This window comes from Brevibacterium sp. CSND-B09 (assembly GCF_052906525.1).
Genome location: NZ_JBREGI010000001.1, coordinates 1 through 51,640 on the forward strand (window position 1 = coordinate 1; position 51,640 = coordinate 51,640).

The 51,640-nt window shown below is 61.4% G+C and carries 77 protein-coding genes, 4 tRNA genes and 1 pseudogene (1 of these 82 cut by a window edge); 54 read left to right on the forward strand and 28 right to left on the reverse strand.

Annotation, left to right across the window (positions count from 1 at the left end; genetic code table 11):
- The 14 genes and pseudogenes from ACU4IU_RS00005 to ACU4IU_RS00070 form a co-directional block, all read left to right on the forward strand.
- On the forward strand, positions 1–440 hold a 440-nt coding region (locus ACU4IU_RS00005), incomplete at its 5' end, for an endonuclease VII domain-containing protein (RefSeq protein ID WP_446655565.1).
- Positions 437–808, forward strand: coding sequence for an SLOG family protein (locus ACU4IU_RS00010; RefSeq protein ID WP_446655566.1), 372 nt, complete (start codon positions 437–439; stop codon positions 806–808). The genes ACU4IU_RS00005 and ACU4IU_RS00010, both read left to right, overlap by 4 nt.
- Complete coding sequence (locus ACU4IU_RS00015; RefSeq protein ID WP_446655567.1) at positions 805–1,125, forward strand: hypothetical protein; 321 nt, start codon at positions 805–807, stop codon at positions 1,123–1,125. The genes ACU4IU_RS00010 and ACU4IU_RS00015 overlap by 4 nt, the downstream gene beginning before the upstream one ends.
- Complete coding sequence (locus ACU4IU_RS00020) at positions 1,122–1,589, forward strand: hypothetical protein (RefSeq protein WP_446655568.1); 468 nt, start codon at positions 1,122–1,124, stop codon at positions 1,587–1,589. Before ACU4IU_RS00015 ends, ACU4IU_RS00020 begins: the two co-directional genes overlap by 4 nt.
- Complete coding sequence (locus tag ACU4IU_RS00025; RefSeq protein WP_446655569.1) at positions 1,582–2,019, forward strand: DUF3310 domain-containing protein; 438 nt, start codon at positions 1,582–1,584, stop codon at positions 2,017–2,019. The genes ACU4IU_RS00020 and ACU4IU_RS00025 overlap by 8 nt, the downstream gene beginning before the upstream one ends.
- Before the next feature lie 83 nt (positions 2,020–2,102).
- Positions 2,103–2,204 (forward strand): annotated as a pseudogene (locus tag ACU4IU_RS00030) (CHC2 zinc finger domain-containing protein); the annotation flags it as partial.
- 37 nt (positions 2,205–2,241) lie between these two features.
- Positions 2,242–2,925 carry a toprim domain-containing protein gene (locus tag ACU4IU_RS00035; RefSeq protein WP_446655570.1) on the forward strand — a complete coding sequence of 228 codons (684 nt, stop codon included), beginning with the start codon at positions 2,242–2,244 and terminating at the stop codon, positions 2,923–2,925.
- A complete protein-coding gene (locus ACU4IU_RS00040; RefSeq protein ID WP_446655571.1) occupies positions 2,926–3,135 on the forward strand; it encodes a hypothetical protein in 210 nt (69 codons plus the stop codon). It abuts the gene before it with no gap.
- Positions 3,136–3,179: 44 nt separating this feature from the next.
- Entirely contained in the window at positions 3,180–3,371 is a 192-nt protein-coding gene (locus ACU4IU_RS00045; RefSeq protein ID WP_446655572.1) for a hypothetical protein, read from the forward strand.
- The gene (locus ACU4IU_RS00050; protein ID WP_446655573.1) at positions 3,368–4,519 is read left to right on the forward strand and encodes a metallophosphoesterase; all 1,152 of its coding nucleotides are present in this window, start codon (positions 3,368–3,370) and stop codon (positions 4,517–4,519) included. Before ACU4IU_RS00045 ends, ACU4IU_RS00050 begins: the two co-directional genes overlap by 4 nt.
- Before the next feature lie 8 nt (positions 4,520–4,527).
- Entirely contained in the window at positions 4,528–5,091 is a 564-nt protein-coding gene (locus tag ACU4IU_RS00055; RefSeq protein WP_446655574.1) for a hypothetical protein, read from the forward strand.
- Between the two features lie 11 nt (positions 5,092–5,102).
- Positions 5,103–5,357, forward strand: coding sequence for a glutaredoxin domain-containing protein (locus ACU4IU_RS00060; RefSeq protein ID WP_446655575.1), 255 nt, complete (start codon positions 5,103–5,105; stop codon positions 5,355–5,357).
- Positions 5,354–5,536: a hypothetical protein gene (locus ACU4IU_RS00065; RefSeq protein ID WP_446655576.1), complete on the forward strand. Its 183-nt coding sequence runs from the start codon at positions 5,354–5,356 to the stop codon at positions 5,534–5,536. The genes ACU4IU_RS00060 and ACU4IU_RS00065 overlap by 4 nt, the downstream gene beginning before the upstream one ends.
- Before the next feature lie 87 nt (positions 5,537–5,623).
- Entirely contained in the window at positions 5,624–6,070 is a 447-nt protein-coding gene (locus ACU4IU_RS00070; RefSeq protein ID WP_446655577.1) for a hypothetical protein, read from the forward strand.
- Between the two features lie 104 nt (positions 6,071–6,174).
- Here ACU4IU_RS00070 and ACU4IU_RS00075 read toward each other — a convergent pair whose 3' ends face one another.
- The 28 genes from ACU4IU_RS00075 to ACU4IU_RS00210 all read right to left on the reverse strand — a co-directional run bounded on the left by ACU4IU_RS00075 (position 6,175) and on the right by ACU4IU_RS00210 (position 32,468).
- Positions 6,175–6,444: a hypothetical protein gene (locus tag ACU4IU_RS00075; protein ID WP_446655578.1), complete on the reverse strand. Its 270-nt coding sequence runs from the start codon at positions 6,442–6,444 to the stop codon at positions 6,175–6,177.
- A gap of 32 nt (positions 6,445–6,476) precedes the next feature.
- Complete coding sequence (locus ACU4IU_RS00080) at positions 6,477–7,493, reverse strand: peptidoglycan-binding protein (RefSeq protein ID WP_446655579.1); 1,017 nt, start codon at positions 7,491–7,493, stop codon at positions 6,477–6,479.
- Between the two features lie 2 nt (positions 7,494–7,495).
- Positions 7,496–7,819, reverse strand: a complete 324-nt coding sequence (locus ACU4IU_RS00085; RefSeq protein WP_446655580.1) for a hypothetical protein — start codon at positions 7,817–7,819, stop codon at positions 7,496–7,498.
- 66 nt (positions 7,820–7,885) lie between these two features.
- Positions 7,886–8,317 (reverse strand): hypothetical protein, encoded by a 432-nt coding sequence (locus tag ACU4IU_RS00090; protein WP_446655581.1) that lies wholly within the window; start codon positions 8,315–8,317, stop codon positions 7,886–7,888.
- Positions 8,317–8,754 carry a hypothetical protein gene (locus ACU4IU_RS00095; protein ID WP_446655582.1) on the reverse strand — a complete coding sequence of 146 codons (438 nt, stop codon included), beginning with the start codon at positions 8,752–8,754 and terminating at the stop codon, positions 8,317–8,319. The genes ACU4IU_RS00090 and ACU4IU_RS00095 overlap by 1 nt, the downstream gene beginning before the upstream one ends.
- Positions 8,751–8,954 carry a hypothetical protein gene (locus tag ACU4IU_RS00100; RefSeq protein ID WP_446655583.1) on the reverse strand — a complete coding sequence of 68 codons (204 nt, stop codon included), beginning with the start codon at positions 8,952–8,954 and terminating at the stop codon, positions 8,751–8,753. The genes ACU4IU_RS00095 and ACU4IU_RS00100 overlap by 4 nt, the downstream gene beginning before the upstream one ends.
- A 72-nt stretch (positions 8,955–9,026) precedes the next feature.
- Entirely contained in the window at positions 9,027–13,424 is a 4,398-nt protein-coding gene (locus tag ACU4IU_RS00105) for a hypothetical protein (protein ID WP_446655584.1), read from the reverse strand.
- Between the two features lie 11 nt (positions 13,425–13,435).
- Positions 13,436–14,827, reverse strand: coding sequence for a hypothetical protein (locus ACU4IU_RS00110; protein ID WP_446655585.1), 1,392 nt, complete (start codon positions 14,825–14,827; stop codon positions 13,436–13,438).
- The gene (locus tag ACU4IU_RS00115) at positions 14,824–15,726 is read right to left on the reverse strand and encodes a hypothetical protein (RefSeq protein ID WP_446655586.1); all 903 of its coding nucleotides are present in this window, start codon (positions 15,724–15,726) and stop codon (positions 14,824–14,826) included. The genes ACU4IU_RS00110 and ACU4IU_RS00115 overlap by 4 nt, the downstream gene beginning before the upstream one ends.
- Positions 15,727–15,926: 200 nt before the next feature.
- A complete protein-coding gene (locus ACU4IU_RS00120) occupies positions 15,927–16,790 on the reverse strand; it encodes a hypothetical protein (RefSeq protein ID WP_446655587.1) in 864 nt (287 codons plus the stop codon).
- Entirely contained in the window at positions 16,777–21,627 is a 4,851-nt protein-coding gene (locus tag ACU4IU_RS00125) for a hypothetical protein (protein WP_446655588.1), read from the reverse strand. Before ACU4IU_RS00125 ends, ACU4IU_RS00120 begins: the two co-directional genes overlap by 14 nt.
- A 10-nt stretch (positions 21,628–21,637) precedes the next feature.
- Positions 21,638–22,012 carry a hypothetical protein gene (locus ACU4IU_RS00130; protein WP_446655589.1) on the reverse strand — a complete coding sequence of 125 codons (375 nt, stop codon included), beginning with the start codon at positions 22,010–22,012 and terminating at the stop codon, positions 21,638–21,640.
- Positions 22,013–22,062: 50 nt separating this feature from the next.
- Positions 22,063–22,386: a phage tail assembly protein gene (locus ACU4IU_RS00135; RefSeq protein ID WP_446655590.1), complete on the reverse strand. Its 324-nt coding sequence runs from the start codon at positions 22,384–22,386 to the stop codon at positions 22,063–22,065.
- Positions 22,387–22,496: 110 nt separating this feature from the next.
- On the reverse strand, positions 22,497–23,054 hold the full coding sequence (locus ACU4IU_RS00140; protein WP_446655591.1) for a phage tail tube protein: 558 nt from the start codon (positions 23,052–23,054) through the stop codon (positions 22,497–22,499).
- A 1-nt stretch (position 23,055) separates the two neighbouring features.
- The gene (locus ACU4IU_RS00145; RefSeq protein ID WP_446655592.1) at positions 23,056–23,598 is read right to left on the reverse strand and encodes a hypothetical protein; all 543 of its coding nucleotides are present in this window, start codon (positions 23,596–23,598) and stop codon (positions 23,056–23,058) included.
- Positions 23,595–23,885: a hypothetical protein gene (locus ACU4IU_RS00150; protein ID WP_446655593.1), complete on the reverse strand. Its 291-nt coding sequence runs from the start codon at positions 23,883–23,885 to the stop codon at positions 23,595–23,597. Before ACU4IU_RS00150 ends, ACU4IU_RS00145 begins: the two co-directional genes overlap by 4 nt.
- Positions 23,878–24,246 carry a hypothetical protein gene (locus ACU4IU_RS00155; protein WP_446655594.1) on the reverse strand — a complete coding sequence of 123 codons (369 nt, stop codon included), beginning with the start codon at positions 24,244–24,246 and terminating at the stop codon, positions 23,878–23,880. The genes ACU4IU_RS00150 and ACU4IU_RS00155 overlap by 8 nt, the downstream gene beginning before the upstream one ends.
- Entirely contained in the window at positions 24,246–24,782 is a 537-nt protein-coding gene (locus ACU4IU_RS00160; protein ID WP_446655595.1) for a hypothetical protein, read from the reverse strand. The genes ACU4IU_RS00155 and ACU4IU_RS00160 overlap by 1 nt, the downstream gene beginning before the upstream one ends.
- Before the next feature lie 26 nt (positions 24,783–24,808).
- On the reverse strand, positions 24,809–25,981 hold the full coding sequence (locus ACU4IU_RS00165) for a hypothetical protein (RefSeq protein ID WP_446655596.1): 1,173 nt from the start codon (positions 25,979–25,981) through the stop codon (positions 24,809–24,811).
- Between the two features lie 28 nt (positions 25,982–26,009).
- Complete coding sequence (locus ACU4IU_RS00170) at positions 26,010–26,582, reverse strand: hypothetical protein (protein ID WP_446655597.1); 573 nt, start codon at positions 26,580–26,582, stop codon at positions 26,010–26,012.
- A 24-nt stretch (positions 26,583–26,606) separates the two neighbouring features.
- Positions 26,607–27,641, reverse strand: a complete 1,035-nt coding sequence (locus ACU4IU_RS00175) for a VG15 protein (protein ID WP_446655598.1) — start codon at positions 27,639–27,641, stop codon at positions 26,607–26,609.
- A complete protein-coding gene (locus ACU4IU_RS00180) occupies positions 27,631–29,085 on the reverse strand; it encodes a phage portal protein (protein WP_446655599.1) in 1,455 nt (484 codons plus the stop codon). Before ACU4IU_RS00180 ends, ACU4IU_RS00175 begins: the two co-directional genes overlap by 11 nt.
- 14 nt (positions 29,086–29,099) lie before the next feature.
- A complete protein-coding gene (locus tag ACU4IU_RS00185) occupies positions 29,100–30,764 on the reverse strand; it encodes a terminase (RefSeq protein ID WP_446655600.1) in 1,665 nt (554 codons plus the stop codon).
- A 2-nt stretch (positions 30,765–30,766) separates the two neighbouring features.
- Entirely contained in the window at positions 30,767–31,435 is a 669-nt protein-coding gene (locus ACU4IU_RS00190; RefSeq protein WP_446657566.1) for a phage terminase small subunit, read from the reverse strand.
- A gap of 182 nt (positions 31,436–31,617) precedes the next feature.
- Positions 31,618–31,692, reverse strand: a tRNA-Asn gene (locus tag ACU4IU_RS00195).
- Positions 31,693–31,902: 210 nt separating this feature from the next.
- Positions 31,903–31,974: transfer RNA gene (locus ACU4IU_RS00200), tRNA-Trp, on the reverse strand.
- A gap of 78 nt (positions 31,975–32,052) precedes the next feature.
- Positions 32,053–32,126, reverse strand: a tRNA-Lys gene (locus ACU4IU_RS00205).
- Positions 32,127–32,395: 269 nt separating this feature from the next.
- A tRNA-Gln gene (locus ACU4IU_RS00210) sits at positions 32,396–32,468 on the reverse strand.
- A 1,593-nt stretch (positions 32,469–34,061) separates the two neighbouring features.
- On the opposite strand from ACU4IU_RS00210, the gene ACU4IU_RS00215 reads away from it, so the two are divergent.
- From ACU4IU_RS00215 to ACU4IU_RS00410, 40 genes are all read left to right on the forward strand, one after another.
- Entirely contained in the window at positions 34,062–34,280 is a 219-nt protein-coding gene (locus ACU4IU_RS00215; RefSeq protein WP_446655601.1) for a hypothetical protein, read from the forward strand.
- Positions 34,281–35,029: 749 nt separating this feature from the next.
- Positions 35,030–35,254: a hypothetical protein gene (locus tag ACU4IU_RS00220; protein WP_446655602.1), complete on the forward strand. Its 225-nt coding sequence runs from the start codon at positions 35,030–35,032 to the stop codon at positions 35,252–35,254.
- A gap of 288 nt (positions 35,255–35,542) precedes the next feature.
- A complete protein-coding gene (locus tag ACU4IU_RS00225) occupies positions 35,543–35,992 on the forward strand; it encodes a hypothetical protein (RefSeq protein ID WP_446655603.1) in 450 nt (149 codons plus the stop codon).
- A gap of 166 nt (positions 35,993–36,158) precedes the next feature.
- A complete protein-coding gene (locus ACU4IU_RS00230; protein WP_446655604.1) occupies positions 36,159–36,587 on the forward strand; it encodes a hypothetical protein in 429 nt (142 codons plus the stop codon).
- Positions 36,584–36,904, forward strand: a complete 321-nt coding sequence (locus ACU4IU_RS00235) for a hypothetical protein (protein ID WP_446655605.1) — start codon at positions 36,584–36,586, stop codon at positions 36,902–36,904. Before ACU4IU_RS00230 ends, ACU4IU_RS00235 begins: the two co-directional genes overlap by 4 nt.
- Entirely contained in the window at positions 36,888–37,070 is a 183-nt protein-coding gene (locus tag ACU4IU_RS00240; protein WP_446655606.1) for a hypothetical protein, read from the forward strand. The genes ACU4IU_RS00235 and ACU4IU_RS00240 overlap by 17 nt, the downstream gene beginning before the upstream one ends.
- A 261-nt stretch (positions 37,071–37,331) precedes the next feature.
- Positions 37,332–37,568: a hypothetical protein gene (locus ACU4IU_RS00245; protein WP_446655607.1), complete on the forward strand. Its 237-nt coding sequence runs from the start codon at positions 37,332–37,334 to the stop codon at positions 37,566–37,568.
- A gap of 73 nt (positions 37,569–37,641) precedes the next feature.
- Positions 37,642–37,896 (forward strand): hypothetical protein, encoded by a 255-nt coding sequence (locus ACU4IU_RS00250; protein ID WP_446655608.1) that lies wholly within the window; start codon positions 37,642–37,644, stop codon positions 37,894–37,896.
- A gap of 1 nt (position 37,897) precedes the next feature.
- Complete coding sequence (locus ACU4IU_RS00255; protein WP_446655609.1) at positions 37,898–38,359, forward strand: hypothetical protein; 462 nt, start codon at positions 37,898–37,900, stop codon at positions 38,357–38,359.
- A 241-nt stretch (positions 38,360–38,600) separates the two neighbouring features.
- A complete protein-coding gene (locus tag ACU4IU_RS00260) occupies positions 38,601–38,903 on the forward strand; it encodes a hypothetical protein (RefSeq protein WP_446655610.1) in 303 nt (100 codons plus the stop codon).
- A gap of 3 nt (positions 38,904–38,906) precedes the next feature.
- Complete coding sequence (locus tag ACU4IU_RS00265) at positions 38,907–39,230, forward strand: DUF7572 family protein (RefSeq protein WP_446655611.1); 324 nt, start codon at positions 38,907–38,909, stop codon at positions 39,228–39,230.
- 3 nt (positions 39,231–39,233) lie between these two features.
- Positions 39,234–39,434 carry a hypothetical protein gene (locus ACU4IU_RS00270; protein ID WP_446655612.1) on the forward strand — a complete coding sequence of 67 codons (201 nt, stop codon included), beginning with the start codon at positions 39,234–39,236 and terminating at the stop codon, positions 39,432–39,434.
- A 1-nt stretch (position 39,435) separates the two neighbouring features.
- Positions 39,436–39,612 carry a hypothetical protein gene (locus tag ACU4IU_RS00275; protein WP_446655613.1) on the forward strand — a complete coding sequence of 59 codons (177 nt, stop codon included), beginning with the start codon at positions 39,436–39,438 and terminating at the stop codon, positions 39,610–39,612.
- Positions 39,597–39,731 (forward strand): hypothetical protein, encoded by a 135-nt coding sequence (locus tag ACU4IU_RS00280; RefSeq protein ID WP_446655614.1) that lies wholly within the window; start codon positions 39,597–39,599, stop codon positions 39,729–39,731. The genes ACU4IU_RS00275 and ACU4IU_RS00280 overlap by 16 nt, the downstream gene beginning before the upstream one ends.
- A 20-nt stretch (positions 39,732–39,751) precedes the next feature.
- Positions 39,752–40,006 (forward strand): hypothetical protein, encoded by a 255-nt coding sequence (locus ACU4IU_RS00285; RefSeq protein WP_446655615.1) that lies wholly within the window; start codon positions 39,752–39,754, stop codon positions 40,004–40,006.
- 1 nt (position 40,007) lies between these two features.
- Positions 40,008–40,220 carry a hypothetical protein gene (locus ACU4IU_RS00290; protein ID WP_446655616.1) on the forward strand — a complete coding sequence of 71 codons (213 nt, stop codon included), beginning with the start codon at positions 40,008–40,010 and terminating at the stop codon, positions 40,218–40,220.
- 5 nt (positions 40,221–40,225) lie between these two features.
- Positions 40,226–40,423: a hypothetical protein gene (locus ACU4IU_RS00295; RefSeq protein WP_446655617.1), complete on the forward strand. Its 198-nt coding sequence runs from the start codon at positions 40,226–40,228 to the stop codon at positions 40,421–40,423.
- Between the two features lie 14 nt (positions 40,424–40,437).
- A complete protein-coding gene (locus ACU4IU_RS00300; RefSeq protein WP_446655618.1) occupies positions 40,438–40,710 on the forward strand; it encodes a hypothetical protein in 273 nt (90 codons plus the stop codon).
- 5 nt (positions 40,711–40,715) lie between these two features.
- Positions 40,716–40,946, forward strand: coding sequence for a hypothetical protein (locus ACU4IU_RS00305; RefSeq protein WP_446655619.1), 231 nt, complete (start codon positions 40,716–40,718; stop codon positions 40,944–40,946).
- Positions 40,946–41,161, forward strand: coding sequence for a hypothetical protein (locus ACU4IU_RS00310; protein WP_446655620.1), 216 nt, complete (start codon positions 40,946–40,948; stop codon positions 41,159–41,161). Before ACU4IU_RS00305 ends, ACU4IU_RS00310 begins: the two co-directional genes overlap by 1 nt.
- Before the next feature lie 82 nt (positions 41,162–41,243).
- The gene (locus tag ACU4IU_RS00315) at positions 41,244–41,546 is read left to right on the forward strand and encodes a hypothetical protein (RefSeq protein ID WP_446655621.1); all 303 of its coding nucleotides are present in this window, start codon (positions 41,244–41,246) and stop codon (positions 41,544–41,546) included.
- 1,020 nt (positions 41,547–42,566) lie between these two features.
- Complete coding sequence (locus tag ACU4IU_RS00320) at positions 42,567–43,139, forward strand: metallophosphoesterase (RefSeq protein WP_446655622.1); 573 nt, start codon at positions 42,567–42,569, stop codon at positions 43,137–43,139.
- 17 nt (positions 43,140–43,156) lie between these two features.
- A complete protein-coding gene (locus ACU4IU_RS00325; protein WP_446655623.1) occupies positions 43,157–44,242 on the forward strand; it encodes an AAA family ATPase in 1,086 nt (361 codons plus the stop codon).
- A 19-nt stretch (positions 44,243–44,261) separates the two neighbouring features.
- Positions 44,262–45,059, forward strand: a complete 798-nt coding sequence (locus ACU4IU_RS00330) for a DUF7275 domain-containing protein (protein ID WP_446655624.1) — start codon at positions 44,262–44,264, stop codon at positions 45,057–45,059.
- The gene (locus tag ACU4IU_RS00335; RefSeq protein WP_446655625.1) at positions 45,056–45,460 is read left to right on the forward strand and encodes a hypothetical protein; all 405 of its coding nucleotides are present in this window, start codon (positions 45,056–45,058) and stop codon (positions 45,458–45,460) included. The genes ACU4IU_RS00330 and ACU4IU_RS00335 overlap by 4 nt, the downstream gene beginning before the upstream one ends.
- 14 nt (positions 45,461–45,474) lie before the next feature.
- Positions 45,475–46,182 carry an FAD-dependent thymidylate synthase gene (thyX, locus tag ACU4IU_RS00340; RefSeq protein ID WP_446655626.1) on the forward strand — a complete coding sequence of 236 codons (708 nt, stop codon included), beginning with the start codon at positions 45,475–45,477 and terminating at the stop codon, positions 46,180–46,182.
- Positions 46,179–46,496: a hypothetical protein gene (locus ACU4IU_RS00345; protein WP_446655627.1), complete on the forward strand. Its 318-nt coding sequence runs from the start codon at positions 46,179–46,181 to the stop codon at positions 46,494–46,496. The genes thyX and ACU4IU_RS00345 overlap by 4 nt, the downstream gene beginning before the upstream one ends.
- Positions 46,497–46,507: 11 nt before the next feature.
- Complete coding sequence (locus ACU4IU_RS00350; protein WP_446655628.1) at positions 46,508–46,801, forward strand: hypothetical protein; 294 nt, start codon at positions 46,508–46,510, stop codon at positions 46,799–46,801.
- Positions 46,802–46,813: 12 nt separating this feature from the next.
- Positions 46,814–47,683 (forward strand): SPFH domain-containing protein, encoded by an 870-nt coding sequence (locus tag ACU4IU_RS00355; protein ID WP_446655629.1) that lies wholly within the window; start codon positions 46,814–46,816, stop codon positions 47,681–47,683.
- A 47-nt stretch (positions 47,684–47,730) separates the two neighbouring features.
- A complete protein-coding gene (locus ACU4IU_RS00360; protein WP_446655630.1) occupies positions 47,731–48,438 on the forward strand; it encodes a hypothetical protein in 708 nt (235 codons plus the stop codon).
- Positions 48,435–48,602, forward strand: a complete 168-nt coding sequence (locus ACU4IU_RS00365; protein ID WP_446655631.1) for a hypothetical protein — start codon at positions 48,435–48,437, stop codon at positions 48,600–48,602. Before ACU4IU_RS00360 ends, ACU4IU_RS00365 begins: the two co-directional genes overlap by 4 nt.
- Positions 48,599–48,757 carry a hypothetical protein gene (locus ACU4IU_RS00370; protein ID WP_446655632.1) on the forward strand — a complete coding sequence of 53 codons (159 nt, stop codon included), beginning with the start codon at positions 48,599–48,601 and terminating at the stop codon, positions 48,755–48,757. Before ACU4IU_RS00365 ends, ACU4IU_RS00370 begins: the two co-directional genes overlap by 4 nt.
- Positions 48,754–49,179, forward strand: coding sequence for a hypothetical protein (locus ACU4IU_RS00375; RefSeq protein WP_446655633.1), 426 nt, complete (start codon positions 48,754–48,756; stop codon positions 49,177–49,179). Before ACU4IU_RS00370 ends, ACU4IU_RS00375 begins: the two co-directional genes overlap by 4 nt.
- Before the next feature lie 8 nt (positions 49,180–49,187).
- A complete protein-coding gene (locus tag ACU4IU_RS00380) occupies positions 49,188–49,598 on the forward strand; it encodes a hypothetical protein (RefSeq protein WP_446655634.1) in 411 nt (136 codons plus the stop codon).
- Positions 49,588–49,824 (forward strand): hypothetical protein, encoded by a 237-nt coding sequence (locus ACU4IU_RS00385; protein ID WP_446655635.1) that lies wholly within the window; start codon positions 49,588–49,590, stop codon positions 49,822–49,824. Before ACU4IU_RS00380 ends, ACU4IU_RS00385 begins: the two co-directional genes overlap by 11 nt.
- Positions 49,821–50,282 (forward strand): hypothetical protein, encoded by a 462-nt coding sequence (locus ACU4IU_RS00390; RefSeq protein WP_446655636.1) that lies wholly within the window; start codon positions 49,821–49,823, stop codon positions 50,280–50,282. Before ACU4IU_RS00385 ends, ACU4IU_RS00390 begins: the two co-directional genes overlap by 4 nt.
- Positions 50,275–50,460 carry a hypothetical protein gene (locus ACU4IU_RS00395; protein ID WP_446655637.1) on the forward strand — a complete coding sequence of 62 codons (186 nt, stop codon included), beginning with the start codon at positions 50,275–50,277 and terminating at the stop codon, positions 50,458–50,460. The genes ACU4IU_RS00390 and ACU4IU_RS00395 overlap by 8 nt, the downstream gene beginning before the upstream one ends.
- The gene (locus ACU4IU_RS00400) at positions 50,453–51,073 is read left to right on the forward strand and encodes a hypothetical protein (protein WP_446655638.1); all 621 of its coding nucleotides are present in this window, start codon (positions 50,453–50,455) and stop codon (positions 51,071–51,073) included. Before ACU4IU_RS00395 ends, ACU4IU_RS00400 begins: the two co-directional genes overlap by 8 nt.
- Before the next feature lie 14 nt (positions 51,074–51,087).
- Positions 51,088–51,537, forward strand: coding sequence for a hypothetical protein (locus tag ACU4IU_RS00405; protein WP_446655639.1), 450 nt, complete (start codon positions 51,088–51,090; stop codon positions 51,535–51,537).
- Positions 51,518–51,640, forward strand: partial view of a helix-turn-helix transcriptional regulator gene (locus ACU4IU_RS00410; RefSeq protein WP_446655640.1) — the 5' portion only. It continues 66 nt past the right edge of the window; 123 of the gene's 189 nt are visible here — the first part of the coding sequence; it begins with the start codon at positions 51,518–51,520; its stop codon lies beyond the right edge, outside the window. The genes ACU4IU_RS00405 and ACU4IU_RS00410 overlap by 20 nt, the downstream gene beginning before the upstream one ends.

A 51,640-nucleotide genomic window follows, 5' to 3' on the forward strand; every position in this document is an offset into this window, starting at 1 on the left:
GCATCGAGACAAAGAGGCCGGCGCCGCATCCGGGGCCCCGCTGCGCAACCCACCACCGGGCGCGGCGGCGTCAGACCTCGGAAGGCGCATGGGCCAAGCGCATCGAAGAGACCTACGGCATCACCGCCGAGGAGTACTGGGAGATCTACAGGGCCCAGGGTGGTCGCTGCTACATCTGCGAACGCGCCACCGGCGCGGCGAAGCGATTGAGCGTCGACCACGACCACGCCAACGGGCTGGTGCGCGGGCTGCTCTGCACCCGCTGCAACAAGCACACGCTCGGCAATGCCCGGGATGAGATCGAGTACTTCGAGCGGGCGATTGCGTATCTGCAATCACCGCCTGCGCAGCAGGTTATCGGTGAGCGGGTCGCACCCATCCACGGCACGGATGCCGAGAAGAGCAAGCCGCGGAAGCGGCGGGCAAGGAGGAAGAAATGAGAGTCCTAGTCACAGGTTCCAGGAGCCTTGAGAGCCGGGCGCTGGTCGAAGATGCGCTCCAGTGGGTTGCCTTCAACACTGACCCGACAGAGCTCATCACAGTGGTGCATGGCGCATGCCCGGGGGGCGCCGATGCATTCGCATCGGACTGGGCGAAGATCGCATTCAACACAGAAGAAGAGGCGCACCCCGCCGACTTCGCAGGGCTCGGGCCGAAGGCTGGACCGTTGCGTAATCAGGAAATGGTGGACCTTGGCGCTGACATCTGCCTGGCCTTCCCGGCCGAGGGCTCCCGGGGCACCTGGGACTGCGTTCGCAGGGCCCGAGCTGCCGGTATCCCAGTCGAGATCCATGAGGAGGAGAAGTGATCTTCGGGAGAAGAAAGCCGGCGCCGCCGGCAAGTAGCAGCGCCCCGACCGGACTGCCCGAGCTACCGAATGGCTACTGGTGGCGAGTCTCGAAGACGCCCGTCACGAGCGGGTACGACAGCTGGCCGTACCGCGTCGAGATTCGCACGACGAGAGAGCTGGTCGCAACCAAGGGGTTCCGTGACATGACGGACACCGGGGTCGCTGAGGCCGCGAGAGTTCTCCATCGAGTCTTCAAGAAGCGTCTGGTGACGCTCGAAAACGAGAGGCGCCTATTGGGTAACTTCCCGCCGAACAAACTGAAAGGAGTCAAGTGACCAAGATCGAGATCGACGAGGCAACAGGATTGCCTGAGCTCCCGGATGGCGAGGTTTGGCAGGTCGAGGAGCAGCGGGTCGACTCGCTCGGCGCTCGGCGTGGCTGGTATCTCAGCATCCTCGGGCCTGAGCGGGAGCGCGAATGGTCTTCCTGGGAGACGGACCTCTACTACTCGGAGCCGACCCTACGGCGCGAAGACAGCGACACCATCCAGACCCGGGAAGTCCTGCTCGGACGCACCTGGTATGGAGCGAGGAAAGTCCGGCACGAGTACCGCTACGCCATCGGCACCGGCTCGAATGTGCGCTGGGTATCGCGGATTGCGTATGCCGGCGAGTACCCGACGCAGAAGGACCTGCGCACCGCCGCATTCCGGGCGCTCAAGGCCCGGGCGAGGCGTGCCGAGGCGACGAGCCTGATTGGCCTCTACCCACCGAACACGATTGGAGAATCGAATGACTGACATCATCAACCACCCATCGCACTACGCCGAGGGTCGCAAGTACGAACCGATCGACGTGTTCATCGACTGGGATCTCGGGCCGCTTGAGTGGCAGGTCTGCAAGTACCTGTCCCGTCTCGGCCGGAAGGGCAACGCCCTCGAGGATGCGAAGAAGGCACAGTTCTACATGAACCGATTGGTCGAAGAGCTGACTCCCCCACCGATCAGCGTGGACAAAATCGTCGACAAATCGATCACCACCGACAGGATCGTCACCGTCGAGCCGCAGGGCAGCACCTACAACATCACCCTCGACACCGCAGAGGGCATTGCATCAGACGGCCTGGACCTTGATGAAACCGCAGGGGAAGTTGGCAATGCCGACGCTAAGCACGTGAACATCGTGCGTGCTGCGAAGGTCATGGCGAGCAATCCAGGACTGCATCTGTGACCGACACGGAGAAGCCACCCATCTGGCCGATCCTCGAGCACTACGGGCTCGACGGCATCGAGCCGGCAGCGGGCAGGGTCAAGGTGCTCTGCCCGTTCCACGACGAGCAAAGGCCCTCGGCATCTGTCGATGTCGATAAGCAGTACTTCAAGTGCTTCGGATGCGAGGCATCGGGCGACGGATACGCGATAGTCATGCGGCAGGAAGGAGTCGACTTTGTTGGTGCCAAGCAATGGATCGAAGAGAATGTTGGCTTCGTCGGCGATTCGGTTCCATCGAGAACTACTCGAGAACCAAGACGGACCAGCCTTCGCATATCTCAGCGGGGAACGAGGGCTAAGCCTCGAAACGATCGAGCAGTTCAAGCTCGGCGTCGTAAGCGAATCGGATGAGGAGTACGGGCACCTCGCGGGCTACCTCTCCATTCCCTACATAACCCCCACCAGCCCCACCGAGTGGTGGCAGAACTACGTGGACCTGCGCTTCAGGCGAGGTCCCGAGATGCCGGACACCGCCCCGAAGTACCGAACACTGCCGGGTCATCCGACCCGGCTTTTTGCTACCACGACGCTGGCGAACCCCAGCGACTACATCGTGATAGTCGAGGGCGAGGTCGATGCCATGACCCTCATCCAGTGCGGGATCCCTGCTGTCGGCGTCCCCGGCGTCAAGGCGTGGAAGCCGTACTACAAGAACATCTTCGCCGGGTTCGAGAGGGTCTACATCCTCGCGGACAAGGACGAAGCGAAGGATGACGCCGAGGTCGGCGTCGGCGAGAGGTTCGCCGAAGAAGTAGCGAGGGCAGTGCCCAACCCCAAAGTCATTGTCGTGCCGGATGGCGGCGACACAAACGGATTCTATTTGAAGCATGGCGCCGCGGAACTCCGCGGCCTGATTGGAGTGTAAGTGCCACTGAAGAATGGCGATGCCGTCACATTGCGGCTGGGCCGCGACGAATACGTAGAGGGCGAGGTCGTCGAGACGAACTACCCGGATGTCTTCTCTGTTGGGTGGACCATCCTCTGTGTCATCACCGAAGGCGGACACCCCCGCTACGGGCAGCTCGCACCGTTTGCCGCGAGCGAAGTCAGCTACAAGGAAGAGGCAAGGGCTTGAGCAAATTGCAGGAGATCCTAGAGGATCCGGGCGACACTCGTCCGATGATCGAGCAGGCAATGGACCTGCTGAACGACGAGGATTACGCAGCCGTCTCCGAGGCGCTGCGAAGCTCGATGTTCGCAAGCAAGACAATCCATCTGGCTCTCGCCAGTGACGGCGCAGTATCTGATGCCGGCAGGGTCCCGAGCGCTGACTCGATCTACAAGTACCGGACCCGGAAGGGGTGGCTGTGAGTAGCATCAAGGACGTGCTGAGCAGCACGACGATTCCCCACCCCCCGAAGAACTGGCGTGCCGGCCTCGAGTTCGATGGCACCGGCGGCGAGGCCACCTCGAAGCCCCTCCTGGCCAACGCCGAGTATGACCCAGACGAGACCCTGCGCGATGCAGGGCTGGATCCGAGCCGGTTCGAGGTATCGAACTTCCGATTCTCCACCTGGGATGCTCAGACACGCGAAGGCATCGAGACCTTCCGCTCCTATAAGTTCAGCTTCAGAGAGAAGACCGACGAGGTGGATCACGCCGACATCGACGAGCTGGTCGATGTCATCAGCGGGCACTCCCGCGGGGGCCTGCTCGACGAGGGCACCGGCAAGTACGGGCCATCCGTCTTTGCGGTCGGCGACCTGCAGCTCGGCAAGGGCGACGGGGACGGATCCGAAGGGATCGTTCGCCGCTACATGTCGGCCCTCGAGGCTGGCGTCAAACGCTGGTCCGAGTCGGATGCCGACTCCGAAGAGGTCCTGATCGCATTCCTCGGTGACTGCATCGAGGGCGTCGTATCCCAGGGCGGGAAGAACATCGGCACCAACGACCTCACTCTCACCGAGCAGCTGCGCGTGCTGCGACACCTGATGACGCAGACGATCGCACGCTTCGCTGATGCTGGCGCGGTCGTGACCGTCGCTTCGGTGCCTGGCAACCATGATGAGACGTACCGCTCCCCCGTCAACTCGAAGCCTCATGACTCGTTCGCCGTCGACAGCCTCCGCGCTGTCGAGGAGGCGTTCAAGCTTGCGGGCCGGGACGATGTGACGTTCCTGTACCCGAAGGAATCAGAGCTCGCTATCGCCGCGACAGTCGGAGGCGTCGGCTTCCTCATGGCCCACGGCCATCAGTGGCGCACCGGCAAGCACTACGCATGGTGGCAGGGACAGAGCTTCAGCGGCCAGACCGGCCACGATGCCGACTGGCTTCTCGCCGGCCACCGCCATCACCTGTTCATCGACACGGAATCCGACCGGTACTTCCTGCAGGTCCCGGCGCTCGAGCAGCGCTCGGACTGGTGGAGGAACAAGACCGGCCAGGTCGGCAATCCCGGCGCCGTCTATCTCGAAGTCGAGCCCAGCGGGGCTCCTCGAGTCATCACCCTCGTTCAGTAAGGAAAGAATTGGAATCAGAACACCCGGCCATTGACCCGGCCAAGTTGAGCAGCGTCATCAGGAACGTCGCCAAGAAGCAGTCCACAGACGTGATGGATCCCGAAGACCTGGAGCAAGAGCTCTGGGTCTTTTATCTCGAGGAGCTGGCGCCCCGAGACTACCCGGAGGGCACGATCGTCGACCTCATCAAGAAGCAGGGCGTGAAGGTCGCTCGCGACGAGCGCATCGACTACATGCAGTTCCGCGGAGCTTTCATCTACTCCCCCGCTGTCGTCCGCACGATCCTCGAGGATGCTGTGTGGGTTGACGCCGAGGATAGCCCCGACATCGAGGGACGCATCGACGTTTCACGAGCTCTTGGCGAGCTTGAAACCGACGAGCGGTTCCTGCTTCGCCGGAAGTTCGGACCGCTAGTAGACGACATCGACCCCCTCCCCTTCTCGACCACCGAGCACATGCGTATCGAACGCGCCATCGACAAGATCAGCATGATCCTCAATCGCGGAGCCTCGCGCTCCGAGCTCGACATCGACACCGCCAGCGAAGAGCTGGCCTACCCGGCATTCGCCTGATCGGAGATTCATTGACCATCACAGTATTCAGCAAACCAGCGTGCACCCAGTGCACCATGACGAAGAAGGCCCTTGGAAACAAGGGCTTTACTTATGTCGAGGCTGCGATCTACGAGCAGCCCGGCGAGTGGCTTGACGAGATCAAGTCCGAGGGCTTGTTGTCCGCTCCGATCGTCCAGGTGGACTACGCCTCGGGCGGTCAGATTCGATGGGCAGGCTTCCGGCCTGACCTCATCGACGAACTTCGAGGGGATGATGCAGCTTGATCAAGGCACGCTACGCACGGCAGCTCCGGCAGGGCATCATCTTCTACGAGCTCTGCCAGGAGAACCATCTGCTGATCGCCTATGCCCGCGAGGTCCTAACGCCCCTCGGTATGGAATCGTTCATTCGCCTCATGGAGAAGGATGGGCACCGCAGGGTCTTCGTTCTGCCGCTGATCTAGACCTAGCGGTCGGGCCCCGCCGGGAATGTTATCGAGCCGATACCACCGGCGGGATGATCCCCGCCCGACTACAAATAGGATTAGATCATGAAGAGAATCGCAGCGGCAGTTGCCGCTCTACTACTGCTGCCCGGGTGCAGCTCACCCGCCAGTAAGGACGCCCGAATCGGAGAGGCTGTCGAGCTCGACGACCTCACCATCACAGTCGAGGACAAGGGTGTGCGCACCGCCGAGCAGGGTGCCGACCCTGCCGAGTGGGATGGCAAGGAGGTTCGCGCCTACGAGGTGTTCATCGAGAACACCAGCGACAAGAGCGTGGACCTGTCGGGCGTATCGAAGGGCGCCGCATCCACCGATGCGGGATCCCCGGTTGATGTGTTTGACCCTGGCTACTACTCGGAAGCACTGGGCACGGTGCCGGCTGGGCACAAGGCGTCAGCCAAGTTCACCTACGGTATCCCCGATGGGGCCACCGAGATTACCGTCGTCATTGCCGGTGTCGGCGATGACATCCCGTTTACCGGCAACCTCTAGACAAACGCAAAAAGGCCCCCTCGGGAGCACCTTGGCATTACGCCTTGGCGCCCTCGAGGGGGCTTCTTTTTTTGTATCTAACATATGCATGAACGCTTATGCGTCTAATTGCGCGGCTTGTTCTCCCAGTCAACATCATCGGGATGCAGCCATGCGCCAGTAAACCTGTTTCGCTTGTCCAGAATCTCGACGTAGATCGCTGGGCCATCGGGATCCAACCGCAGGGCGTGACCGCCCTTCCACTCCTCACCGTCGTACTCCCACACGATCCTCGCCTGAACGGGAATCCGCTCACGCATCGGCTTGTCGCGTGCTGGGAGACGGTTCAAGATGTTCTGATATTCCGGGGCGCTTCCAGAGAACTGTTCGTACATACGTTCTATTGTTCACCGAGGAGGCTCGGCGATCAAGTGACCGGGGACTCCCAGATCTTCTTCCAGGTCGCGAGGCCGACGAGGCCATCGGGCTTCAAGCCCTTCTCCTTCTGGAATGCAATGACGACGCGCTTCGTCTTCGCGCCGAAGCGCCCATCGACCGACAGCTTCCAGCCGCGCTTCTTCAGCTGCGCCTGCAGCTGCTTGATTCCAGCACGATCCTTCGCGACCACGCCGGAGTGGTTCTTCGCGTTCCGCGACTCGACCCCGTACCAGTGCCCCTTCTTCAAAGGGAACTTCGGAGCCTTCTGCGACTTGCGAGGCTTCTTGGCCTTCGCCTTCTTGCCGGCATTGATCTTCGCCCAGGTCGCCTTGCCGACAATGCCATCGACACCGAGCTTGTACTTCCGCTGGAAGTCCATGACCGCGGCCTTGGTGGATGCGCCGAAGTAGCCGTCGACCTTGACGCCGACAGCCTTCTGGATCCGCTTGACGGGCTCACCCTTGTTGCCCTGTCGGACAGTCGGGGTCTTACCGCTCACCGAGGTCCAGGAAGATCCGCCACCACCGCTCGAGGTGGCTCCGCCCTTCGGGCCAGGCTTCTTGCCTGCGCGAATCTTGTCAGCGAGGGCCGCAACCGCGGCTGTGCCCTTGTTGATCTCGACATGCATCTCGTCCTTGCGGCCGGAGTAGTTCTTGCCGTGGCGAAGAACACCATCGCAATCCGCGAGGATGCGGTTGATTGCTGCAACCTGCTTCGACGAGAAGGTGCCGACCTTGCCGAGAGGGTGCTGCGGAGCGTTGAGGTCGAGAGCAGTGCCCGAGGCGTGATTCGACAGCGTGGTCGAATTGCCGCGGATCGTGCGCTCGGCATAGCCCCAGTTGCCGGGCCACTTCAGGGGCTCGACTTCGGAATGGAATCGCTTCGCGAAATACACAAGGACGGTTGCGACATCACCCTTGCGAACAGCGACCTTGCCGCCGGGGATCTCATAGGACGCGATCAGCGATCGGTCGTTGGCGCGGTATCCGTTCTGAGAGGTAGCCATGCTCAGACCACCTCTGCCATGTCGAACTCACTCGGGTCCGGGATCTCGGGGTCATCCTCGATGCCGGCCTCCACGGCCGGGTCGTACACGTCCTCCTCGACAGGCTCCTCGACCTGCACGTAGGTGCCGGACTTGGCCGGCATGAGCCAGGCCACGAGGATCGCAGCGAGCGACGAGATCAGTCCGCCGATGATGACGGCAACCTCGGGCGGGACATCCACGCCAGCGAGGCCCAGGCCCCACACGACGAGAGGTGCGATGCTGGCGCCACCCGCAAGGGATACGGCGCCGGTGGTTCCGGTCTTGCCGGAAATGGTCTTAGTCAAAGGGGTCTCCTTGAATAGAGAAGGGCACCCCCGAAGGGGTGCCCGTAGGTATGTGTGTGCTGCTCGTTATGCCCGGTACTCAGGGGGCGGCTCAGGAACGTCCGCCTCGGTGTCGAGCTCGCCCGCCTCGAAGCGGCGGTTGATCCACTCCAGAACGGAGGCGATGTAGCCGCGGAACGAGAAGAGGGTGGCTTCGAGCCTGGCTGTCTCGGCAAGGTGGTCTCGCCGAACCTTCGCCATCTCTTCGCGCAGGCTCAGCACCTCGGTGGTGCGCTCAAGGTTCTCTCGCGAGAGCTTCGCGATGTCCGCGGACTGCTCCTTGAGCTTGTCGTCGATGCGCTCGATCTCTTCCCTGTACCGATCCACGAGCCCGAGCTCGTTCTGCTCCTTCTGCTGCTCGGCCTGCACCCGGCTGGATCGCTTCGACACGAGCCAGGTGACAACGGCGGTGATGATCACGCCAAGCAGAGACAGGGCCGGCTGGATCAGTGCTTCCATCAAAGACCTCCCGGCGCATCGCGGCTGCGATGTATTGGGTTAGGCCAACCGGAGCAGAAGAAGATCAGCGCCACGAAGGTTCCATACATGACCACGGAGACGATTGCCGTGGGCAGGATCCCGGTACAGAACGCGATGAAGAACAGGCTCGCCCACAGGGCGGGCGGTGCGATCGCGACAAGGAATCCGATGGTGGTGAACTTCGGATGCTTCTGCCCGCGCCATGCGCAGAAGAGCAGGAACAGCCCGGCAAGAATCCAGACCCATCCCAGCTCGTTCTCGTTGAGGAGTTCGGGCAGGAACGAGAATGCGGCTGATCTAGTCGGCGTCGAGATGAACACGTAGCTCGCCCCTACAGCCATCCACGGCAGCGACAGGACCAGGAGGAATGCACCCCTGAACCCGTCAAGCTTCTTGGCTATCCTCTTCGGGATCATGCAGACTCGCTCACAACCTCAGCCTCGGCGACAGGGCAGCTCTCGCATTTCTGATTGGCTTCAAGCTCGGCGACCTTCGCCTCGAGCTCTTCGATGCGCAGGCGCTGCATGACGCGCTCTTCCTTGAGCTGGATGTTCTCGGTCAGGTTCTCCTGGTAGAGAGCGGCGAGGACCTTGGACTGGTCGGTGTTCTGTTCCATGTGAGTCTTCTTTCGTTGTGAATGCAGAAGGGCCCCCAGCGCAATGCCAGGGCCCCTTCGGGGTGGTGAGTGTCAGGCGGCTTCGAGTGCTTCGAGCCGGGACTCGAGGGCTTCGATCCGATCCCGCTGCGAGCGGACGATGGGGATGAGGGCGGGACCGATGCGGTCGTACAGGACGCTCTCGGTTTCGCCGTCATCGTTGTAGGTGACGAACATTTCAAGCCCTGCCGCCTCCAGGTCCTCGGCGACGACGCCAGGGATCCGCTCGAGACCGCCGCAGTCGGAGAGGTCCCCTTCGGGCTCCTCCCCCAGGGCAATGGCCGTCTCGTAGTCGGCGATTCGATCCGCCCTGGTCTTGTCGATCCAGGTCTTCGCGTCGACGGACAGGAGTCGATCCTCGAATGAATCAACCGTGTCCGTGATCGGCTCCTCGAGGAGCTTGAACCGCCGGGCAGAGCTGATGTAGTACACCCTGCCGGACTTGCGACCGAGGGCTACGGCGCCCGAGTCCCCCGGGAGGGTGGGGATGGCGATGTTCTCGGCGTCAAGCATGAGACGCCGACTAGCGGCGTTGACGTAGAATCCAATGCCATCGTTATCGAGGTACAGGCTCGCGCCAATAGTCCCGTTGGAGTTCTGCCAGCCCGTCCAGATCTTGCGGTCTTCCATGTAGAACCGCTGGTTGTAGCCGGTTGACGCGGTAGTGGACAGGATGGTTCCATCGGCGTCAATCCTCTGGTAGCCCTTGCTGTCGCGGAGTCCCATGTAGACCTCGTTGTCAAACAGGTTCAGGAGGGCGCCTCGGGAGCTGCTGGTCTTACCTGGTCCCTGGAGTGCTATCGCCACCCTCCCGGATCCGCCATCGACCACGCCGAAGCCTGCCTCCGTCGGATGACCCGCGAGGTTGCCCCAGATGAGTCCCGGAGATACTTTGCCGGATGCGAACGCGGGGCCAACCATCAGCTTGCCCACCGAGTTTTCCTGCTCAAGGACGCCCTTCATTACCATCGAGCCGGCAACCATCTCGGCGATGACTTCGTTGCTCGAGTTGAACTGCTTCAGGCCCTGCGTCGTGATCTCCACGCGCGAGCCAGAGCTTGCCGTCTTGATCGTAGAGCCGGTGATGGATCCACCCTGGAGGGTGAACGACCCCGAGGTCATGTCGACGATCGTCGCGCCCAGGCTGTTGTACTGCTTCAGCCCGTTCTGCGTGAGCTCGACCCGCGCACCTGCCGAGGCGGTGCGGATCGTGGCGCCGGTGATCGTCTTGCCGTTCATCGCATCGGCGTCGATCTGGTTGCCCATGATCTTGCCGGAGGTGATGACGTTCGCGTCGATCGAACCGATGATGCCGGACTCTGCAGTGATGGCACCGGTGCGGATGTGCTCGGTGCTGATGGCACCGTTCTCGATGAGGGTTGCACCGACCTGCTTGTAGAGCTTCATGCCGGCGACATAGAACGTCGCCGTTCGCTCGGTGCCCGACGAGTGGTTGACGTAGAAGTTGCCGAGGTTCATGCCGGTCACTCCCGGTGGGACAGTGATCTTCCTGACTACCTTCGTCCAGGTAGTTGGCACCGTGAAGTACGCCGGGTAGGTTCCGTTGGCGTGATCCGGCCCTGTGACCGTGGTCCAGTCGTAACCCGTTCGACGCACATGAGCCCCGGCCTGATCTCGAGACTCCTGAACGATCCTCGCGTCAGGCTTGTTGGCCTTGTACCAAGCTTCGAAGACCATCACGTCGCCAGGCTGGACGGGGTAGTTGCCGAACCCGAGGTGTCGAGTGCTGGTTCCGCCGATGCTCGCCGAGCGCGTGTATGGCTCCGGGGAATCGGTCTGCAGCGTGAATGCGCCGTTCCAGCCGGCTAAATCGCCAGAAGTCAGCTCGCCGTTCGGGATCAGGTTGCGGTCGCCGCCCAGCAGAACCTTGTCTGCTGTGATCGTGTTCGCACCGATTCTTGCAGCGTCGAGAACGCCAGAGGTGATGACACCGGCATTCAGCGACCCGATGATTCCGCTCTCCGCAGTGATCGCGCCGGTGGCGATCTTCGAGGTGGTGATCGCTCCGTCCTGAATAAGCGTGCCGGCCACTGCCGGCCGGATTGACGGCAGGCAGAACTCTATCGCCGCATTGTGACCAGCCTGGGCATACAGACCGATCGTTGCCTCGACCGACGAGTCGGGTGTGACTACGATCCCCTCGATCAGACCCCACTCATTTGCTGGAATGGTCGCAGCGTTTGAGTGATAGCTCGGAGAGCTCCATGCATAGGTGTTGTTGTCGGAGGGGCGGAAGCACCTGACATAGAGGGCGGCTTTGCCCACTGCGATCGCGCTCGTGGATCTCGCCCAGGCGGAAATCACATAGGGGGCACCTCCCACTACCCTGGCGTGGCGAGGGTCGAGGTTCGCGATGTTCCCGAAGTACCCGCCAGACTGGCCGGATGACGCGGCGACCTTAGCTGCCGCCGATCCGTCCTTGCCGCCGGTGGCTGAGGAGAGAGTGACCAGCGAGCCCCAGTTGGCTGCGTTATCTGCAAAGTACGGGTCGGGCAGGAGGTTTGCCCCGCCGCCAATCAAAAGCTTGTCTGCGGTGATTGAGTTGGCTGCAATCCGCGCCGAGTTCAGCGCGCCCACGGTGATGGTGCCAGCGTCGATCGAGCCGATAATTCCCGACTCCGCGGTGATGGCCCCGGCTGCGATCTTGCCGGTGGTGATCGCCTTGTCGGCGATGCCCTTCCCGCCTACGGCGTAGGCGAGCTGCGCGGAGCCCTTGACAGTGTTCCCGGGAACAGAGTCGACAGTCACCTCAAGGAAGAGTGACCAGGCGTAGACGCTCGGGTAAATTCCGAGGACCTGCAGGTCAAGATCATCGAGCTTGGTCGAATGCGTTCGCGTCGACCCGAACTTGTCTTCCTTAATCGCCAGGGGCTGAACGAGCTCCATGACCCCGGAGCCTGGCACCGCCACGCCCAGGACGATTCGTGCAGTCGGAGCTTTGCCTGGCGAGTAGAACTCGAGCAGGCCCGCGGCGCCAAGGCCCAGGCCGTTCGACTGAATGGTGTCCTCAACGGTGATCTGCCATGTGCCCGCGGTATTGAACGAGCTGGTCAGGGGAAGGCGGGCAGTTACCGTCCCCGCTTTCGCACCAGCCGGAACCTTCGCCTCAACGCCTAGCGCTCCAGGCGTGAAGGTGAAGCCGGCGATGCTTGCCCACTGCTTGCTGATGGCGTGCTTCGTGGTGCCCGCCTCATCGAGAAGCGCGAAGACATTCTCGCCAGCACCCGGAGGTGAGAACGAATCCCGAACGGTAATCCACTTACCGCTCTTGTAGATGTACGGCTTGTTGTTATCGGACGGGTCGAACCACAGGTCACCCTCTTTGGATACTGCAGCTGACGGCATGGTCGGGGTGTAATGGGTGCTGGTCCCGACGCCGTTCTCAACGACCTCATCGAGGTCCTGGCGCAGCTCATCCTGCGCAGCCTTGATGTCGGCCACGCGCTGATCTGCAGCAGAGACCCACGCTCCGTCCTGGAAGACGTGCGGGGTGTTCTTCCCGTCAGCAGACGAGTCGAACCAAAGGTCCCCCTCTTTCGCTTCGCTGGCGGCAGGAGCTGTCGGGCGGAAGAAGTTCTTCGTGCCCGAGCCGTCAGTAATGACGGCATCGAGATCCTGGCGAAGCTCTTCCTGAACGCGCTCGATGGCAGACTGTCGGGCATCACGGTTCGACACCCAGCTGCCGGTGGCTTCGTCGTAGATGTTCGGGATGGATTCGCCATCGTCGTTCATCTCGAACCAGATGTCGCCGTCCTTGAACGGGACATCGGGGTCAGGCTCAGGAGCCTCGGGGCCACGCCAGATCCCGTTCTTCCCGTCCGCGGTGATCGCGGCGGTGACACCGGTGAGCCAGGCATCGGTCAGCGCTTCGTCGATGCTTGCGATGGCGAGCACCTGCTCGGCCATATCGGAGGGCTCGGAGAACTTGCCGGCCTTCGACCTGGCGACCAGTCGGACGTAGTAGGTGCCCGTCTCTGTCAGCGGGCCGATGACGTGGGACCCGCCCTCCAGCGAGGCGTATGCCCCGCCGAAGGACTGGACGCGATCGGGGACGAAGTTCTCGTCCATCGACGCATGGATCTCAACGAGGTCCAGGTCTGCGGTGATCAGAGGATCCTCTTCGCCCTCGCTGGGCTCGAACCCGCCGTCCCATTCGACGCGGAGCAGGCCGGCGTCGGCCGATACCTTGGGCGCCCTGGGGCGGGGAGGCTTCGGGCCTCCCGAGTAGTCGATGACGAACCCGCCATCATCGCCGAGGCCAATGCCGCCGACCCGATTGCCGTCACCGTCACGGATCTCAAGATCCCCACCGTCAACAGAGGCGTTGGCGAGCTGGGGGCTTGTAGCGTGGCCGAGCGCAAGGCGCCGAAGGCCGTTGATCTCCTGTGCGAGCCTCTTGATTGAGGACAAAAGGAAGTCTCCTAACTGACGGGGACCACCTTCATCGACACCGTGCCCTTCTCGGGCTCGACGGTGAGGGATGTGATAGTGACCCAGCGATTGAAGTTGCCGCCCCTGCGGGCGAATGTCTGGAGGAAGACCTCATCGCCTACGTCGAACTGGCGCATAGGCAGGAGGTCGTGGTCGATGACCGTGAACTCTTCGACCTCGATCGGGTCGTTGTAGAGGGTGAGCATGGCTTTGGCCCGAGCTGTCATCTGCGAGTTGCGAGTCAGAGTCTTGTCGGCGAAGACCCTTGCTCGACGAAGACCGGCGGCACCGCCTGCGGTGCGGGATGCCTGGTAGTACTTCATCTTTGAGCCGTCGCCGGCGCCGAGGATCCGAGCCGAGGTGAGGCGGTCCTCCCCCTGCTGCGTGACCTTCGGGATCGAGTAGACGTTCTCGCCCTCGATCAGCGACAGGCCGGTGTGCCGGACGCCGAGGCGTCCCGGTCGCATGTAGAGCGTGTGGGTGAAGGTGTTCCCGCTGCGCGTGTGATCCACGCGGTAGGAGAACTCGTGCTCCTTCGCGAGATCCTGGAACGCCTGCAGAATGTCGTGCGTCGACCAGTAGTTGAACTTGATCCGCGCATCTTCGATCTGCTTCCGGCGTTCCTTGTAGTCGGTTTCCCACTTGTTCTTGCGGGTCTCCCACTCGCGCTCACGCTTGCGGAATGCATCCTCAGCAGCACGCCACGCCTTGTTCGCTGCGGCGTAGTCCTTCTTGTCCTGCTCGTACTTCTTGAGCAGACGAGCCCATTCCTTCTTCTTCGCCTTCTCCGTGCCCTTGGTTGGGCGGGTCGGATAAGCCGGGGACTTCGGCTGCTTGCCGTTGCGATTGACCGGCTTATTGCCGGGGTGTACCGGGACCGGCAGAAGATCCCAGACGGGATTGCCGACGCGAGGCCACTGCCTCAGTTCACCCTCGCTGCTCGCGTGGTTGGTCTTGAGGTTGATGTTCGCGCCGGGGGCCTTCTGCAGCTCGAGCCACAGGGTGCCGACGACAGAGTTGAGCGGCCAGTTGCCGACCGAGAAGACGCGGCCCTTGTCGGGCCAGGGCTGATCGGCGCCGTAGCCAAGGAAGCCAACAGCGTCGATGACGAGCTTGTCGTTATCGTCCGAGGTCTCCACAACAATGAAGCCGTCGAAGAGATCGCCGTCGATCTCGACGTAAAGAGCGGTGGCCCAGTCCTTGATGACCGGGCGGTTGGCGAAGGCGGTGAGAGTCCCGTACTCGGGGGGAAGGGAGGCAGTGAGCCTCCCTATCCCATTCATCTCCCGAGTGACCTTGAGATCCTGCAAGGGCAGGTCCGGGTCCATGAGGACTTCAGTACCGTCGCCATTCATCCAGTAGGCGAGGTTCTGAACTCTCACGTCTCGTTGAACTCCTCCCAGTCAGCCTTCTCCTCGAGGAAGGTGACCTTCAGGCCGAGGCCGGAGAGCGAGTCCATGTAGACAGAGTTCGTGGGCGAGGTGGCCGTGATCGCGCCCTTGAAGGCGAACGTCACGTCCTTGCCTCGGAGCTTCTTCGCGATCTGCCGGGTATCCATGAGCCGCCAGTTCGTTCGCATATCGTTGCCAGTAGCCGGGGCATTGAATCGGAACTCCTGGGTGCCGTACTCCCACTGCCGCTTGTTCGGCCAGGTGTGGTCTTTGAACTCGTCGCCGTACTCAATCCAGAACCGGCCGAGAACGTTCTTGCCACCGACGTAGCCGACTGCCATCCAGTCGGCCTCGATGATGACCGAGACGGCCCATGTAGGAACGGTGAGGGTGGCTTCGTTTGAGTACCCGGCGCCGCCGGGGAAGTACTCCCCACCGTTAGCCTCGCGGCCGTTCAGGTTGTTCTGATTCGAGTTGTCTTCAGCGACGCGGGGACGGGCGAATGTCCAGGTCTCACGCTTCGGGTTGGCAACCTCTCGGCGATCCTTGATCATGGCCGAGGTGACGACCGTGGAGTTGGCCGGCTGGTCGATGTACCCGAGATACAGCTCGGGGTGCGTGGACTGCCGAGTGGTGCGAGCCACGAACTTGACGTAAGGGCCTTCCTCCTTGCTCGGAGGCTGGGATCCGGCGTAGGTCGGATCGTTGATCTCGCAGGTGATATGAAGCCGGCGAGTCGAAGAGGTGGTGTTCGCGGGGATTGTCAGCGTTGTCGCTGACGCATTGCGCACCGTGTAGGACTGCTGCAGGGCGCCGGCGTAGGTGGACTCAATGACTCCACCACCAGGCATGATCTGCACGGCACCGCCTGCGGTGCTGAGCTGGCGCACCTGGAGGCTCGTGGGCGTGGCAATTCCCGTCTTGCCACCAGTGGCATTCCATGCCAGATTTCGGGCCGCAGCGGCGCTATGACGAGCGCCTGAGCCTACGAACCAGGGGACTGGATCAAGGGCCAATTCGTTCTCCTATAAAGTTTTTGGGCAGAGACAAGGGAGGCCCCGAAGGACCTCCCTCTCTCAGGTGGGTTGGCTCAGTAGCGAGCCGGTCGGTACGCGAACACCGCGTAGGCAGTCAGCGTGGGATCCACCCCGAAGAACGACACCTCAACGGCCTTGCCGGGGGTGAGCCTGATGTTCTTGATCGGGGTCGGGGACTGCATGGTGTGGATCATGTTCGTTGTCCCATTGCGCCTGACCGTTCCCAGTCGGGAATCAATCTCGAGGCGCTGACCCGCTGCCAGCGTGGTATTGAACTGGTAGCGCCTGCCGGCAATGGTGAAGCCGGGGTTGGTTATCGGCCCGTAGATCGTCACCTTGAACGGCGTCGGCGCCGTTCCTGCTATGACTCCGAGCTGACCCTGCCGGGTTCCGCCCACCTCGGTGGTGAGCGTGTCCTCGGTCAGGTACTCCTCGAGGCCGCGGGTATCCGGTGGCACAGACTCGAGCCGGTTCGTATCCCAGGTTGCTTCGTAGTTCAGCGGGTCTGAGAGCTTGAACTCGGCGAGCACGGACACATATCCCTGCTGCATGGTCTGAACGTTCGACACCGCAAAGCGGCGGGGTCGTCCATAGACGAGCTTCCGCCGCCCTGCCATCGTGTAGTACAGCTCGACGGGCGTCCCGGCGACCTTGGTGTAGGCCGGGTTCCGCCAGACCGCTTTCACGCGGTCCAGCAGGTCCTGGACTTCGGTCTCCGTCTTGCCTTCGAGAATGAACTCGAAGGTCCATGTCGGGCCCCGATGGAAGTCGACACCCAGATAGGTGTCGTCGTAGGACGGGTTCTCGAGATCGCTGGTCTCGACGGTCTCGGCTCCCATCTCGAACTCGCGCACCCATAGGTTCGTGAAGTCCTTGAAGGTGAGGCCACCGACCTCCAGTTTCTCAAGCGAAGGCACCGGCCCCACCTCCTCTCTTCAGATGCTTCAGGTTGAACATGAGCTCCGAGGCAACCTCTTCGCTATGATTCATCGGCACGTTGTTGAACTCCAGGTTGTAGGTGTCGCCGGACGGGGCGTTGATCTGCCGGCTTCCGCTGGGGTCGGATCCGTTCGCGTAGCGCTCGAGGCGCATACCGAACTTGTCTGCGACCGTTGCGAGGATCTGCTCTGAGCGGGTGCGCTTCGACTTGGCGAGAGGGATGTACGCCTCTCCCCCGGTCTCGGGCTCGGCCCATACGCGCATGGCCCCTGCCGGGGCGATCTGCGCGACATGCTTCTCGATGCCGCCGTCAGCGAACTTCTTCACCTCGGGCATGAAGTTGCCGTCAGCCGAGAAGATCTTCTTGACCTTCGTGATCATGTTCGTCACGATGTTCACGGTCTTGCCCTTTAGGGCGTTGATCTTCCGCTGGACCCCGGAGACGATGCTGGATGCGTTGTCCAGTGCGCGGAGCACGGCCTGGTACTTGCCGCTCGCGAAGTTCTGAGCCTTGCTCTTCGCTGTCGCGATCGTGCCCTTGGCATTGTCCAGGGCCGTCAGGACTCCGCGGTACTTGCCACGCGCCCAGTTCAGAGCCTGATTCTTCACGCTCGTGATCGTGGTCCGAGCGTTATCAAGCGCGGTCAGGATTCCCTGGTACTTACCTCGGGCCCAGTTCAGCGCCTGATCCTTGACCCGAGTGATCGTCGTGCGGGCATTGTCGAGGGCGGTCAGGACGCCCTGCCACCTGTTCGCAACCCAGTCGCCGGCAAAGTTCACGACGCCACTGATCACGCCGGAGGCGTTGTCGATCGCGCCCATGATGATGTCCATGACGATCTCGAACCTGCTCTCGCCCTCGCCGCCTCCGAAGAGGCCACCGAGCCAGGACTTGAACTCAGCCCACTTGGACGAGATCCAGTCGCGAGCCAGGTCGATCTTCCGCTGGAACTCCTCGCCCATGCCGTCGATGTTGAAGCCATTGAGCAGGGACGTGGTGCCCTGATTCTCGGCAAGATCACCAGCGGAACTATTGCCAGAGAACAGGTCAGACAGCCAGCCAGTGAACTCGTCCCACTTGCTCCTGATGATGGCCTTGGCGTTCTCGATGTGGTCACTGATATTGCCGCCGATCCTGCCCAGTGCCTCGAACGGGTTCAGCAGCCAGTGAACCATCTGCTCACCGATCTCCCGGTTGCCTATCAGCTTCTCGGTCCAGCCGCCAACGAGGTCCCGGAGGGCCGGCTCAACCATCGTGTCGAAGTTCTTGAGCGCCGCCAGAATGGTGCCGCCGGCGATGGCGATGTCCTTGTTGATCTGCATTGCCCACGAGATCCACGGAATGTCCGCCTCAATCAGGTCATCGAAAAGGGTCATGGCATCCTTGCCCTTGCCTTCCCAGCTCTTATCGCTGCTGAAGATCTCCAGGGATCGACCCATGAACTCGAGGGCGCCGCCGGCGAACATCGCTGCGTCACCCAAGAGGTTGAGCGCGGAGGTAATGATGCCTGCCTCACCGAGTCCATCAACCATCGCCGATAGCCCGTCGCCGAGCTGGTCGATAGCGTCAGCCAGATCCTCAATAGTCTCCGGCGGAACGTCGGCTAGAGCCTCGAAGATCGAGCCGATGACATCACCCAGGTTGTCGGCAACGGCGCCCGCCAGGGTGCCAAGGGCTCCTGCTACATCCGCAATTGCTGGGGCTGAATCGGACAGTTTTCCGACGCCCGAAGAGATGCCATCGAAGAAGTCCATGAGACCCTTCGTGAACTCTGGACGCTGGAACGCCTGGAAGAAGTCCTCGAAGGTGTCGCCGATCATGTCGCCGACAACGGTGGACAGGTGCTTGATCAGGTCCGAGCTATTCCAAACGAAGTCACCGACTGCGGAGCCGGCACGCTTGAAGCCGTCAGCGACTCTCGCTGCGCCGTCGAACAGGTGGTCGAGAACCTGCTGCCCTTCGACTGTCTTCAGCTTCTCGTTGAAGTCCTCGAGACCTCGGGCCATCTCGCCCAGGCCGGAGAAGCCTGCACGCTCCGCGGCCGATCCGAGAATGTAGACCAGCTCGCCCGCCTCGCGGACGATGACGCCGAACTCCTTGAGCTTCTGGATGCCGGTGTCGATGTACTCATTCAGCTTGCCCGTCTTCTGGGCGTTCTCCACCCAGTCGGCGAAGCCGGCGGTAACATCGTTGGCCCACATTGCCAGTCGCGGCAGATACTCGGAGCCGGTCTGGCCGAGGATGGACATCGACTTCACGAAGTCGTCGAGTCCCAGGGATGCGATGTCGATCGACTTGTTCAGGTTGCCGAACATCTTGTCGAACGCACCCATATCGAAGTGCCGACCGAACGCCTTCGAGAAGGCCGCGGTCCACTTGCCCAGAGACGTTGCCGTCTCCTCGACGCCGCGTTTGAAGTGCGGGAACGCCTTGTTCCACGCATCGAGCATCGGGGTTCGGGCTTCCTGCCAGAAGTTCGACTCGATCTCTCGAGCCAGGTCGGACAGGTCGCTGGTGATCTCTGGCATCTGACGACCGAAGTCCTTCAGTGCCACGATCATCACGCCGATACCGACTGCGAATCCGCCCAGGATTCCAGGCAGCGCGAGGGCTGCACCGGACATGCGAACGAGTTCGTTCGCGAGATGGGCGACAGATCCGACGAGCGCGGTTACGCCGCCGAAAGCGGCGACTGCTGCAGTGCCTATGGCACCGATTGCCGGTACGTGCTTGTCGAGGTCTCGGACGTACTTGCCGAGGTCTTTGATGAAGTCGACTCCGGCGCGACCGCCGGACAGGTTGTACGCGGATCGAAGGACCTGCTCTGCAACCTTCGCGGACGCGGAGTTGACCTTCACGTGGATCATTGCGATCCGATCGCGAGAGAGCCACTTCAGCTGAGCCCATGCGATGCGGTAGCTGGAGTCATCCAGCGTCGGCTTGATCTCAGCCTCAGCCCCGTCCATGTCCTCGACTGCCTGGTGGAACTGGTGGCGGATCTTGTCGAGAGCATCCTTGAACCGGCTCTGCATCCGACCGTTGCCGGTCGGGTCAAAGTCGATGTTCATCGGAATGCGGGCATCGACCTTCCTGGCGAGGTCCTGGACAACTCCAGCGATCTTCGCCCGGTAGCTATCCATCCCGAACTTCAGGCCATCCCACGCACCGCGGGTCTTGTTGGCCTCGGCCTGCAGCGCACGGTTGTGGCGCTCGAACTCGGCCTCGATGCGGCGATTCTCAATCGCCTGGGTGTCGATGTTCTCCTTGGCCCAGACGCCGGCTTCGATGCGGGCGCGATCTCGCATCTCTGCGAGGGCATCGCCAGCGTGGCGCTTCAGCCACAGCGGGACATTCTTGATCTCCTGGCCGAAGCTGTCGTGAATGATCGCCTTGGAGTTCTGCTCGTACTCGCGTTTGATGCGGTGCCAGTCCGAGTCGGACGGGCTGAGCTTGTCCTGCCAGTCCTGGCTGATGTTGCCAGGTGTCTGCAGGTAGCCCGAGTTGAGCATCGAGCGGCGGCGGTTCTGCCACTCATCTGCGTAGATCTGCTTGAGGATCTTCTTGCGATCCATGAGCTGCTGCTGCAGCTCCTCTTCGGCAAGGCCCGACGCCCTCGACAGGCGGCTGATGTCCTTGACTTCCTGCTCGGTAAGGTCCTGGCTCAGCGCCTTCATCTGCCGGCGGAGGTCGCCGACCGAGAAGTCCTTGACCGACTTGTTGAGCTTGTCGATCTGCTTCTGGATTTCCTTGAAGACCTGAGCATCCTCGTACTCGAGCCCGGTGTCAACGGAGGACTGGCGTTCCCATTTCTGGTTCACGCGCTTGGCTCGGTCGAGCCGGCCCTGCCACTCTCGCTCGAACTCGTCGAGGTACTTGCTGCCGGTGCGGCGCATCTGCGCAAGAGACTCGCGCACCTCCGTGGCAGACATGCCCTGAAGGCGATCGCGGAGGCCCTGAAGGTTCTCCTCGATCTTCTCCATCGCGGTGTTGTCTTCCATCTGGAGCTTGACCGCAAGAGCCTTGCGGCCCTTCTCGGGGATCTGGTCCCACTCGTGACGGAAGAGCTGAACATCCTTCCACGCCTTGAGTAGGTTTGTGTCGATGTTCAGCTTCTTCGCGGCGCCCTTGATGCCGACCTCGCGGACGGCCTTGGCGACCGACTCGTAGATCGTAGTGACCTGATCGCCCTCATGGGCGAGCTGACGCAGAGCCCTCTCGGGCTTCTTGAAGTTGGCATCGTTGATGACCTGCTGGCGGTCATGGACCTGGCCGAGGGCATCGCGTGCCTGGTTGAGTGTGGAGACGTAGCGGCGGATCGCTCGGGCCGATGCCTGGTCCGTCTTGTCCCATGCGTTCGAGACCTGCTCCGCAGCCTGGCGGAACTCCTCAGCTGCGGCGAGGATCGCCTTGCGGCCCTTGAGGCCGGAGGTTGAGGCGAACGATGTCTCGTAGAAGCTGGCCTCAGCCTTGCGTCGAATCTCTACGGACTTCTTCGTAACGTCCTCGAGCTCGCGGTGGAGCTTCTTGTGTTCCTTGAGGATCTTCTGCGTGGACTGGGTGAACTTCCCCGACTGAACCTCGGGGACGGAGATCTGCAGATTCTTCGTCATCCCCTCGAGGTCACGACGCATCTGCTGCTTGTGCTTCTCAAGCTCCTGCTTGAGCTTGTCCCGATCAATCTCGGGCTTGATCTCGGCCGGGATGTCATAGCCGTCCTTCAGCTGGCGCCTGAGCTGACGCTCGGCCTCATCCCTGAAGTCCTCGGCCTCCGGCCTGACCTTGACGCCTACGGCGCCGATAAGTTTTAGTGCCACATATGCCTACCTACCCCCGCCATTGGGCGGCGATTCTTTGGGAGATTTCAGACAGCGACATTTCTTCTGGCTTCTCAGGCTCCTTCGCCTCGCTGCTCGGATCGAGCATGGGCTGGAACTCTGGCGGCTTGTCGCCCCAGTTGAGTGCGCCGATCGCGTGGATCTGTTGCCAGTTGAAGAGGCCGGCGAGCATCTGAGCCTGGAAGGTGCGGGACGCCCACATGCGCCATTCGTGGTAATCGCCTGGCCGCTTGGCCGCGGCGAACCGTGAGTCGAGCGAGAGCTCGGAGATTAGAGACAACAAAAGCCGGGGGCTGTAGTACCTCCCCGGTCCATCCTTGGACTCGGGTTCATCCCAATCAGCGATGATCTCAATGAGATTCAATCCATACTCTGAATGGAAATCGGCATACAGCTCCCCGGCATGTTCGTCTATCAGTTCTCCGAGCTGGAGGCTTCCCCCAGCTGCGACTCCTCGCTGAAAGCGTTGAAGATTTCGAGGGCGACTCCGAGGTCGCCTCCGATGGCGTTGATCAGGGCGTCGGCATCTTCCTTCTTGGCGATGACGACGCGGAACGCGGCCTCGATCGTGTCGATCGGATCCTCAGCCTCTTCGGCCTTCGTTGCGGCCACGAGCTTCTTGCGCTCGTCCTTGCTGAGGCGCACCGGGGTTCGCATGACCACGGTGCGATCGTCGAGCTCGACTCCGAGAGGAGCGTACTTCTTGTCGGCTGCTGCCTGTGCGTCTGAAAGTTTCATGTTGGGTCTTCTCCTTATGGGTCTGGGTCTTTGCGGGGTGGAATCCCCCGCCCCTGAAAGACCCAATGAACAGAGGCGGGGGAAGCGTTAGGGGCCGCTAGGCCCGCGGATCAGCCTTCGGCGTCGGCCTTCGGCTTGAGATCACCGACATAGAACGGAGCGGTGTTCTCGTCTCGGCGCAGCGGGGTGATCGCCAGCGGCAGGGCCGCGAGGGATTCCGTGTCAGCGAGAGAAAGATCTCCGGTGCCGATGATCTCGGCCTTCGGGAGCACGATGTCCATGTAGTTGTCGCCGTCTTCGACGAGGATGTACACGGCGGTCTCGGTGGGAGTCGGGCTTGCGGCCGGGCCCACGCGACCTTCGGAATCGACCATCGCGTTCGCGCCGAGGAACAGCTTCTTACCGGGGGTGTCCCACTGCAGAAGCGACATGTTCATCGTCGCCGTGCGCGGCGACCGGGCGGTACGAAGCTCAGAGTTCTGGAGGGATCCCAGAGTCGTGGCTTCGCCACCCTCGAAGGTGATCGAGAGGATGTCGGAGACTGGGGTGTGACCCATCTCTTCCCAGGGCGTCTCGGCGACGCCGCCGGTGGGGAACGGAGTTCCGACAGGGGCAGTGAAGAAGTGGGCGGTCGATACCTTGACGACCGCAGCGTTGTTGAGTGCCAAACTAGCTCCTAGCTATTTCGGGTATGAAGGGGTTCGTGAGGGTTGCCTGATCAGGCGGACGAACGAGGATCTGATAGATCGCCTCGGTTCTGGCTGCACCCTTCGGGAGAGAGGCGTACTGAACGACGCCAGTGGAGGTTGCGTAGTCGGAGACGAGCGCGGCCTCGGTGGAGGCCACGATGCGCGAGATGCTTCCCGCGTCATCGACGACCTTCTGCTCGCGCCATGCCTGCCAGATGGCAAGCCGGATCGACTCCTGGATGTCGTAGCCGTCGTTCTCTGCGTTGAGTCCGGTGGTGAATGTCTCGACCGAGATCTTTGCGGCCTTGAGGAATCGCTCATCGCGGGACATTGCCGACTCCATGCCGGAGCGGCGATCGGCGCGGACCATGACGAACGGCATCTTCTCGCTCAGATCCGCAGGTATCCTCGAGCCGATAGTGACGGGGCGACCCTCGTCCTTTACGCCGGCGAACCAGTCGCGGATAATGCCGAGGCCCAGTCGATGGACTGGGCCGAATGCGGGGTAGAGCAGGTCGGTCAAATGGACCTCCCCAGCACACCGAAGCGCATTTCGATGCCGGCTGCGCCGCCCTTGCCTTCGCCTGCGCTATCGTCCAGGAGGACGTAGTAGTCGAGGTCGTGCTTCTCGACCGTGACCTGCGAATCGCCGGTTCGGATCTTCGGCTCGGAGTTGAGGATTGCCTTCGCACTCGCACCGATGCGGTGCGCTTCTGCGGAGAGCTTGGCGTTGACCGGTGTCGTGTAGGACGCGATCTCTGCCACCTGGCCGGGGCCAGTCCTGGCGTAGTACCAGCGGATGTTAACCATCGACCACTCCTCTCGGCATCTTGTTCCTTGAGCGCAGCGAGATCTCGACGTGCTTGATCGCACGCGAGACTCCGTTTGAGAAGTGAGGCGGATTCGCCAGATCCCACTGCTCACCCCGGAACCAGACCTCCGCGTAGGAGTCCAGCCCCGGGGCATCGCGCAGCGTGAGTCGAACGATCTTGTTCGACACCTGGCCGGGAAGCTCGGCGTCTGCCTGCCGATCCTCAGCCACCGTCACGCGCCTGGTGTACGACTCGGTGCCGGCGACCCGGATGGGGTTCTCGTCGGCGTCGTAGACCAGGCGGCTCGGGGTGATCCTGACTTCCTCACTGCCTCTATCGACTAGGCGTGATCTCGCCATCAGGAGCCCCCTTCCATCGGAGTCCCCCACTGGGGGTCCTCTTCGGAGAAGAACTGGAAGGGGGTCTCGTTACCGTCGTTTAGCTGCACGGCGGATTCCTGCTGACGACGAGCGAACCCGAAAGGGGAACGACCACGCCCCTTCGATCGGGGGATGAATCGCTCCTGCCCGAGGGTGATCGGGATCGACGAGACGGTCGACACGCCGCCCGCGGCCTGCCTGAGCATCGACTTCTCGTTCGGGGTCAGCTCCACGTCCGCGGCGTACATGTCTGCACGCTGCAGGGTCACAGAGTCTGAACGCTCCATCGAGAAACCTGATGGGTTCAGGAAGCCGCGAGCGGCTGCTGAGGTGGTGATCACCAGAGCGATGTGCGGGGCGTCGGCCTTGGTCGGCCACGCCTGACCGTAGAGTCGAACCTGCGCGGAGGCAGCTTCGATCATGGCGTTGGCGAGGGCGATGTCCTGCTCGGACTCGATGACCTCACCCGTCTTAGCGGCAACGTCCTCCAGCCTTGATAGGGGTTCTGGATTCATGTAGCTCCTGCCACTAGAGGGGAGGATCAGCCTTCGGAGGGAGCCTCAGCGTCGGCCTTCATCACGCCAGGGACGTTGAGAACGCCCGGGAAAGGCTGTCCGACACCGAGGTCGGCAGCGGTGATGTTCTTCTTGTTGTAGGCCAGAGCCAGGTACGACTCGGGGTTGCCGCCCGGAGTCGAGGCATCGCCGTTGCCCGGGAGCTTGTCGGCGGTAGCCGAGGTGACGAGCTTGAGCTTCACGCCGCGGGTGAAGAACGACTCTTCGGAGACGTGCGGACGACCGAGTTCGTCCTGGATCTCGATGAAGTCCTTCGTGTAGTCGTAACCAACGAAGGTGTCGAACAGCGAGCGGTCAGTCGCGAAGCTGGTGTCGTAGTCCATCAGCCAGCGGAGGGCGAAGCCTCCGGCAGCAGCAGCGGCGCCGTAGGGCACCGAGGACGGAACGATCGGAGCTGCGTTGTAGAAGATGAACGCAGTCTTGGTGAAGATGTGCGCCTCGTCTTCGGGGATCAGTGGATCCTCAACGACGGTCACGCCGGCGAGAGTGCCGACAGTTGCAGACGAGAGAGCCGAGTCGCCGTTGCCTTCGGCAGTGACGAGCTTCTGGTTCTTCTGCAGCTCGGCGACGAAGGTCGAGCCTGCGAGGCAGACGTAGCCGGAGCCGGGGGCACGCAGCTTCTTGAGGTCGGCCTTGGCGTCCACGAAGGCGTTGAAGATCGTGTCGCGGTTGAGGCTGATCTGCTTCTTGGTCTCGGTCTCCGAGATGTTGACGTTGCGGACAACCTCGTAAGGGGCGTTGACGACCTGCTGGACGATCTTCGCCTCGTTGTAGTTGACGAGAGCGTCGGTCTGACGCTCGAAGAGGTCGCCCCACGAGCCGTCCCAGTCGAAGAGCTTCGCTTCGTCGATGAGCTTCAGGCCGGTGTAGTTGCGATCGAGCTCGACCTTGATTGGGACGATCGTGTCCTTGATCGTGTCGGTGATCAGCGGCTGGGTGCGATCGTTGCGCCATGCGTAGTTACGCACAGGCAGCGAGCCCTTGACGCGCACGTTGATCGTGTCGCCTTCCTGGCCGGTGAACTTCTCGAAGCCCTGGCGGGTGACGAGGTTGGAAGCTACGGAGCGCAGCTTGAGGATTTCGACACCGGTATCCGCGATGGTCTGCGGCTTGACGGTGGTGTGTTCGATGTAGCCCAAATGAATCTCCTGTTAGAGGGATTGGATGTCAGTCGCGGTGGCGGGAGTAGACGGACTGAGCCGTCTTCTTCGGGTCGGCTTCGACCCGCTGCTCATTGCCGAATCGACCGGCGGGGGGACGCCCGGGGCCGAACCGCTTCTCACTGTTGGATGCGCCGAGGCGTTCGGAGAGGGCCTTCGCCTTCGTCTCCCATTCCTCGGCGTTCTCACCGGTGACGAACTCGGCAAGGTCCTTGTCGAGGCCGTAGTCACGGATGATCAGCTGACGCTCGAGCTCGGCGTTCGCTTCCGCCTGAGCGGTGAGCTTTTCCTGGAGCGGCTTCAGCTGCTCCTCGAGTTCGGCATCGGTCTTCGCGCCCTTGAACTTCTCTTCGACCTCGCGCAGCTGCACGCGGTATGACGCGGCTTCGTCGCGGGCCTTCTTGAGCTGCTTCCGAGCCCAGTCAGGCAGCTCGTCGCTGCCCTCAGGTGCCGACGAAACGGGCTCGGCGGGCTCATTGCCAGCGGGCTTCTCGTTGGCGCCTTCCTGGGCGTTCTGGGCACTTGCAGTCTTCTCGTCGACCTGCGGCTCCTGGCCGTTGTTGGTCTCGGTATCTGCCATAAGGAAAACCCCTCCTGGAGGTTGTTAAGAGTTGGTCTTGTTTCGCTGGGCAGTGATCCAGCGGCGCCACGCTTTGGCTTTGTCCTGGCCGGTGTAATCGGCCGTGACTTTGCTCCACATGCGGGCGTAGTATTCGTTTCGCTCGGGCAACTCGGAGCTGTCGCTCCAGCGCACGATCGCGTAGCAGTGGCAGTTCGGATGCCATCCGGCCAGGGCCATCCGCTCGGAGGCGTAGACGAATCCACGGCTGGCGAGCATGGAACAGAAGTGGCAGGGGTCCGACCTGGTGCCTCTTGCGACACCGCGGACCCGCCGGTCCTTGGCGATGGTGGAGTCGATCAGCTCTCGACCGGAGTCGATGCCGGACTTGTCGATGACACCGGCGAGCTTGTCTCGGTTGATCAGGAACTCATTCGTGATCTCCGCGAGCAGACGGTCAGGATCGTCGCCGAAGCGGCGCTTGAGCGCCTTGATCTTCTTCTCGAGGTCCGTAATGCCGGAATCCCCGATGACCTTCTTGAATGCCTTGAGGGCGTCATCAATACTCTGGATCCGATCGTCGGCCCATGAGTGCTTCTCGCCCTTGACCTTGCCGTCTTCGCCCTTCGAGCTCAGCCAGTCCTCGAGGGATTCCTCGAGCTCGACCGGGTTCCACTGGTCCTTGTCCTTGCCTGCGAGGTTGTTCGCCTCGTCCGCGAGGTACTTCTCCTCCGCGGTCGCGTCGTCCCAGTCGAAGTCGAGGCTCATGACCCTGTTGAGATCTGCCTCGAACTCATCCCGGAGATCGTCCAGGGTGGTGGCTTCGCCATCCTCGTCCAGCGTGTAGCCGGTCTCGATGGCGCGAGCTAGCCGATAGTAGGACTTCGTGAGACGACGACTGGCCGATCGGATCCCGAGGATGATCCGCAGCAGGCGCATCATCATTCCGTAGCTGCCAGAGCTCGGGTTCGCGGGATTGAGTGTCAGCCACTCGTCGCGGGTGATCAGCCCCGCCGCCAGGCCCAGGCGGGCCTGTGCGGAGCGGAACGCATTCTCTACTGCTTCAATCTCACTCGCCAACACTCACCTCTCTGGAGGTGGTGGACTGGCGGATCTCGCGCTCGTATCCGGCGGGATCGTCAGGATCCATGCCGTAGGCATCGTCCTCGGACTTGAGCTCATCCCACTGCTGGAGGATTGAGGCCGTAGTGCCGGGCACCATCTGCCAGAGTCCTCGCTTCGGGATGCCGAGATCGGCGATCTTCGAGATGCCGTCCGCGTAGGACGCGAAGGGCTTGATCGTCTTGTCGGCCCAGCGGAGCTCGGAGTCGTAGGCTTCGGCGCCAGCCGGCTCGTTGTTGATGCGAGAGAAGAGACGGAGCACAGAGCACCAGGACTCTGCCCACTGGTCATGCAGCATCCCGGTCAGGCGCAGGAACTGCGCGTCGATCGCCGCAAGGGCGTCGGCCGAGATGTTGTCGAAGCTGCCCTGGTGGAAGATGTACGGGGACATCTGCGCTGTGATCGCGAAGATCTCCAGGGCGTTGCCCAGGGAGTCGATCAGGGAGCGGAGGTCGCCGGCACCGAGGGTGCCGAACCTCGCGCCCGGGTCATCGGAGGTGAGCACCCTGCGGGAGCTGACCTGGAGCGGGCGGACTGCCTGCTCCCCGGTGTTCTCGTCGATGACAGCGTTGCCATCTGCGTCGAAGACGGGCTCACCGCGGACGCCCGAGGCTGTGTAGACCTGAGATCCGGTGTAAGCCTGGCCGGTAAGCAGGTCGAGCGCGGACTGATTGACTCGATCCTGTCCGGGGATCAGGTGCTCGACGATGCCGGATGCTCGGCCCTCGGAGTCGAGGAAGCAGGGGAAGCGAACGATCGGTGCGCTACCAAGGTTGTGAGGGATCGCGGTAGAGATCTCCCACTCGCCCTTCTCGTTGGTGCGCAGTTCGTACTTCGCCTCTTCGTCCCAGCCGTAGGCCAGACCCTCGATGTCGTCTGTCGGGTGCTGGACCAGCTCGTAGGCTGCGACGGGAAACTCGTCGGCAGCAGCGTGCTCGTAGATCGCGACCGTGTTGATTGACGAGAGCAGGCGGAACCGTGGTCGACCGAAGGTGTCTTTGTAGACCTCAACGAATGCCTGACCGTAGGTGCAGGCTGCGTTGTAGATCGGCTTCTCTGTGACACCGAGGCGCTGCCGCTTCAGGTCCTTCCATTCCTGCGGGAATGGCTCCGACTTGGGCTCGCCCTTCTCGTCGTACTCCTCGACTCGCCGGTAGCCGGCGACGGCCGAGACCTGGGCCACGACGATGGGTGGGATGCGGATGATGTTGGTCTTCGCTCGAGCGACCAGCTCACGGTATTCCTCCGTGTACTCATCAGCTGAGTAGGGGTCGTTCTGCTCGCCCCGAACGTAATCGTCACAGAGTTTTGTGACTTCCTGCTCGGCTTCGAGGGTGTCGCGAAGAAGTTCGAGATACGACTCGAGCGTTGTCGAGGTCTCCTCGTCAACTGAGGTAGTCATTGAACTCCTGTGGATTAGTAGGCATAGACGTGGCCGGTGCGGCGCTTGAGCTGTCCCGATTCGGCGAGGTCGCGGTAGGCGAGCTCGGCCAGGATCATCGCCGCGTAGGCGTCGACCTTGAGTGGGGATTCGCGGGACTCTTTACCGAACGTGGTGCCGAATCTGTTCTCCCGGCGCCGCGCATTCAGTGCGTGCTTGCGCAGGACGCGGTTGCCGTTGTGAAGGAACGTGCCGGCGAACACCTTGTCCATGACGGACTCGTTCTCCTTGGTGATGGCCTTCATGCCGCCACGCATGTCCCAGCCGATCGGCGACTTGGCCGAGGCTTTGACCGCCAGGCGGTCGCGGTAGATCTTCGTCCAGGAGTCGATGTACGACTCCCACAGGGCAACGTCGGCGTAGAACGCGAGGACCCTGAACGTGCGGAACGCGAAGTGGACGTAGGCGTCAACCTCTTCGCGGTTGATGATCCAGTCGGGTTCGATCTCTTTTGGCGGACGCTCCCAGATCATGATCGGGAAGATCGCGCCATCAGAGACGCGCTTGGCAATCAGTGCCGTGGCGTCGTCCGTCTTGCCGCCGTCGAAGCCGAGAACGATCTCGGTATTCGGCGCCAGGTCCAGCTTGTCCTTGTCGCGGATCCTGCACTCGTCCCACTCGGCTTCCTCGAAGAGGGCATCCTCTTTCGCGACGACCTGGTTGTAGAACATGCGTCGGTTGCGGGATACCGCGATCGAGCGGTTCATGAACGAGCCGACGATCGACTCGGGATCCAGCCACACAGAGTCACCCCTGATGTGCTTGGCTACCTCGATGATCGTCTCGGGATCAGTGGGGGTTTTGGGATCGGCCTCGAGCGAGTCGTAGTAGATCTCGCCGCCGTAGATCGGCATGTCGGGAAACATGCGCTTGAGCTCTTCTTGCTCGTTGTAGGCGAACCGCTGGCGCTCGGCCACGGAGTCTTCGCCGGGCATGTAGGCGTTCGTGATGGACAGCATTCGCGCTGTTCCGTTCGGGGACTTCGTGAGGTTGCCCTCAAGGGTCTCGAACATCAGAATGCCGTGGTTGCCCTCGACCCAGTGCTGGGTCTCGTTGAGGATGGAGAAGGTGGGGCGGTTGCCTTCGACAGCTCGGTAGCTGGAGGCGCTGAAGATGATGTGTGCTCGCCCGCCGAGGGCGACTGCCTGCTCGACGCCGATGACGAGATCGAACTCTTTGATGAGCTTCGGGCTTGCCATCCACTTCAGGACGTTCGACGTGTTGCGGGTCTGCGACTGGGAGACGGCATTGACTGTCACCCAGGGGCTGCGCTGCTGCTTGCCGACAGCCTCACCGTTCGGACCCCAGTGGGAGAATCGCACCGGACCCAGCATCTCGACGAGGGCCAGGGCCGCGGCGACAGGATCTTTGCCGAACCCCTTGAGCCGCTGCAGCACGCCGGTTCGGTAGGTGAACTTCCCGCGGCAGTCGACGGCGTACCACCAGAGAATGAAGCGAGCCTGCTCCGGCGTGAAGCGCCAGGGGTCTCCGTCTTCGTTCTTGAGGTAGCTCGAGCACCAGCCAAGGATCCCCCACCCGAGCGTGCGCTCGGGCAGATACCAGGTTCCGTCGTCGTTGACCTTCCACGTGTTGCCCAGCACCTTGTGATTCCAGTCGCCAAACTTGAAATCGCGGGCCATGACTATCCCACCTGCTTCGCGGGACCAGAGAGGCCGTCGCGGTACTCCGCAATGTGGGTGACCTGGGCGTCTTCCTCGCGGTTGTCCTCGGGGTGCTGAAGCTCGATGTTCGCCTTGCGTCGTGCCGACTCGGAGAAGCCGAGGTCGGATAGCAGGGCATTGACAACCTGAAGCATCATCGCGCTCATCGGTCGCCCTGACTTCAGCTGGAGGTCGACCTGCTCGAGGTTGAACCGCAGCTGCTCGATGTCTGTCTGCTGATACCAGTGGGCGTAGCCGGACTTCTTGGCGCTGTCGTAGAGTCGCTTCGTCGTGGTGTGCCAGCCCTTCGGGGCTCGCGGCCACTGGACCGGCATCATCTGCCCGTTCGACACAACATCCAGTTCTGCCTTCGTGCGATGACCGGTGCGCTCCTCAGAGCGCTTCTTCTTTGCGGGAATGGCAACCTCCTGGGTTACTCGATCAGGAGGTTGGACCCCCTTCGTTATCGGGGCGCCAGTGAGCTTCAGGCTCCCGGCGCCGCGGATGGCGTATACGTTCCTTGCGAGCCTGGGCCGATCGCTTGCCGGCGTGGCTGCTCGTCTTGGTCTGGTGATGTCGCTTGCACAGCGACTGGAGATTCGAGTACGAGTCGTCGTCGTTCTCGAGGATGTGATCCACATCAGTGGCATCGGCCGGGCATCGTCGCCCGTCCGGCAGCAGCGCACGGCAGCGGTAGCCGTCGCGCTCGAAGATGTATGCTCGCCGGCTGTTCCAGTCGGCGGGGAGTCGTTCTCGTCGGGTTGATCCCGACCAGCCCTGAGCCATAACAACTCCCTCGTTTGTCATTGGCGAATACACGCAAATAGATTGTTGGCACCCAATCCTGGACTCGAACCAGGAACCTTTTCCTTAACAGGGAATTGCTCTGCCATTGAGCTAATTGGGTAGGTGCGGGTTTTATGCCAAGACCTCACCTGAACTCGGTTAGCGATGATGCGGGGACCCGACTCGCTAATGGCTTTTGTTCATTCACCGGCCGTCGCCGGCTGCGCAGAATGTTTTTGTAACCGCATATCCCCGCCAAAAGGCCCCTGAGGGGCACGCGAGGAGAATGAAGCCCAGCCCTGGGCGCCGAGGCGCGGTACTGGACGTGATGCAGGGGTGACGGGACTCGAACCCGCGATCGCGGTTTTGGAGACCGCTGCCTTAGCCGCTTGGCTACACCCCTTTGCAAACCCCCGACACTGCTGCCAGCCCCAAGGGGTAAGGGCATCTGATTGCAAGGCTCAGATCGCCGTAAGCCTCGTGGATCATGAAGGGCTCGAACCTTCGACCCCCCGGTTAAGAGCCGGGTGCTCTAGCCAACTGAGCTAATGATCCGTGGTGGAAGCCGGGTGATGAGCCCGAGACTGGAGGATCGCTTCATACGCTGAGAACTCCAGTGCCTCGTCCTGCTGCCAAGCTGGACCCACTCACGAGAGCTACCTCGATCGCCGGCTGCGATCCCTCCACCAGATTGGCCTTGGGATCCGTCGACATTGAGCCGTTGAACGAGCGCATTACCATAGGACGCCCCCACGATCTGGGGCATCCCTGCCGGCACTCTGCCACTTCCTGATGCGGTCTCCCTGGCCGGGGATTCCGCAACGCTGCTCGAGCAGGGTTCGAACCTGCACTCTCCCGGGTCAGAGCCGGGGATGTTTCCAGTTACACCATCGAGCATCAGGCAGGGACGCCATTGTCCCGGCCGTTCTGTCACCATCCGGGCGTAGCGATACCCTGCCGGTGAAGTTGTACCCCGAGTAGCCGACGCGACACTCCGGTCGCCGGCGTAGTGCTCGGGGAAGTCTGCTGCGGAACGCTTAACGACTGTCCGCAGTCAGTCGGGTCCACCTCGGGAGCCAGGGCGGAGTGCGGGGAAACGAAACCCGCGTGCCTCAACACCCGTCTCAACCGAGGGGAAATCAGAGACGCGCTCTCGCGCGTGTGTAGCAAGCGGCTATCAAGCCGCGCCGCTTGCAGAAGTACCGCGGAGCTGCGCTCCGCGTTGCCTTGACCAGTGATTGATGATCGAGCGCCGGCGGAGCCGGAGCTCTCTTGCCTTGACTCTCACCGTCATTGCCTTGTGAGGAAGAACCGTAGCGAAGCGGAGGTTCTGACGAACCTCTTAACCTCTATACGAAAACCCAACACCTGGACTCTCGCCTTCGGCTTCGTCCAGGGCGCAAGCCCTGGCATGTTCGCTGCCGCGAACCGGAGTGAGCTCATCCTTCCTCACCCCCCTTACCCCCCTAGGTTTCCTTCTCACTTATTAGAGAGTGTGAATCCGGGGGGTAAATTCACATCTATGGAGTGTGAGCTTCGTCACACCGTCATAATATTCAGGCGAGTATGCTTAGATCTGGTTGAACCACCCCCGAATGGTTTCAGCTGCGAGGGCCTGGAACCCTCGCCGGCATTGACCGCGCCGCGTTTTCTTGATGCGAATCGTTCTCAGTTGCATGAGCATCTGAAGCGGGAGCGTCCGCTCCTGCTAACCACTACCGGTCTCGCGCGGGCGGGCGGGCGGGGGTGCGCCCCCGGGTAGGCGCGTGCGCGCAGCGCACGACGGGCGGGCGCGTGGCGCGCGAGGATAGCACCGATCCCGGCGGGGTCAAGGCAGGCCAGGCGGGCCTAACTAAGGCACACCTAAGCCGAAGCCGTGCGGCACGGCACGCACTCCAGGGCACCTCGGAGCGCCGAACGCGGAGCCGGATGAACAGAATGACCCAGGCCGACCCGTTAGGCCGTCCTGGACCCCGTAGCGTTCGTCTCAGCGGCATCTCCGCAGGGCATGCCCACATACGCGTGCATCCGGGCATCCATCGCTCATGGCTGCCGAACCGGGCTGAAAAGTTTTTTTGGGCCTCTCACCTGGGCAAACGCTCTTCTCGTCGAGGTTTCCGGAAATACTTCGTCGGTAGTTGATCGGACGTTTCCGCAGGTCAGCGGCTTGCGGCGCGTGCTACAATGGCTCTGACCTGGGCGAACGCTGGGCTTGTGTTCCGTAGCCGGGTTACGTAGAGTGATCCATGTCAGCACGACGAGGTGAGGACGAGAAACAGACCAGGGCATCACGGCCACCGGGGCGAAGATCGCGAAGCGCGTAGCTCACAGCCGTATGATCGGATAACCGATCCCCCGCCATATCTGGGAAGTTCCCCCGTCCTCTCCCCCGTCACCGCAGGCACGCAACACCTAGCTACACCAAAAGTCCCGGCTATGTCTGGGCACGGCTTCCCTGCTGGGGAGCACTGAGAATTGTATAGTGGGAGCGTGATTGATCATGCTGGAAAAATTGCGGGAAAACTCGCCGCTGTAGCGGACGAAACTCTCCAGGCGCGGGATGTATATTTCGCCCTGGTAGAACAGCGCAACGAGCTTATCTACCAACTGGTAGACGCGGATTACACGTTCACGGAGGTTGCCGGTTACGCCGGTATCACCCGGGAACAAGTGTCGAAGATGGTCAAGCGGCGCGAATCGAGAATGTAAATCCTCACAGTCCGCACGTAACGGACGGTCTACCTGGTCGAATACACCGGAGCCGTCGCGTTACGAACGGCAGCGGGGTCTACTTGAATCGCCCGAAAACAGACCGATTTGACAGCCGTAACTCGGCTACGGTACAGTCGATCACGTAACCACGAAATGCCGACACCACTCGGACGACGGGAGCACCGCTCCCCTCGGCTGAGGGACTGATCGGGAGCTACTTGACAATCGAATAGTACTGGGGACTACATAAGGTGGTCTGCGCTGGAGCCCGCTTCCATTAGGGGTGCCGTAGCGATAGCTGCGGAACGTCCAGTCACATACGCCTTATCGAACACCCGGGCTTGCCACTCGAAGATAATTGGCTACGTGAGCGTAGCGGTAGCCGGGACACCACCTTAATTGGATGGTTGCTAAGATCACCGGTCGGACGAACCTCAGATGTCCAAGAGCAACTTATGCGGCTCACATCGGCATAAGCGACCGGGAACGAATAGATCCCCGGGGACGGCTCACTAAGCGTAGTTGAGACATGGATGCTTGCATCCAATCGGATACGAGAACGTGAGACGGCAGTGCCAAAACTGCAAAGCAACACCACAAACTTTTAACTGTCCGTAGGGGTGGCCCTATATCGGCTGAGCCGATTACCTCGCCTAGTGGTTCTAGGCAATACCGTTCAACTCGGGAGTTCGGACACGCTAAACTTTTGGGACGTAGCACGGCTACGGTACACATTGGAGAATGACATGAGCGACTACAGCACGAAAGATTACAATCGCGGTTGGCGTGCATCCATGAGCGGGAGCGAATGGGCACTGGACCGCGCCGACCTGCGCGGCGAGTGCGTCGAGTGGTATGACGGCTACATGGACGCGGCATCAGACCGCCCCAAGTTCTTCCTTCGGGATCACCCGGAGTGGGACGAGTCGACACATGGCGACTGGGAGAGCTACCTGAGGTCCGTCGCATGAGAGCGCAGAAATTCGTCACCCACTACCATGATGGACTTCCCCCGGAGGTCATCATTGTGATTATCGAACCGCGCGACGACGCGACGGTTGAGTCCTACATCTTAGAGAGTAACGGTGGACTCCGCCGCCTAGGTAAAGGCCCGGAACGATACCGCGCTCTTGCAGAAAGCGCGATCTGATAGCTCTCCCCTGCTCACGGCTTAGGCCGTGGTCGGGCTTGGACTTATCAGTCCCTGCACCACCCATAATCATCAGGCGTAGCTCAGCTACGGAACATCGGAGGATGTCATGTCAGAGTTCACCCCCAGCTTCAAGACGCGGTTGATCAACAGGATCGACGAGAGCGAGACCCCAGTGAACCATATGATCCGCTGGTCACTGGATCGTCAAGCGGAGGACTACGCCGAACTGAACCACGGCGGAGAGCTGCGCAGGGCTGTCGATGACGTGATCGAGAACATCAAGTCGGATTACTGGGATATCGAAGACGCGGAGGACATGCGCCGAGGTCTGGACGAGTGGCAACCGACCGAACTGATCTACACGTCAGATATCGAAGCGGCGGTCTGCCGCGCCGGTGTGGACGAGTGCTTCCGCTGGCTCAATGATCACTACGGCGAACCGGCATCCAGCCTGAACGAGCTGTATAGCGCGGTCTACTGGGACATGCGTGGCGCGGTCGAAGCCGTCTTTATCAATCTGGCCGAAGAAGTCGAAGAAGAGACTGAGGAGGACTGAGATGGGCTGGTCGTTTTGGGAGTCTGACTACTTGTTGGCATCCGCCGACGATTGAGTCTGTATAGGTTCCCTGGGCATCGGCAAAGCACCGGTGCCTGGGATTGCCTGGATAGGCGTTAGATCATGCCGCGTATCGCGGCTACGGTACACGAACTGGAGAGAGACGATGGAGTTCTTGCACGGCGATACATGGAACGTCGACAACATCCACGCGACGGCACGGAAGTTCGTTGCGGCGGTCGAGTCCGGCGACGGTGCGACTGCGCACCTGGACGAGCTGACACTCAACTCCCCCGGCGGGTACGTGGTCGGTGGGCTGGTCTCTGAGGTGGTCATCCCGGTGGAGCAGTTCGACGGACGCGAAGCGTTCTACGCTATCGCCGCCCTGCTCAAGCGTGCTGAGGACGAGAACGTCATCCCGGCCGCGCTGGGCGTATGGGTAGACGGTGGGCTGGTCTATGTGGACGCTTCCACGATCTTCCCTGAGTACCAGCTGATCGACGCGCTCTATGAAGCGCATGAGCGCAAAGAGCTTGCGATCTTCAGCCGCGCGAGCGGTGAGTGCATCACCCTGGCATCGGCGGTGACGGCATGAGCACCTGGATCATTGGGCATCACGACGAGTGGATGCACCACCCTATCGCGGTGATCGAGTCGGAGATGGGCCCGGAACTGGCCGACCCGGTGCATGACTGGGCGATTGAGCTGGACGACGGGGACTTCGGCTACATGGCCGAGTACGGCATCACAGAGCTGGAGTACGTCTGCGATCTGGCCTATGACGGGCAGCTCACCGACCGGACTGGCAAGCATGAGCCGTATGCGGACGGTGAGCCGCGCTGGGAGCACGACGAGAACGTCATGCGTATCTGGAACGAGATGAAAGCAGAGAACAATGCCGATCACAGCTGATCAGCTCAGGGCAGGGATGCACCTGGCATTCGAGAGCGTCTACGTCCGAGTCGAGAACGTAGCGCAGGACACACACGGAATGCTCACCGCTATGGTGCGGGATGCCCGGGGCGAGCTGGCACCGGTGCGGTTCCACGGTGCCGAGTGCCTGACGGTGGGCGCATGAGCGGGCACATCGTGGCACGGCATGCGCCTGATCGGGTAGCCACCATGCCCGACGTGTTCAGGTGGCTTGACGTGATGGACGCGGCATGGAGTCTGCGTCCCGGCGGGGCGAACGGATGGGGTTGCCCCTACCGACTGTAACGAGCGATTGCAGAGCTTTGATCGGGCATCGGCGGCACCTGAGCCGCGCTGGTATTGACCAGCCGACTCCATCCCGGTGCCCGGTCATGGAACTGCAAACCATGAGCGAAATGAGAGAGCAATGAGCAACGCACCTGCAATTCCCATTGACGTGTGGCTGAAGCTCGACCCCGATCAGATGGAGGACGAGGACGATCTCGCTACCTACGAGGCGAACACGTTCGACGATGCCGACGACGGCTATCGGATCGAGTGGTATCACAACGCGGTCGGGCTGGTCACGACGGTCTACTTCGGCACCTATGGCGAGTGCGTGGACTGGTATGAGCGCAACGGGTTTGAGGACTTCACCGCATGATCGCCGTACTCATGGCCGCTATCGCGGCATTCGTAATCGACATAGCAACACACACGAAAGAGGACTGAGAAACATGAACAAGATCACGACAGCAATCATCAGTGCAGCGGTGGGCGTAGCAATCGGCATGACCGGGATAGCCGGTGCCAGTGCCGCGCCTGGGCTGGGATCAGCTAAGCCGAAGTTCACCCAATCGCAGATGAACAAGTGCGCCGGGGCTGTGCTTCACGCTGACGAGTTCATCAACGGCGGTGAGCGCACCGTCGCCGCGAAGAAGCGGTTCAACAAGGCACGCAACGAGTGCGCCGCAGTGACTGGAGGGTTCTGAGATGACCGCAACAACCGAAGCACCGACTGTCCACCGCAACCTGGGTGAGCTGATCGAGAACGGCAAGCCGGGAGACATGTGCCACGACCTGCCGAGTGGCACCGACCGGAGTGTCGAGACGTTCGTGATGGTGAGCCGCCGAGTGGTAGGCCCGGGTGAGGGACTGGCTCACCCGGAGGGGAGCATCGTCGGCACGTTCAACGAGGTGCGCACCACGCACCACGGCAGGGCCGAGCTGTGGGGTCGGCCCGAGTACACCTACCGTTCGATCGCGACGGACGCGGTTGAGGCATCGACCGAACCGGGCGGTATGTTCGTGCGCCGGGTGTTCAGCGTCGGGCACAAGCAGTTCCTTGCACTGCCGGACGAACCGGCGAAGCGGTACGGACGGGCGAAGCTTCTGGCCCTGCACCGCAAGGCACTGGAGGCCGAGGGAATCGCAGCCGAGGGGCTGACCGCCTGAGTGGTTCGTGTTCCGCGGTTCACCGCGCAGGTGGTGGGCCGTCGTGTACCGATCAATCAGAGACGAGGGATGAGAGAGACATGAGACTCGAATGGATCGTGAGAGTCAACGGGCGGGTCGCTGAGCGGTTCACCGAAGAGTTCCTGGCGCACCGGTGCGCCGAAAGGATCGAGACCAATAGGCCGGATGCAACCGTCACGGTCAAGTCGAACATGGAGGACTGAGGGACATGAGTGCATGGGTGGACGAAATCCTCGAGCAGATCGACAGCGAGGACCAGGCGGTGCTGCTGGCAAGCCGTGTCATGAGCCACTTCGATCTTCCGGGTGCCGTGTTCAGTCGAGTAGACGTGGGCACGGCCATCGACGAGTACCTGGACGGGTGCCTGGGCGAAGAGGACTTCGATGATGGGACGCGCAACGTCCTGGCCGACGAGTACATCACCTGCGGCGACTGGTCCGACATCACACCGTTCCTATATCAGATGGGGAACGAGGCTATCGCCGAGGGCGTGGCCGAACGCATGAGAGAGCTGGGGGTCTGAGCCATGCAGAAGACGGCAACCTACATCGGGACGAACTACGAGATGAACGACGGAGCCGAGCATTACGAGCTTGACCCGCCGTACTACTGGGATCGGTACGACTACACGGAAGACTGCGAGGTGCTGACGCTGGTTGATCACGTCATTGTCTCTGCGGTTGACGTGCCGTTCAGTGGCCCAGAGACCTACATCTTCCAGTGCGACGAGACCGGGGTGGTTCTGGACTGGAGCGAGATGCCCGGCTCATTCCGAGGTGCGCTTGACCACGAGCGTGCGCTCAACGGCCTGGGATACACGAGCAAGATCACGAAAGCGATTGGAGCCTGAGCCATGACCGTGAAGCAACTGATCGAGAGACTGCAAGAGTTCCCGCCGCACGCCAACGTGTACGTCGGAGACCTGGCTAACGGCGTGGAGGAACGCGGCTGGGACGGCAGTGCTGAGGACGTGATCGAGCACATGGGGGCCGTGTTCATCGAGTTCAACGAGACCGGATACAACAACTTCATCGACACCGAAGTGAGGGGCTGACATGTTCAAGCTCGAATTCTCAACAACCAATGCCGCATTCCAGGACGGAGACCTGCCCCTGAGCTTTGAGGTAGCCCGCTGCCTGGCCGACGTGGTTGACGATGTGAAGTCGGGACTCCTGCGTGGAACCGTCATCGACGCGAACGGCAATGGCGTGGGCCGATGGGAGCTGAGCTGATGCTGGGCATCATCGAGACGCTGATCACCGGGGACTTCCCCGGTTACGCAACAACCGGAGTCGAAGAGGACTCCATCATCATCACGGCCATGCTTTCACTGCATGGCCTTTTCTCCTGAGAGGGACGAGAGACATGGCAATGATCACGATCACCCGCGCAATGAACGTGCGCCGCTACGAGGATTTCGAGCTGGACACGGACGACATGACACCCGAGCAGCTGACCGCTGTCGAGAAGCTGAGGGGAGCGGAGCTCCTGGAGAGTGCCGATGGCACCTGGGCCGAGATGAACGCCGCCAACGTGCTCAATCAGCTGGTGGACGAGCATGACGCGGCACACGAGGACTACGATGCCGCCGACGAACCGAGCGTGACGTTCATCGGGGGCGAGTGACATGAGCGAGACGGTGACGATCAGCATCAGTGCGCTAGAGACTCTGCTGCAGGCGGCGAGTGAGTGGTCTGAGGAACTGGCATGCCACATCGCTCCGGCATCCCGCGACTTCGGGGATGAGGAGTCGGCCGAGTCGCAAGAGGAACAGTCCCGGGAGATTGACCGGGCATTCACCCTGGCAACCGAACTAATCGAAGAAGCAATGGAGGGCTGAGCAGCATGGCAAGAGGAATTGCAATCGGCATCTGGTACAACGACGAGCCGCTACCGCTGGCGTTTATCGAGGGCGACAATCTGTTCCTCAGTGACGCGCAAGACCATGACTGGGACACCGAGATTCAGACATGGGCGACACCGGCTGAGCACCTGGCTGATGGTGAGAATCAGATGCGCGACACGATGCCGAAAGGGGACTGATCAGCATGGTCACGATGGACAACGAAGAGAACAACCTGAACCGGTACATCGCGGACTGCGCGAGAGACCTCGCTGCTGCATGGTCGGTGTCGATGCCGTATGAGCAGACGGAGATCTTCTCGAACATGAGCTGCGGTGAAGCCACTCCCCTGATCGCGCTGTTCAGTGCGGTGGGCGCGTTCGATGTGGCCGAGGGTGTCATGGATGCCCACGCCACGAGCGACTACGAAGAAGACGACGAGCACCACCCGCTCTACCTGGAGCACAAGAGAGCAGAGAGGGTCTGAGCAGAGTGAGAACCTATATCCCTGCGGAGATGCAGGACTTCATCGACAACGAGATTGGGCACCAGGACTACGCGCCGTATGTCCTGGATGGACAGACGGCAGAGACCCCGGGCGACGATGATGACTGGCATGACGTGCTTGTCATCACAAATGACCCGGAGCGTGGCGAGGTGGTCGTCAAGTTCACCTGGCACCCTGGCGGAACGATCACCGTGCGAGAGCTGACGGTGAGCTGATGGGCATGATGTCAGACGCGGCCTTATTGATGCCGGAAATGCAGGGCTGGACGAGCGACGAGCTGGTCATCGCCTGGGCGAGGAGCGATGAGCAGGCTGAGCGGTACGCTGCGATGATGACGCTGCGCCGCCGAGCTGCCGATGCTATCGAGCTGGAGAACGACCTACTCCCCCGCTACGGACGGGAACATCCCGAGAGGATGGTGGAGATCTAACACCACCACCCACGAACCGCACCACCCGCGCCACGGCAACCGTCGTGGCGTTTTTTTTACCAACTACAGAAACGAGAAACGAATGACCGCTACATCCACCGCCACGTCCGTCTCCGACATGCCGACCATGACCGAGTTCCTGGACAACGAGGGCATCGAACTCTCCAACCGCGAAGCGAACCTGGTTGCGATCACAACCGCACGCACCCGCGCCGTCACCGCTGCGATCTTCATGGAGTTCTTGATCGAGGACGAGAGCGTCGTGGAAGACATGCCGCAGGCGATCTTCGAGAAGATCGAGCGGTTCGGGTCGGGTGCTGCGATGCAGTACGCCATCGCCGGAATCCTGATCGACCGAGTACGCGAACAGCCTTCCGACGACTGACCTCGACCAGCTATCTGACGCACAGACATCGAGCTGTGCGTCTTTTTGTTGGCCGAACACATCAAGACATTGGAGAAACACATGAAGAAGTACCGGTTGCACTGGGTGAACCCAGACAAGCGAACGAGCGGGAGCATGAACAACATCCCTGCCGAGGAACTGTCCGAACGAACGGCCGACGCATGGCTTCTCGCCGGCAAGGGCGAGGTCATCATGTCCATGCAGGCCGAGGAGGTTTCCGAGTATGCGTAAGCACACGGAGCGAGCTGCCGCATGGGGCGTTGCGGCCCTGGCCCTCATCGGCTGGGCATTCGGTGGTCTCTGGTTCCTGGCGGTGGTCTGGGGTTGAACGAGCACCGAGAAGCAGTCCTGGACTGGATCGCAGAGCGTCGGGATGCTGATGCCACTACTAGCAGGCGAGGCCGCATATCCGAATGGACTGCTGAGGAATGGGAGATCGCAACGTCCGGTGAGGAATCAGCGCAGGATGCAGCCGTCATGATCGGCTGCTCCCGGTCGACGATCAAGCGAGCACGGAGGGCGGCGAGAGCATGATCAAATACTCACCCGACCTCGGGTTCTACTTGACCGACTACCGATCATGCGATCGGTGCGGCATCAACATGCAGGTCTCGGCTACATCATTCCGCAAGCAGTGCGACGACTGCATCGACTTCGATCTGTTCGAGTGGCACTCATTCGACTGGCTATTCGGGAGGGCGGTGGCCGCATGATCGTCGACGACATCGACGGAAACCATGACTTCCGATACTGCCAATGCAACGACTGCCAGGATCTGTTCGCACTGAATCAACAGTGGCGGATGGACTGGGAGGACCACCAATACGAGAAGAACGGGCCAAGACATGAGTTCTAGAAATCCGAAGCAAGTCAGGCGGCGGGCCAAGAGGGCCGACCTGATCTGCCGGAGACTCAACCGAGGCGACTACACCATCGTCAGATCGACGCCGAGGGGCAACCTTATGGAGCACGAGATCCGGTTCGACCGGAGAGGAAAACATGTCTAATCATCTGTTCACTGCCGACCTCCACCTCGGCCATGAGTTTGTAGCCAAAGGGCGGGGGTTCAACTCCTCGGTGGAGCACGATGACTTGATCATTGGCAACCTGCACGACTCGCTGAGCAAGAGCGACTTCCTGTGGATCCTCGGCGACTACTCGATGTCAAAGCATCGGTACGCGAGAGAGCTGATCCGGGAGCTGCCATGCGCCCAGGTCATCCTGATCCCTGGCAACCATGACACCGAACACCCGATGCACCGACGGGCGCGATCCGTGCAGAGAGAGTCGATGAATGTGTTCGACGCGGTTCTGCCGTTCGCTCGGGTGCGGATCCAGAAAGTCAACTTCCTCATGAGCCACCTACCGTACCTCGGCGGTGGTGATCACAAGCCGGAAGAGCGGCACACCGAGTACCGCCTGTCGAATCAGGGGATGCCGCTGCTGTGCGGCCACGTGCATGACGCATGGCGGTTCAACGGCAACCAGTTCAACGTCGGCGTGGATGTCAACGACTTCCGCCCGGTGACATCAGAGACGGTGCTCGAATGGCACCGAGAGACCAACAGCTAACCAACGAAAGGCACATCATGCCAGCAGCAGGAATCATCTCCACCGGCAACACCTACCGACTCTTCGATGACTCGGTGCAGACGCACCGCGATCTCCCGGTCGGCACGTACAGCGTGCAGTTCAGTCCGTTCAGCGGGTTCAGCCTGCTCCGGGTCGAAGACCTGCAAGTCGGGGCCGAGCGCATCTACGGCGGACACGGCGCGAAGATCGACCGCATCATGAAGGCGTACAACGTCACCAACCGCTCGCTCGGTGTGCTCTTCACCGGCGACAAGGGTATGGGTAAGTCGTTGTCGATGCGGATGCTCGCCCAGCACGCAACCGAGACCCTGGGCCTGCCTGTCATCAAGGTTGAGAGCAACCACCCCGGCCTCGCGGACTACCTCGATGACCTCGGTGAGGCAGTCGTGGTCTTCGATGAGTTCGAGAAGGTCTTCAACAAGGACGGCGACAATAACGAGCAGGATCAGTTCCTCGGCCTGTTCGATGGGGTCTCCACGACCAAGAGGATGTACGTCATCTCGGCCAACAACGTCCATGACCTGAGCAGCTACCTGGTCAACCGTCCGGGCCGGTTCCACTATCACATCCGTCACGACTACCCGGAGCCGAGCGAGGTGCGCCAGTACCTCCACGACGAGGTGCCGGACATCGCCGATGCCACGGTCGAGGAGATCGTCGTCTTCACCCGCAAGACGAAGATCAACTACGACCACCTGCGAGCGATCGCGTTCGAGCTTCGCCTCGGTGGTGAGTTCAAGGACACCATCAAGGACATCAACATCAAGAACATCGGCGATCCGCTCTACTCGGTGACTGCCGTCTTCTCCGATGGATACAAGTCCACCAGGACCACCCGCGGAGACCTGTTCGGCAGCGATCCGATCAGAGTGGAGTTCGAGCAGAAGGATCGGGTGGATGTGATGACGACCATCGACACCACCCAGCTTCAGACCATCGGTGATGCGCTGGTCGCGCCGGCTGGCTCGTTCGAGGGCCAGGCATTCACCGGATACCGGGATGACGTGTCGGACGATGACCCGAAGTACAAGATCAAGAGCATCACCATCGAGCTGTTCGGCCAGGAGAGCTACGCCTACTGACCCCAGGGAGAGGGCAACCATGCTGACACTTATCGGTAGCCGCGCCATGCGGCACTGGTTCAACGACGCGAGAGAGCCGGGTGGCGACTGGGACTACCACTCCCCCGTCGAGAACAACTGGGCGCATCCCATCGAGGCGGGCAGGCTGGACATCTTTACCGACCCGCGCCTCGGCGCGTGGGACTGGGGCGAGATCGCTACACCCGACGAGCTCTACACCATGAAGATCTCGCACTCGTTCTGGGAGATCAACGGGCCGCAGTCATGGGACAAGCACGCTGCGGACATCGTGTTCCTAGAGCGCAAGGGTGCGGAGTTCATCCGCGATCTGTACGACATCCTGCTGCCGATCTGGAAGGAGCGGTACAAGCGGAACCCGACGAACCTCGAGCAGAACGCCTCGATGTTCTTCGATGATGCGGTGCAGCGCAAGTATGACCACGACAGCCTGCATCACTCGGTCGCCTACTACGACCGGCCACTGTTCGAGCAGATCCTGCGGGATGGCTCGGACGTAGCGGTAGACAACTCAAAGTTCTGGGCGATGGACTTCGACACGCAGATCAAGCTGGTGCGCGAAGAGATCTACGCGACCGCGCTTGAGCGCATCGTCATCCCCCGCGACTACGAGGTGAGTCCACGCTGGGCCTACCACTGGGCAGTGCGCCGCACTGCTACCTCACTGTTCAAGGGCGAGTGGGCGCTGTTCCTGATGCGCCACCTCGACCTGCTCATGAAGCCGGATGTTGCATACGTGCAACGCCATCTGGATCACGCCGACCGGCTGATCCCACTCGAAGAAAAGGAAACTGCATGAACCCGATCTACACCGCCGAAGAAGTCCTCGCAGCATTCGAGGCACACCAGGAAAAGCTGAGCGAATCGCTCGATGAGATCTTCTACGACGGCCCGAGCACCTGGGACTACAAGACCGACGAGAACGGCGTGAGAGTCCTCAAGGACAAGCCTGCACACGCCTGGGACTGGGAGCGGATCGACGTACCGTTCCTTTTGCGCGGAGTTCCCACTGAGGTGTCGATCGCCGAGCAGACCGGCGGCATGGACGAAGGATCCTACGCCTCGATCACCTTCCAGATCGGCTCGCAGTACTTCCGCAAGGACGGCTACTACGCCTCGCACTACGGCTACGACTGGGACGGGGCGTTCTATGAGGTCAAGCCCAAGACCGTCACCGTCACCCAGTTCGAGCGCGTCTGACCAGAGGGGATCGAATGACCGACATCAGATTCGTTGACCGCATGGATGTGCAATACATCCAGCACATGGGGCCCGACACCATGATCTGCAACGCCGCTCGGGCATCCACGACACAGAAGTTCATCACCGAGCTCGGGCCGCGTGACGAGGGGCTGATTCGCCGCGTCGTCGGCGACGGTCACACCTCGACGCTGGAACACTCGGTGCTCACGGTTCGTGCTGATGTGACTCTCGACGTGCGCAGCGAGTGGCACCGCCACCGCACGCAGTCGTACAACGAAGTCTCCGGCAGGTACTCCGAGTACTCGCCCCGCTTCTACATCGAACCGGCTGACCGCCCGCTCGGGCAGACCGGCAAGAGCATGGACTATCAGCGTTCGCACCTCTCGACTGTGGCGATAGCTCGCCACCGGGATCGGGCACGTCTCTCCACCGCCGTCGCGTGGGATGCCTACCAGGCGGAACTAGCTGATGATGTGTGCCGCGAGGTGGCTCGCCGTCGACTTCCGTCGAACCTGATGACGCAGTTCTACGCCACGGCGAACCTCAGCAACTGGTTCAAGTACCTCGGCCTGCGCAACAAGCCGGATGCTCTGCATGAGATCCGGGACGCCGCCGAGCAGGTCGAGTCGATCATCTCCGAACTCTGGCCTGTGGCTTTCGCCGAGTTCGATAAGCAGCGCGACGAATGGGCTCGGTTCAAGGAGTGGCAGATCGCATGACCGACCTGCTGACAGTCGACTACATCCTCGACAACTTCACCCCCGGCGAAGAGACGAACACCTGGGCCGAGGAGTTTCGCTGGATCATCGACTTCGACAATAGCCACACCGGAGCCCTGCTAATCGACATCGAGAAGAACGGCATGAAGCTGCCGATCCTGCTCGGTAATGACGGCCGAGTGTGGAACGGGCATCACCGCCTGCTCATCGCTCGCATCCTCGGCATGGTCGAGGTGCCTGTGACTCACGCCGAGGACGGATACACAGACGAAGAGGCCGGCTACCCGCCTGAATATAGGGAGGACGGCCCATAAAGGAATAGACCATGAAGAAGATCGCCGCAGCCGCGGTACTCATAGCATCACTAGCCCTTGCCGGATGTTCAAGCGTCCCGGTCGAGGGCTTCATCTATAAGAAGACCGTCGAGCCTGCACACAGCACGATCATGTTCATCCCATGCGGCAAGACGCAGTGCCCGATCACCCAGTACACGCCCGAGTGCTACAAGCTCGAGGTCGACACACCACGGCAGACCACCGAGGCCCTGTGCGTAGACGAAGAGCTCTGGCATGAGCTCGAGGTCGGGCAGTACTTCAACGAAGCGAATCAACCCACCTGAAAGTAGCGAAATATGTTTATGACCATCCTCATCGGAGCCCTGCTGTTCATCGGGCTCCTCGTTCTTGCCGGCAGTAAGCTGACCGACCGCAGCGATGAGAAGCGTGTCGCCAAGGGCGTCGGAGCGGCCTTATTGGCTCTCGGTGTCATCGTCGGTGCTGTTGGCAGCACCACCGTCGTCCAGCCGCGTACCGTAGGCGTGAAGGTCGCCCTCGGTAAGCCGACCGGCGTGGTCGGCAACGGATTCCATGTGAAAGCACCGTGGGAGAAGGTCGAAAAGCTCGACGGATCCGTCCAGAACGATGTCTACGCCAACGACAGCGCGATCTCTGTCCGCCTGGGCAACAACTCCCGCGCCACGGTCGATGCCTCGATCCAGTGGCAGCTCAAGACCGATGAGGCCATGCAGGTCTTCCTCGACTACAAGACCTTCGAGGGAATCCAGTCGAACCTGGTCGACCGCAACTTCCGCACGGCCCTGAACGAGGCATTCGCCGGGTACGACCCGCTGAACTACTCCAGCCCCGAAGAGGGCGGCAAGGCGCTGTCCGAGCTGTCCGCCAAGGTGCAGAAGAACATGGAAGCCAAGGTCGGGAAGCAGATCGAGGTCCGCTCCGTGTCTCTGCCGCTGATCGCGTTCGATGAAGCCACCCAGAAGCGCATCGACGATCTCCAGTCCGAGTCTGCCAAGACTCGCGTTGCGAACCAGAAGAAGGAGACCTCGAAGGCCGAGGCTGAGGCGAACGAGACGCTTGAGAAGTCCGTCACCGACAAGACCCTGACCTCGAAGTGCCTCGACATCGTAGCCGAGTCCGGCCAGTCCCCGATCGGCTGCTTCCCCGGCAACTCTGCATCGCCCGTCAAAATCCTGGACGACAAGTGACTCTGCAATCTGTCCCCTGGGTCATCGACCGACAGAAGAAGGAACCCATGAAAATCAAGATCGTATCCATCGACAGCGACGGCAACGAGCGTGAAATCGGCACCGCGAGTCGAGTCGACCACGAGCGCAAGACCTTCCCGGATCCTGACGCTTACCAGTATCCGTTCATCCTGTCGACACCCAAGGTCTACGAGGAGCGGATCGTGCTGCAGGACTTCACTGGCGAGACTGACTCGTCGTTGTACGGCCACATCTACCATGAGTTGCGCGGGGAGAACGCTCGACTAAAGGGTCAGCTCGAACTGGCGAAGGAAAACTTCGAGCACAACGTCGAGCGGGTTCGCGAGGAGAACAGCGAACTCGAGACCGAGGTCGAACAGCTCAAGGCAACCGTCAATCGGCAGGGCTACAAGATCGGAGGCCTCAAGCTGAAGCTGGCCAATCAGCAGAAGAACTTCGAAGAGATGTCCGCCGGTCAGGAACGGGCCGAGAAGATTCGCAAGGACGCCAAGAAGACGCTGGACGAGGCTGAGAGGAAACTGGCCCAGGCGGAGCAAGCTCCCTACCTCGAGTCACTGGTCGACGAGCAGGCCGCTGAGATTAAGGCGCTCGAGAAGGAGATCTCCTCCCTGGAGAACTCCTTGGAGAGCACGGTCGCATCGCGTGACTACTGGATCGAACGGACGAGAGATTCCGATGCAAGCTACTTCGGTCTCAAGCAGAAGATGCGGGACGCACTCCAGGAGGTCGCATGAGCACGGCTGACGATCGAACGAACAAGCTGCTCGACGCACTCTCCGAGGAGAAGGCGCGGAACACTCGCCTGAAGCACGCCGTGCGCAAGCTCAGCTCATGGCAGGGCATCGACACCATCGAGCTGGTCGAAGAAGAACTACTACAGGCGGGAGACCTGCTGTGAGCCGCAAGACCGACGCTCAATCTGACGTGCGAGTCCTCCAGGAGATCCTGACCGAGGTCAACAAGGCGATCACCATCCTTGCTCGGGCTGCGCGGGACGCCGAGATCACGCTCGACGAGCTGGGTGCCACTGTTGACAACATGGAGGACGAATGACCAAGGCGACTGACGTTCGCGAGTTCATGCTCGCCTGCGACCAGCCGGTTCGCGACGCTCCTTCGGTGATCAGCGATCAAGAAAAGTGGGAACGCTTCTGCATGTTGACCGAGGAGTTCTCGGAACACAAGCAGGCCCTAACGGATCTGAAGCGTGCTGTGGAGTATCACTCCAAGGAGGACACCCGTAAGGCGATGACCGACCTTGCGGACAGCATCGTCGACATGGTGTACATCCTCATCGGCACAGCTCATGCGTATGGGTTTGATTTCGATGAGCTGTGGGGCGCCGTTCACCGCAACAACCTGACCAAGATCGACCCCGAGACTGGCCTGGTTCTGAAGGTCAACGGGAAGGTGCAGAAGCCTGAAGGCTACGTGCCTGTCGATCTGCGGTCACTGATCTATCCGCCGAAACACTGAGGAGAAGCATGGCTGAGAAGTACATCGACCTGGCCGACCGGATCGCCATCGATACCGGATACGACACGAAGCATTCCCGCCTGGTGGGCAAACTGGCGCTCGGCTGGCTCGACGAGAACCCCGACCAGGCGCCCGGACGGACGATCACGGAGCGGGTGAAGATCACCGACACCGAAGCCTGCGAGCTCTACGAATCGGCGCGGTCGTTCTCGCTGGATGACTTCAAGCTAGCGCTAGAGAGCATCGACGGGATCGAGACTGTGGATGACCCGGCGCCGACGAACGCGGAGAAGCTGGCGGAGGCGTTGAGGGGTTCCTTCAACGATTTCAAATTCGACCTTGAGGCATCGTTCGAGGACATGGCCCGGGCTCTCGATGAGGCTGGCGTGAAGGCGCCGGGAGGCACCGATGACCACTGAACCGTATGTGCCGAACTTGGCAACCGCAGAATCGGCCTACGTGCACTGGGCGTTGCTGTCAGATCGCGGGATTGATGCGGCGGACGCATCCGACGAGTTCGACAGGTTTCTCGCGAAGATCAAAGCGGATGTCTGGGCAGAGGGGTACGGTGCCGGTTTCCTGGATGACCTGCTGACCCGACAGCCTCAGCCGAACCCGTACCGAGACCAGGGAGGTCGCCAATGACTGATGTGAAGTCGTGGGTCGAGGAACGACGAGCAACCCACGCGGCGGCAACGGAGCACCTGTACTTCCAGCATTGGGGTGGGCAGAACCAGAACGGTGATTACGCCGAGTCGATCCTGTTCGATGAACGCGACGGAGAAGAGCTTACACGCGGCCTGCCGGACGCGGACGGCGAAGCGTTCGTGGATGCTCACAACATGTTCCCTCGCGCCCTGGACGCATTGAACGCGGTACTCGAACTGCACGCGTCGGACATGCTCTACGAAAACGTAGACAGGTGCGAAAACTACAACGAGTACCACGTGGACGATTTCCATACCGAATCGGAAGACGGGGTGGAGATATGTATGGGCAGGCCAACAGGTGTGCGGGTGTGCCGGTCTTGTCAGGCCGATGGTGAACCCGTCGACTGGCCGTGTGCGACTGTTCAAGCAATCGAAGGAGCAATCAATGAGTGACCAGGACAACCTGCTCGAGAGGATAGCTGATGCGATCGAGGCGGCTGGATACCAATGGGACTTCATGATGGAGAGTCACCTCATGGATCCTCGCGTCTGGCTCGACCCTGGAGAGAAGTCAACCTTCCAGGCAGCAGCCGTCTACGCCGCCCTGGCCGAAGAGGAGGCGAATGCCTAGCGCACACATCAACCCGCAGCAGGCGAAGATCGCCCTTCACGATGCCGTCGACATCGGCAAAGAGACCGGATCCAATCCGGTCTTTCCTTATGTCGGGGTCACTGTCACCCCGGATGGAATGCAGGCATACGGCCGATCGCAGTACGCGGTCGGCTGGTCGTTTTCGAGCGGCTTATTGACCGCCGACCACTCCAACACCGTCCTCATCGAGCACGACGAGGCGAAGGAGCTGGGCATGGCGGTCGGTAAGACCTCGGCGGCGAAGGATGCGACCGTCTGGGTTGAGATCACACCGGACCACCGGCTGGTGGTCGCCTACGGCGAGGAGACGATCGCCGACCTGCCCTCCATCGAGCCGGAGCCGGGCGACATCGAGGGAATCAACGAGGATGTAGCGATCCTCGACCAGGCCGGAACGACATCGCGGACGCAGTTCGCGATGGGCCTGGAAACCATCAAGAGATTCACGAAAGTCAGGGGCAAGAGCCCCTACATCGACATGCAGTTCACCGATATCGGCAACACGACATTCGTCAAGATCGGTGACGGCTTCATCGGGGGCTTCGAGGCTATCGACCGCCCCTCCGTGCAAGATCCCATGCTATTCGACTGATAAAGGAGCACGCATTGAGCTTGCGTCGTACCAAAGAGCGTCGAACCATCACCCTCGGCGGGTTCTCGTTCGCCGATGGGCTGGTTGACCTCATCAACCCCAACGATATGCCCCACACCATCATGCTCGACCTCCGCCGGCCCGATGGAAACCTTGATCTCGAGGACTTCCTGACGTTCAACGTTGCCGAAGGCGTCCTCGACCCCGAGGACTTCATCGTGCTCGACGAGATGACCTCCACCGAGGTCAATGAGTTCATGCAGATCCTCATTAGCAACACCACCTGTGAGTGCCCGGCGCACCGCAACCCCTCTGGGTCCACCACGGACCTTCCCCCACTCACACCCAAGCAGGAGGCCGAGGTGCAGGCATTCTCGGACTTCCTGAACGGGCTGACATCGGCCAACGAGCCGGAACGAAACGAGGACGACGAGGACGGTGATGATGGGCTCACTTCTGTCTGACTATCCACCGCTGCTGCTGCGGTCTGAGGTCGCCGAGATCCTGCGCGTCAGCGTCTCGACCCTCTCCCGCTGGGCCCGAGACGGGCTCGGCCCCGAATGCCTC

What these genes read in the sequence shown, in the direction of transcription:
- ACU4IU_RS00375 (WP_446655633.1), top strand. Translation starts at nt 48,754, where the DNA reads ATGACCAAGGCGACTGACGTTCGCGAGTTCATGCTCGCCTGCGACCAG.
- ACU4IU_RS00285 (WP_446655615.1), top strand. Translation starts at nt 39,752, where the DNA reads ATGATCACGATCACCCGCGCAATGAACGTGCGCCGCTACGAGGATTTC.
- ACU4IU_RS00135 (WP_446655590.1), bottom strand. Translation starts at nt 22,386, where the DNA reads ATGAAACTTTCAGACGCACAGGCAGCAGCCGACAAGAAGTACGCTCCT.
- ACU4IU_RS00230 (WP_446655604.1), top strand. Translation starts at nt 36,159, where the DNA reads ATGGAGTTCTTGCACGGCGATACATGGAACGTCGACAACATCCACGCG.
- ACU4IU_RS00325 (WP_446655623.1), top strand. Translation starts at nt 43,157, where the DNA reads ATGCCAGCAGCAGGAATCATCTCCACCGGCAACACCTACCGACTCTTC.
- ACU4IU_RS00365 (WP_446655631.1), top strand. Translation starts at nt 48,435, where the DNA reads ATGAGCACGGCTGACGATCGAACGAACAAGCTGCTCGACGCACTCTCC.
- ACU4IU_RS00315 (WP_446655621.1), top strand. Translation starts at nt 41,244, where the DNA reads ATGACCGCTACATCCACCGCCACGTCCGTCTCCGACATGCCGACCATG.
- ACU4IU_RS00255 (WP_446655609.1), top strand. Translation starts at nt 37,898, where the DNA reads ATGACCGCAACAACCGAAGCACCGACTGTCCACCGCAACCTGGGTGAG.
- ACU4IU_RS00400 (WP_446655638.1), top strand. Translation starts at nt 50,453, where the DNA reads ATGCCTAGCGCACACATCAACCCGCAGCAGGCGAAGATCGCCCTTCAC.
- ACU4IU_RS00160 (WP_446655595.1), bottom strand. Translation starts at nt 24,782, where the DNA reads ATGAATCCAGAACCCCTATCAAGGCTGGAGGACGTTGCCGCTAAGACG.
- ACU4IU_RS00275 (WP_446655613.1), top strand. Translation starts at nt 39,436, where the DNA reads ATGTTCAAGCTCGAATTCTCAACAACCAATGCCGCATTCCAGGACGGA.
- ACU4IU_RS00385 (WP_446655635.1), top strand. Translation starts at nt 49,588, where the DNA reads ATGACCACTGAACCGTATGTGCCGAACTTGGCAACCGCAGAATCGGCC.
- ACU4IU_RS00045 (WP_446655572.1), top strand. Translation starts at nt 3,180, where the DNA reads ATGATCGAGCAGGCAATGGACCTGCTGAACGACGAGGATTACGCAGCC.
- ACU4IU_RS00245 (WP_446655607.1), top strand. Translation starts at nt 37,332, where the DNA reads ATGAGCAACGCACCTGCAATTCCCATTGACGTGTGGCTGAAGCTCGAC.
- ACU4IU_RS00150 (WP_446655593.1), bottom strand. Translation starts at nt 23,885, where the DNA reads ATGGTTAACATCCGCTGGTACTACGCCAGGACTGGCCCCGGCCAGGTG.
- ACU4IU_RS00335 (WP_446655625.1), top strand. Translation starts at nt 45,056, where the DNA reads ATGAACCCGATCTACACCGCCGAAGAAGTCCTCGCAGCATTCGAGGCA.
- ACU4IU_RS00350 (WP_446655628.1), top strand. Translation starts at nt 46,508, where the DNA reads ATGAAGAAGATCGCCGCAGCCGCGGTACTCATAGCATCACTAGCCCTT.
- ACU4IU_RS00240 (WP_446655606.1), top strand. Translation starts at nt 36,888, where the DNA reads ATGCCGATCACAGCTGATCAGCTCAGGGCAGGGATGCACCTGGCATTC.
- ACU4IU_RS00095 (WP_446655582.1), bottom strand. Translation starts at nt 8,754, where the DNA reads ATGATCCCGAAGAGGATAGCCAAGAAGCTTGACGGGTTCAGGGGTGCA.
- ACU4IU_RS00220 (WP_446655602.1), top strand. Translation starts at nt 35,030, where the DNA reads ATGAGCGACTACAGCACGAAAGATTACAATCGCGGTTGGCGTGCATCC.
- ACU4IU_RS00100 (WP_446655583.1), bottom strand. Translation starts at nt 8,954, where the DNA reads ATGGAACAGAACACCGACCAGTCCAAGGTCCTCGCCGCTCTCTACCAG.
- ACU4IU_RS00355 (WP_446655629.1), top strand. Translation starts at nt 46,814, where the DNA reads ATGTTTATGACCATCCTCATCGGAGCCCTGCTGTTCATCGGGCTCCTC.
- ACU4IU_RS00180 (WP_446655599.1), bottom strand. Translation starts at nt 29,085, where the DNA reads ATGACTACCTCAGTTGACGAGGAGACCTCGACAACGCTCGAGTCGTAT.
- ACU4IU_RS00390 (WP_446655636.1), top strand. Translation starts at nt 49,821, where the DNA reads ATGACTGATGTGAAGTCGTGGGTCGAGGAACGACGAGCAACCCACGCG.
- ACU4IU_RS00155 (WP_446655594.1), bottom strand. Translation starts at nt 24,246, where the DNA reads ATGGCGAGATCACGCCTAGTCGATAGAGGCAGTGAGGAAGTCAGGATC.
- ACU4IU_RS00090 (WP_446655581.1), bottom strand. Translation starts at nt 8,317, where the DNA reads ATGGAAGCACTGATCCAGCCGGCCCTGTCTCTGCTTGGCGTGATCATC.
- ACU4IU_RS00270 (WP_446655612.1), top strand. Translation starts at nt 39,234, where the DNA reads ATGACCGTGAAGCAACTGATCGAGAGACTGCAAGAGTTCCCGCCGCAC.
- ACU4IU_RS00280 (WP_446655614.1), top strand. Translation starts at nt 39,597, where the DNA reads ATGGGAGCTGAGCTGATGCTGGGCATCATCGAGACGCTGATCACCGGG.
- ACU4IU_RS00330 (WP_446655624.1), top strand. Translation starts at nt 44,262, where the DNA reads ATGCTGACACTTATCGGTAGCCGCGCCATGCGGCACTGGTTCAACGAC.
- ACU4IU_RS00170 (WP_446655597.1), bottom strand. Translation starts at nt 26,582, where the DNA reads ATGGCAGATACCGAGACCAACAACGGCCAGGAGCCGCAGGTCGACGAG.
- ACU4IU_RS00025 (WP_446655569.1), top strand. Translation starts at nt 1,582, where the DNA reads ATGACTGACATCATCAACCACCCATCGCACTACGCCGAGGGTCGCAAG.
- ACU4IU_RS00290 (WP_446655616.1), top strand. Translation starts at nt 40,008, where the DNA reads ATGAGCGAGACGGTGACGATCAGCATCAGTGCGCTAGAGACTCTGCTG.
- ACU4IU_RS00070 (WP_446655577.1), top strand. Translation starts at nt 5,624, where the DNA reads ATGAAGAGAATCGCAGCGGCAGTTGCCGCTCTACTACTGCTGCCCGGG.
- ACU4IU_RS00310 (WP_446655620.1), top strand. Translation starts at nt 40,946, where the DNA reads ATGGGCATGATGTCAGACGCGGCCTTATTGATGCCGGAAATGCAGGGC.
- ACU4IU_RS00250 (WP_446655608.1), top strand. Translation starts at nt 37,642, where the DNA reads ATGAACAAGATCACGACAGCAATCATCAGTGCAGCGGTGGGCGTAGCA.
- ACU4IU_RS00395 (WP_446655637.1), top strand. Translation starts at nt 50,275, where the DNA reads ATGAGTGACCAGGACAACCTGCTCGAGAGGATAGCTGATGCGATCGAG.
- thyX (WP_446655626.1), top strand. Translation starts at nt 45,475, where the DNA reads ATGACCGACATCAGATTCGTTGACCGCATGGATGTGCAATACATCCAG.
- ACU4IU_RS00185 (WP_446655600.1), bottom strand. Translation starts at nt 30,764, where the DNA reads ATGGCCCGCGATTTCAAGTTTGGCGACTGGAATCACAAGGTGCTGGGC.
- ACU4IU_RS00295 (WP_446655617.1), top strand. Translation starts at nt 40,226, where the DNA reads ATGGCAAGAGGAATTGCAATCGGCATCTGGTACAACGACGAGCCGCTA.
- ACU4IU_RS00190 (WP_446657566.1), bottom strand. Translation starts at nt 31,435, where the DNA reads ATGCCACTGATGTGGATCACATCCTCGAGAACGACGACGACTCGTACT.
- ACU4IU_RS00265 (WP_446655611.1), top strand. Translation starts at nt 38,907, where the DNA reads ATGCAGAAGACGGCAACCTACATCGGGACGAACTACGAGATGAACGAC.
- ACU4IU_RS00360 (WP_446655630.1), top strand. Translation starts at nt 47,731, where the DNA reads ATGAAAATCAAGATCGTATCCATCGACAGCGACGGCAACGAGCGTGAA.
- ACU4IU_RS00345 (WP_446655627.1), top strand. Translation starts at nt 46,179, where the DNA reads ATGACCGACCTGCTGACAGTCGACTACATCCTCGACAACTTCACCCCC.
- ACU4IU_RS00080 (WP_446655579.1), bottom strand. Translation starts at nt 7,493, where the DNA reads ATGGCTACCTCTCAGAACGGATACCGCGCCAACGACCGATCGCTGATC.
- ACU4IU_RS00075 (WP_446655578.1), bottom strand. Translation starts at nt 6,444, where the DNA reads ATGTACGAACAGTTCTCTGGAAGCGCCCCGGAATATCAGAACATCTTG.
- ACU4IU_RS00380 (WP_446655634.1), top strand. Translation starts at nt 49,188, where the DNA reads ATGGCTGAGAAGTACATCGACCTGGCCGACCGGATCGCCATCGATACC.
- ACU4IU_RS00225 (WP_446655603.1), top strand. Translation starts at nt 35,543, where the DNA reads ATGTCAGAGTTCACCCCCAGCTTCAAGACGCGGTTGATCAACAGGATC.
- ACU4IU_RS00320 (WP_446655622.1), top strand. Translation starts at nt 42,567, where the DNA reads ATGTCTAATCATCTGTTCACTGCCGACCTCCACCTCGGCCATGAGTTT.
- ACU4IU_RS00300 (WP_446655618.1), top strand. Translation starts at nt 40,438, where the DNA reads ATGGACAACGAAGAGAACAACCTGAACCGGTACATCGCGGACTGCGCG.
- ACU4IU_RS00235 (WP_446655605.1), top strand. Translation starts at nt 36,584, where the DNA reads ATGAGCACCTGGATCATTGGGCATCACGACGAGTGGATGCACCACCCT.
- ACU4IU_RS00010 (WP_446655566.1), top strand. Translation starts at nt 437, where the DNA reads ATGAGAGTCCTAGTCACAGGTTCCAGGAGCCTTGAGAGCCGGGCGCTG.